Annotated in this window: 35 protein-coding genes and 2 pseudogenes (1 of these 37 running past the window's edge); 19 read left to right on the top strand and 18 right to left on the bottom strand. The window is 74.2% G+C overall.

All coding sequences use genetic code 11. The features are described from left to right. A pseudogene (gene groEL / locus FF36_RS34270) lies at nt 1-169 on the top strand (chaperonin GroEL); the annotation flags it as partial. 957 nt (nt 170-1126) lie between these two features. Then, entirely contained in the window at nt 1127-1675 is a 549-nt protein-coding gene (locus FF36_RS17175) for a Uma2 family endonuclease (RefSeq protein WP_082121987.1), read from the top strand. A gap of 82 nt (nt 1676-1757) precedes the next feature. Here FF36_RS17175 and FF36_RS17170 read toward each other — a convergent pair whose 3' ends face one another. From FF36_RS17170 to FF36_RS17130, 9 genes are all read right to left on the bottom strand, one after another. Beyond that, nucleotides 1758-3560, bottom strand: a complete 1803-nt coding sequence (locus FF36_RS17170) for a DNA repair helicase XPB (RefSeq protein ID WP_044886094.1) — start codon at nt 3558-3560, stop codon at nt 1758-1760. A gap of 143 nt (nt 3561-3703) precedes the next feature. After that, nucleotides 3704-6265, bottom strand: a complete 2562-nt coding sequence (locus tag FF36_RS17165) for a helicase-associated domain-containing protein (protein ID WP_044886093.1) — start codon at nt 6263-6265, stop codon at nt 3704-3706. A 42-nt stretch (nt 6266-6307) separates the two neighbouring features. Further along, nucleotides 6308-6823, bottom strand: coding sequence for a hypothetical protein (locus tag FF36_RS17160; protein ID WP_044886092.1), 516 nt, complete (start codon nt 6821-6823; stop codon nt 6308-6310). Between the two features lie 456 nt (nt 6824-7279). After that, a complete protein-coding gene (locus FF36_RS38235) occupies nt 7280-7957 on the bottom strand; it encodes a hypothetical protein (RefSeq protein ID WP_242422573.1) in 678 nt (225 codons plus the stop codon). A 1224-nt stretch (nt 7958-9181) separates the two neighbouring features. Beyond that, complete coding sequence (locus tag FF36_RS17150) at nt 9182-9619, bottom strand: DUF3180 domain-containing protein (RefSeq protein ID WP_044886091.1); 438 nt, start codon at nt 9617-9619, stop codon at nt 9182-9184. Continuing rightward, nucleotides 9616-10155, bottom strand: a complete 540-nt coding sequence (gene folK, locus FF36_RS17145) for a 2-amino-4-hydroxy-6-hydroxymethyldihydropteridine diphosphokinase (RefSeq protein WP_044886090.1) — start codon at nt 10153-10155, stop codon at nt 9616-9618. The genes FF36_RS17150 and folK overlap by 4 nt, the downstream gene beginning before the upstream one ends. Before the next feature lie 4 nt (nt 10156-10159). Continuing rightward, a complete protein-coding gene (folB, locus tag FF36_RS17140) occupies nt 10160-10594 on the bottom strand; it encodes a dihydroneopterin aldolase (protein WP_095212229.1) in 435 nt (144 codons plus the stop codon). Continuing rightward, nucleotides 10591-11664, bottom strand: a complete 1074-nt coding sequence (gene folP / locus FF36_RS17135) for a dihydropteroate synthase (RefSeq protein ID WP_044886089.1) — start codon at nt 11662-11664, stop codon at nt 10591-10593. Before folP ends, folB begins: the two co-directional genes overlap by 4 nt. Next, nucleotides 11661-12551: a GNAT family N-acetyltransferase gene (locus tag FF36_RS17130; protein ID WP_044886113.1), complete on the bottom strand. Its 891-nt coding sequence runs from the start codon at nt 12549-12551 to the stop codon at nt 11661-11663. Before FF36_RS17130 ends, folP begins: the two co-directional genes overlap by 4 nt. Nucleotides 12552-13454: 903 nt before the next feature. Here FF36_RS17130 and FF36_RS41505 point away from each other — a divergent pair. Together FF36_RS41505 and FF36_RS17120 are read left to right on the top strand one after the other, a co-directional pair. Next, nucleotides 13455-14907 (top strand): NsdA family TPR-like regulatory protein (locus FF36_RS41505; protein WP_479686787.1); only part of this gene is annotated, 1453 nt, incomplete at its 5' end. A 102-nt stretch (nt 14908-15009) separates the two neighbouring features. Then, complete coding sequence (locus FF36_RS17120) at nt 15010-15963, top strand: phosphotransferase family protein (protein ID WP_044886087.1); 954 nt, start codon at nt 15010-15012, stop codon at nt 15961-15963. Nucleotides 15964-16052: 89 nt separating this feature from the next. On the opposite strand, the pseudogene FF36_RS40895 reads toward FF36_RS17120, so the two are convergent. After that, nucleotides 16053-16613, bottom strand: a pseudogene (locus FF36_RS40895) (phosphatase PAP2 family protein); the annotation flags it as partial. 440 nt (nt 16614-17053) lie between these two features. On the opposite strand from FF36_RS40895, the gene FF36_RS17115 reads away from it, so the two are divergent. Continuing rightward, on the top strand, nt 17054-20068 hold the full coding sequence (locus FF36_RS17115; RefSeq protein WP_242422572.1) for a nucleotide-binding protein: 3015 nt from the start codon (nt 17054-17056) through the stop codon (nt 20066-20068). A 16-nt stretch (nt 20069-20084) separates the two neighbouring features. Here FF36_RS17115 and FF36_RS17110 read toward each other — a convergent pair whose 3' ends face one another. Both FF36_RS17110 and FF36_RS17105 read right to left on the bottom strand, forming a co-directional pair. Next, entirely contained in the window at nt 20085-21314 is a 1230-nt protein-coding gene (locus FF36_RS17110) for a geranylgeranyl reductase family protein (protein WP_052681184.1), read from the bottom strand. 32 nt (nt 21315-21346) lie between these two features. After that, on the bottom strand, nt 21347-22522 hold the full coding sequence (locus tag FF36_RS17105) for a DUF5926 family protein (RefSeq protein WP_044886086.1): 1176 nt from the start codon (nt 22520-22522) through the stop codon (nt 21347-21349). Nucleotides 22523-22905: 383 nt separating this feature from the next. Here FF36_RS17105 and FF36_RS17100 point away from each other — a divergent pair, with 383 nt between their 5' ends. The 3 genes from FF36_RS17100 to purQ all read left to right on the top strand — a co-directional run bounded on the left by FF36_RS17100 (nt 22906) and on the right by purQ (nt 25344). Next, nucleotides 22906-23877 (top strand): NAD(P)/FAD-dependent oxidoreductase, encoded by a 972-nt coding sequence (locus tag FF36_RS17100; RefSeq protein WP_082121985.1) that lies wholly within the window; start codon nt 22906-22908, stop codon nt 23875-23877. A gap of 82 nt (nt 23878-23959) precedes the next feature. Beyond that, nucleotides 23960-24502, top strand: a complete 543-nt coding sequence (locus FF36_RS17095; RefSeq protein ID WP_044886084.1) for an ATP-binding protein — start codon at nt 23960-23962, stop codon at nt 24500-24502. 119 nt (nt 24503-24621) lie between these two features. Then, nucleotides 24622-25344: a phosphoribosylformylglycinamidine synthase subunit PurQ gene (purQ, locus tag FF36_RS17090; RefSeq protein ID WP_044886083.1), complete on the top strand. Its 723-nt coding sequence runs from the start codon at nt 24622-24624 to the stop codon at nt 25342-25344. Between the two features lie 12 nt (nt 25345-25356). On the opposite strand, the gene FF36_RS17085 is transcribed toward purQ, so the two are convergent. Further along, complete coding sequence (locus FF36_RS17085; protein WP_199865421.1) at nt 25357-26520, bottom strand: ABC transporter ATP-binding protein; 1164 nt, start codon at nt 26518-26520, stop codon at nt 25357-25359. A 36-nt stretch (nt 26521-26556) separates the two neighbouring features. On the opposite strand from FF36_RS17085, the gene FF36_RS17080 reads away from it, so the two are divergent. Next, nucleotides 26557-27333: an ABC transporter permease gene (locus FF36_RS17080; protein WP_063897412.1), complete on the top strand. Its 777-nt coding sequence runs from the start codon at nt 26557-26559 to the stop codon at nt 27331-27333. After that, entirely contained in the window at nt 27330-28019 is a 690-nt protein-coding gene (locus FF36_RS17075; protein ID WP_044886082.1) for an ABC transporter permease, read from the top strand. The genes FF36_RS17080 and FF36_RS17075 overlap by 4 nt, the downstream gene beginning before the upstream one ends. Before the next feature lie 63 nt (nt 28020-28082). Here the strand turns inward: FF36_RS17075 and FF36_RS17070 are convergent, their stop codons facing one another. From FF36_RS17070 to FF36_RS17060, 3 genes are all read right to left on the bottom strand, one after another. After that, nucleotides 28083-28490 (bottom strand): type II toxin-antitoxin system VapC family toxin, encoded by a 408-nt coding sequence (locus tag FF36_RS17070; RefSeq protein ID WP_082121984.1) that lies wholly within the window; start codon nt 28488-28490, stop codon nt 28083-28085. After that, nucleotides 28487-28717 carry a FitA-like ribbon-helix-helix domain-containing protein gene (locus FF36_RS17065; RefSeq protein WP_044886081.1) on the bottom strand — a complete coding sequence of 77 codons (231 nt, stop codon included), beginning with the start codon at nt 28715-28717 and terminating at the stop codon, nt 28487-28489. The genes FF36_RS17070 and FF36_RS17065 overlap by 4 nt, the downstream gene beginning before the upstream one ends. 313 nt (nt 28718-29030) lie before the next feature. After that, complete coding sequence (locus FF36_RS17060; RefSeq protein WP_242422571.1) at nt 29031-30038, bottom strand: DUF4037 domain-containing protein; 1008 nt, start codon at nt 30036-30038, stop codon at nt 29031-29033. A gap of 734 nt (nt 30039-30772) precedes the next feature. On the opposite strand from FF36_RS17060, the gene FF36_RS17055 reads away from it, so the two are divergent. Next, entirely contained in the window at nt 30773-31756 is a 984-nt protein-coding gene (locus tag FF36_RS17055) for an ABC transporter substrate-binding protein (RefSeq protein ID WP_044886079.1), read from the top strand. 106 nt (nt 31757-31862) lie between these two features. Beyond that, entirely contained in the window at nt 31863-34175 is a 2313-nt protein-coding gene (purL, locus tag FF36_RS17050; RefSeq protein ID WP_044886078.1) for a phosphoribosylformylglycinamidine synthase subunit PurL, read from the top strand. Nucleotides 34176-34220: 45 nt separating this feature from the next. Here the strand turns inward: purL and FF36_RS17045 are convergent, their stop codons facing one another. Then, nucleotides 34221-35237, bottom strand: a complete 1017-nt coding sequence (locus FF36_RS17045) for a DUF3027 domain-containing protein (protein WP_236705291.1) — start codon at nt 35235-35237, stop codon at nt 34221-34223. 229 nt (nt 35238-35466) lie between these two features. Between FF36_RS17045 and FF36_RS17040 the strand changes: the two genes are divergently transcribed. The 6 genes from FF36_RS17040 to FF36_RS17015 all read left to right on the top strand — a co-directional run bounded on the left by FF36_RS17040 (nt 35467) and on the right by FF36_RS17015 (nt 40874). Then, nucleotides 35467-37137 carry an MFS transporter gene (locus FF36_RS17040; protein ID WP_044886076.1) on the top strand — a complete coding sequence of 557 codons (1671 nt, stop codon included), beginning with the start codon at nt 35467-35469 and terminating at the stop codon, nt 37135-37137. Between the two features lie 155 nt (nt 37138-37292). After that, entirely contained in the window at nt 37293-37742 is a 450-nt protein-coding gene (locus FF36_RS17035; protein WP_044886075.1) for a hypothetical protein, read from the top strand. Between the two features lie 280 nt (nt 37743-38022). Next, nucleotides 38023-39048 (top strand): futalosine hydrolase, encoded by a 1026-nt coding sequence (mqnB, locus tag FF36_RS17030; RefSeq protein WP_236705292.1) that lies wholly within the window; start codon nt 38023-38025, stop codon nt 39046-39048. Between the two features lie 100 nt (nt 39049-39148). After that, a complete protein-coding gene (locus FF36_RS17025) occupies nt 39149-39997 on the top strand; it encodes a 1,4-dihydroxy-6-naphtoate synthase (protein ID WP_044886074.1) in 849 nt (282 codons plus the stop codon). Nucleotides 39998-40009: 12 nt separating this feature from the next. After that, nucleotides 40010-40507 (top strand): zinc finger domain-containing protein, encoded by a 498-nt coding sequence (locus FF36_RS17020; protein ID WP_313954355.1) that lies wholly within the window; start codon nt 40010-40012, stop codon nt 40505-40507. 16 nt (nt 40508-40523) lie between these two features. Continuing rightward, nucleotides 40524-40874, top strand: a complete 351-nt coding sequence (locus FF36_RS17015) for a rhodanese-like domain-containing protein (RefSeq protein ID WP_044886073.1) — start codon at nt 40524-40526, stop codon at nt 40872-40874. A gap of 68 nt (nt 40875-40942) precedes the next feature. Here the strand turns inward: FF36_RS17015 and purS are convergent, their stop codons facing one another. Continuing rightward, nucleotides 40943-41227 carry a phosphoribosylformylglycinamidine synthase subunit PurS gene (purS, locus tag FF36_RS17010; protein WP_044886105.1) on the bottom strand — a complete coding sequence of 95 codons (285 nt, stop codon included), beginning with the start codon at nt 41225-41227 and terminating at the stop codon, nt 40943-40945. Nucleotides 41228-41378: 151 nt separating this feature from the next. Here purS and FF36_RS17005 point away from each other — a divergent pair, with 151 nt between their 5' ends. Further along, a protein-coding gene (locus FF36_RS17005; RefSeq protein WP_044886072.1) for an HAD family hydrolase crosses the window boundary here: on the top strand, nt 41379-41452 show its start. The gene runs 559 nt beyond the window's last position; the window shows 74 of its 633 coding nt (coding positions 1-74); its start codon is at nt 41379-41381; its stop codon lies beyond the right edge, outside the window.

Here is a 41452-nt window from a genome sequence, read left to right as displayed (position 1 = left end):
CCTGATCGCCACCGGCATCATCGACCCCGCCAAGGTCACCCGCTCCGCGCTGCAGAACGCCGCGTCGATCGCCGGCCTGTTCCTCACCACCGAGGCCGTCATCGCCGACAAGCCGGAGAAGAACCCGGCCCCGGCCGTCCCCGGCGGCGGCGGCGAGATGGACTTCTAGTCCAGCTCCCCCCGCACCACCCAGCGCACGCGCTGGTTAGCACCACCGTCACGACGAAGGCGGCTCCGGTACACGGGGCCGCCTTCGTCGTTACCCCCGCCGCCCGCCGCTACCCGCGCTGTTGCCCGCCGCCTTTCCCCGTTGCCCGCCGCCGCCCGCCGTTGCCCGCTGCCGATCGCGGTCGCGCCAGCCAGCCGCCGCCCATCCTCGCCGGCCCACAGCGCCCAGCCTTCCGTACCTTCGCGGACCGGACCGCCCCTCATCCGGGACCTCCTACGTCAGCTCGACGCGGTCGCCGTCCACGCCCACCATTGCGGTCGGTGCGGTCTGGGGCCGGAATATCGCGCGGACCGCACCGGCCTTCGCCCGATCCGACGCCGCGTCAACGCCGCGATACCCCTTTATTGGGGTGATTGATACCAGAGTCGTACGTCACATTTCAAAGCGCGCCCCGGACCTCACCATCCACGCTCGCGCGGCAAAGCCGACATCTCCGGCGTTTCGTCGGGCTTAGCTGCCCCAGGAAGATCGCCGAAGGCGATCTGACGGAAACCCCGAACGGCGCCCTGGGCCAGGGGTCCCCGTGAATCGCCGAAGGCGATTCACGGGGAAAGGCCCGCCTCCGCGGACGGGAGGTTCCGCGGAGGCGGGCTCATCGGCCTGGGAGCGACGCCACTCGGGACGGAGCGAACGCCGGGAGGTGCTCCCAAAGACGACCTTGCGCTAAGAAAGGTCGTCGGCCACCAGCAACGGCGATCAAGTTACCACCGGGTATTGGAGCCGACAAGAGTTTTATGTCACTTCTTTTCAACAATTCACGGCAGGGACGGTTAGAGGTCGACTATTTGCACGACACGGACAATTAACGCAGCCGGGCTTTCGACAGGACCGCCGCGGCGGGGCACCATAGGCAGCGTGGTCCAGGCACCCGCACAGTCCCGCTCCCACCGCCCGTCCGTGACCGTGCCCGCACCTCCGGTCACGGTCGAGGATCTGGATGCCGGCGGGTACGACGATGCCCGGCTGGAGCTGCTCGACGGGCTGTGTCTCCTGCGCCCGTGGCCGACGCCGCTGCGCGCCCGGGTGACCAGCCGGCTGACCCGGTTGCTGACGCAGGTAGCCACCTCCGGCGCCCACGTGCTCCCCGCCGGCGTCGGGGTGGAGCTGTCGGCACGGTCCCTGCTCGTGCCGGACGTCGTCGTCGCCCCGAGCGCCGAGGTGGTGGGCCGCCGGCTGCGGGAGACGCCCTACCTGGTCGTCGAGGTCGCGGATGCGAGCACCCGCCGCTACGACCGCACGCTGAAGCTCGACCTCTACCGGGAGCGCGGGGTTCCGGCGTGCTGGCTGATCGATCCGGATACGGCGACGCTGGAGGCGTTCGAGCTGGTCGGCGGCGTCTACGTGACCGCCAGCGCGACCGGCCCGCACGGTGAGTTCAACGCAACACGACCGTTCCCGGTGACCGTCCGGCCCGCCGAACTGATCGACCCGCCCGACGCCGAGTGAGCGGCGGCCCGGTGGGCCCGGGGCCCCCGCCAGCGCCGCCGCGGGGCATGCGCAGGCGGGCGCACGGGCAGGCCCCGGCTGGTTAGTCCCGCCCGCCGGCGCCGTCGGCGATGTCGTCCGGATCCGCCAGATCGTCCGGATCCGCGGCACTGTACGGATCCGCGACACTGTGCGGGTCCGCGGCACTGTGCGGATCCGCGACATCGTACTGATCCGCGAGGTCGCCGCGGTCCGCGACGTCACGCGGGTCAGGGATGTCGTCGGCGTCGACGATCGTGTACGCGTAGCCCTGCTCGGCAAGGAAGCGCTGACGGTGAGCCGCGTACTCCTGGTCGAGGGTGTCGCGGGCGACCACGGTGTAGAAGTGCGCCGCTCGGCCGTCCGCCTTGGGCCGCAGCACCCGGCCGAGGCGCTGCGCCTCCTCCTGCCGGGAGCCGAAGGTGCCTGAGACCTGCACCGCCACCCCGGCCTCCGGCAGGTCGATGGACACGTTCGCGACCTTGGAGACGACCAGCGTGGTGATCTCGCCCGTGCGGAACGCCTCGAACAGCCGTTCGCGCTCCCGGTTGCGGGTCGAGCCCTGGATGACGGGGGCGCCCAACAACTCGCCGAGCTCGTCGAGCTGATCCAGGTAGGCGCCGATCACCAACACCCGGTCGTCGGAGTGCCGGCGGACGAGACGCTCCACCACCGCCCGCTTGCTGTGGGCCGTGGCGCACATCCGGTAGCGCTCCTCCGGCTCGGCGACGGCGTAGGTCATCCGCTCGTCGTCGGTCAGGGTGACCCGCACCTCGGTGCACTGCGCCGGGGCGATCCAGCCCTGCGCCTCGATCTCGCGCCACGGCGCGTCGTACCGCTTCGGCCCGATGAGCGAGAAGACATCGCCCTCCCGGCCGTCCTCGCGGACCAGGGTCGCCGTGAGACCGAGCCGGCGGCGGGACTGGATGTCGGCGGTCATCCGGAAGACCGGCGCGGGCAACAGGTGTACCTCGTCGTACACGATCAGCCCCCAGTCCCGGGCGCCGAACAGGTCCAGGTGCAGGTACTCGCCCTTGCGGCGCGCCGTCATCACCTGGTAAGTCGCGATGGTGACCGGGCGGATCTCCTTGCGCTCGCCGGAGTACTCGCCGATCTCGTCCTCGGTCAGCGAGGTGCGACGCAGCAGCTCGTGCCGCCACTGCCGACCGGCGACCGTGTTCGTGACCAGGATCAGTGTGGTCGCGCCGGCCTGGGCCATCGCCGCGGCGCCCACGATGGTCTTGCCCGCGCCCGAGGGCAGCACGACGACCCCCGAGCCGCCCTCCCAGAAGCCCGCGACCGCGCCCTTCTGGTACTCGCGCAGCTCCCAGCCGTCCTGACGGAGCTCGATCGGGTGCTTCTCGCCGTCGACGTAGCCGGCCAGGTCCTCCGCGGGCCAGCCGAGCTTGAGCAGCGCCTGCTTGAGCCGGCCGCGCTCGGACGGGTGCACGGCGATCGTGTCGTCGTCGATGCGCGTGCCCAGCATCGGCGCGACCTTCTTCGCCCGCGCGACCTCGACGAGCACGGCCCGGTCGAGCGCCCGCAGCACCAGGCCGTGGACCGGATCGTTCTCCAGCCGCAGCCGGCCGTAGCGATCCATGGTGTCGGCGACGTCGACGAGCAGCGCGTGCGGGACCGCGTAGCGGGAGTGGCGGACGAGCGCGTCCACCACCTGCTCGGCATCGTGCCCGGCGGCGCGGGCGTTCCACAGGGCCAGCGGGGTCACCCGATAGGTGTGGACGTGCTCCGGGGACCGCTCCAGCTCGGCGAACGGAGCGATGGCCGCCCGGGCCGCGGGGGCGCCAGGATGGTCGACCTCCAGGAGCAAGGTCTTGTCCGACTGAACGATCAACGGGCCGTCCGCCACCCTCACCGTCCTCCCGGTCCGCCGTACGGCATAGGCCCACCACGGGCAGATCCCGGCGGGCACGCCGCCACGCTGGCGACGTACTTCGACGGTACAGGCGCCCACCGACAGGTTGGCGACCCCGTCCCGCCGCGGCCCACGGCTCAGGGCGGGTCGGCCGCGTCCGGCGCGGCCGTCGTCCAGTCGGCCGGCGCCGCGGCGCCACCGCCACCGAACACCTCGTCGATGTCGGCGACCCCGGTCACCCGGTGCAGGGCGAAGCGGCGCGGGCCGGCACTGAGTTCGTCCCAGGCGGTCAGCCAGCCGCCGTCCACCGCGGTCGGCCGCACGATCCGGTCACTGGGCGTGCCCTGCTGGTCGACATACCCGAGCAGGACCCGGCGCCGATCCCGGACGGCACCCTGCAACATCACCAGGATCAGCGGGGCGGACCGGGTGAGTCCGATCTCGGCGCCGGTGACGCCACCGGCCGCCCGCATGGCCTGCGCGCTGTCGTCGCCGCGGCGGACCAGCCGCAGCACGTCGCGCGCCTGCGCGAGCCGCCCGTCGGCGACGTCGACCGGCGCCTGGCGCGGCCTGGCCGGAGTCCGGTGGGCGGCCGGCCGGCTGAGCACCACCCTGCCGTCGGGGGCCTCCGCGACCGGCGCGTATCCCGCGGCCCGCAGGCCGGCCAGCAACTCGCCGGTCGGCAGCGACGAGATGACGATGGTCGGCGCGATCCGGCGCAGCCCCAGCGCCTGCGTGCGACGGCTCGCGACCACCTCGGCGAGCAGCGCGGTGTCGTCGCATCGCAGGTAGCTCGACGCCGGACCGGCGCGCAGCCGGCCATGCCGGCGGGCGGTGTCGTCGATCAGATAGGTCAGTCCCTGGGGAACGCCGGTGCGGCCCAGGCGATCGAGCGCGGCGTGGATGTCCTCAGCGACCAGCCCCGAGTCGAATCCCCGGCGCAGCGACTCCTCGGAGAAGCGGTAGACCGTCGCGGCCCCCGACGACTCGACGTCCGCCATCCGCGCGAGCTGCGCGGCCACCCGGGGAACCAGCGGGCCGGGGGCGACCGCGGTCAGGTCCGCCTGCAGCAGCAGCTCCTCGACCGGTTCGGGCAGCAGCGGGGTGAGGGCGTCGGCGAGCCGGGCACACAGCGCGGCGTCCCCGCCGGCCGGCCGGCTCGGCAGGCCAACGACCCGCGCCGGGTCGGCGCTCTCCTCGTCGAGCTGCGCGGCCAGCAGTCGCCCGACGGTGCTGGGTGCCCCCCGCCCGGTCAGGCCGAGCAGCTCCGCCTCGGCGACCGTGCCGTCGATCATCCCAGCCAGCAGCGTGCCGGCCCGCCGCGGCGCCCGCCAGGTCAGCAGGGCGCGCAGCGACTCACCGGTCGGCGCCACCCCGGCCGGCGCCGCCGCCAGCGCGCGCAGAACCTGGGCCCGCAGGTCCGGCACGGAGGAGCGGCGGACCTCCAGCGACATCGCGGCGATCTGGCGACCCCGCTCGTCCCGCTCGCCGACCAGCCAGGCGGCACTCGGTGACCGCAGCCAGCCCTCGACCAGCACCGCCCAGCGCGCCGCCACCAGGTCGGTGCCCCAGCGGTCGTAGGCAGCGGTGGGCACGTACTGGACGTCGACGCCGGCGGTGGCGTCGACGAGTCCGGCGGCCGCCGCGAGCTCCACGACAAAGGCGGCGGTCCGCTCGTCGGTGTCGAGCAGCTTCGCGGTCGCGCGCAGGTCGCGCACGCTCAGGCCGCCGGTACGCAGCGGCGTCACGGGCGTCGTGCCCCACGCGTCAAGCAGCATGGTGATCCAGCGCACGACGGTGTCCGCGGCGAGCGCGGCGGCGGCGTCGGCGGCCGAGGCACCGACAGCGGCGCCGGTCAGCTCGGGCGGATGCGGATGCAGCCGGCCGGCCGGCTCGTCACCGCGCACCGCGAGGCCGACCTCCCGTGGCAGCTCGACGGTGTCATCGTCGATCCCGACCAGCAGACCCCGGGCGAGCAGCTCCTCCACCGGGCTGCGGGCCGTGGCGACGGTGAGCAGCCGACCCGCCTCGGCGGTGGTGCCGAGCGCGGGCCCGGCCGCCAGCCGGCGAAGGAGCTGGTGGGCCCGCTCGGAACACCCGTCGAGCCAGCCGCGGACCCGAGCCGGATCGGCGAACAGGTCGGCGATGGCGTCGACGAGATCGGCTCGGACGGTGAACCCGCCCCCGGACTCCGTCGGATCCGTCGCGGCCGGGATCAGGCCGAGGGCGCCTGCGACCCTGGCGAGCTGGGTGTGCCGGTAGACCGACAGGCACTCCCGCACCGGCCGGCCGAGCCCGAGCGGCCGCGCTCCCACGAGGTCGACGGCCATGCCGACGACCCGTAGCGCACCGTCGTCGCCCCAGAGCAGACCCAGTTCACGCAGCCGGCGCACCACCCCGACGACCTCGGCGTGCCCGCAGAACGCGGTGAGCTCGGCGAGCGGCACCGGGGAGGGCAGGATGGTCAGCGCCTCCAGCACCTCGCACGCGTTGGTATCGAGGCGCTCCAGGGCACGCGCGACACTCACCCGGATCTCCAGCCGGGCGGCCAGGACGTCGAAGTCCGGCGGCGGTGGCGTCGCGAGATCGGGCCGCAGCAGAAACAGCCGGATGATCGCCTCATCGGGCAGCGCGCGCAGCCAGCCCACGAGCGTCGTGGACTCGTCTGGCGCGGGATCGGCCGGCATCGACACCATCATGACGGTAGCTGGCCCGGCGCCAGCCGGACACAGCGCCGCGACCTACCCCGAACGCGCCGCGTCACCCGTCCGAATCCCGGAGTCGCAACCCCGCCGGACGCCACCGTCACGGCGGACCGGCGGCGCCCCGGCGACCTGCAGGTCCGCGCGCCGCATGGCCGGGCCGCCACCGCCGGCCGTCCCGAGACCAAGCCGGGCCGTGCCGACCTGGTCCAGCACCCAGCCGCAGCAGGTGTCCCAGCGCAGCACGGCGATCGCCGGGTCGGTGCCGCCCGGTGTGCGCAGGACGGCGAACGCCCAGTCCGGCGCGCCGGTCGAGGTACGGATGCCGGTGATGCGAAGATCCGCCACTCTGGCGACCAGCGGGCTGTCGAGGACGGCTGCGGCGATCGCGGCGGCCTCGGCCTCGGTGGCCGGGCGACCGGGGCCGTCGGAGACGTCGGCCATGGTGGCGCCCGTCCCCGCGAGACCCGGCGCCGTCCAGTCCCGCTGCGGCACCCCGTGACCGGCGTCGCCAGCCAGCGGGACCGCAGGGGCTACTGCGAGTCTCGGACGCACGTGGCCTCCTTGGATGCCTTGGCAGGCCGGGGCACGCGTTCGGTCGAACATCGGCGACCAGGCTGCCCGGCGGTAGCGGGCGCTCACGAGACGAGGTCGACGGAATGCGACAGACCTACCAATACCGATTGGACACGCCGAGGACCGCCGGACGCAAGGGGATTCGGCAAACTGGGACGCATCAATTTCGGCCGGGTCCGCTTCCCGCGTCTCGAGAGGGGGAAGGCCACTCGCAATCCTAGATCGCCGGTTACGCGAACATTGATTTGATCACACGCAAGGGCGACCATAGAGTGACAATCTCGACAACATCAACAATAATGCCCCTCCATCTGACAAACCGGTAACTAAGTCACCGCCTGCGACGGCATTCCCACGCGGACCACCAAAGCGGCCACCGGGGCTACACCGGGGCCACCGGGGCCACCGGGGCCACCGGGGCCACCGGCCAGGCCGTCAGCGCAGCGCATCGACCCGATCGACGAGGAACGACAGGTGGTTTGCGCGACCCCAGTCCGCGAGCCTCGAGATCGTCCCGGCGTCCCCGGGCAACGCCAGCGTCCGACCGAGCGACACCCCGACGACGAGTGCCGCCAGCACGAGCGCGGCCTGGAGCAGGCCGGGCCGATCACCGCGCCGGCGCCGCCCGCCCGGTCGAGCGCCAGGCCCGCTGGCCGGACCGCCCGTCCGGGCACGGCCGCCGCCGCGTTCGCGTGACCCCTGACGGTCGTACGGGTCGTCACGGTCGTACGGGTCGTCACGGTCGTACGGGTCGTCACGGTCGTACGGGTCGTCACGGTCGTACGGGTCCGTTGGCGAGCGCGCCTCCTCGGGCGGACTGCCGAAGCGCGCGCGAGGCCGGTCAGCACGGCGCACAGCCGTGCCTGCGGCGGGCTCGCCGGCCTGCGGCGCGTGCCCGGCGAACCGGGCCCGCTCGCCATCCGGCGGACGGCGGCCCGGCCGGGGACGCTCGGCGCCCGCGGGCGGCCGCGCCCCCTCCCGGGCGGCCCCGCGCGGCTGCCAGCCCTCGCGGATGGCGGGCTGATAGCCGGTGAAACTGACCTCGTCCAGCGCCGAGCCGCCGTCCGGACTCCGTCCGCGGGGGCTGGCCGGCCCCGGTTCATCCACTGACACCGCCCGCTGTATGCCGGTGAAGCTGACCCGGTCGAGCAGGCTGGGCGCGGCAGGCCCGTCGCCGGTCGGGCCGGCAGCGGTAGGGCGCGGCTCGGGCTGACGGAGATCCCGGTGGCGAGGATCTCGGTGGCGAGGATCTCGGTGGCGAGGATCTCGGTGGCGAGGATCTGGATGGTGGGCGTCTGGCGCCCCGGGGACGGGAGCGACCACGGGTTGCCGACGCTGGTCGGGAAATCGACGGCCGCCCGGCGGATCGGCCGCGGGAAAGTCGCGACGGCCCGGCGGATCGGTGCCGCGAAATCCGCGCCAGCCCGGCGGGGCGTCATCCCGAAAGCCGGTCGGAGGCGGCGCGGGTTCGCGGCCGAACTCCGTATACGCCGCCCCTCGCCGAATTCCGGCGGGGTCGGATCGGTCGAACCGGTCGGACGGATCAGCCGGCGGATCACCGCCGGGGACGCGGTTGGCGGGATCGGGGCGCCACGGGCCCGGCGGAGGTGCGTCCGCGGGGTCGAACGGCACCACCTCGGCGCCGCCGGCCGTGGGATTGCCGAAGGCCACGGCTCGGAACGTCTGGCGAGTCCGGCCCTCCGGCGCTCCGGCGGGCGCTGGGCGGCCGGCCGGGGGCGCGTCGGCGGCCCGGGTCGGCAGCCCGCCGTCAGGGGGCCGGGCGGTCACCATGTCCGCCGCGTCGAACCCGGTCACGGCCGCGATGCGCTCGGCCCGGGGCTCGGGGCGCCTGGTGGGGCCGGTCGACAGGGTGCCGAACGCGACGATCCGGCCGCCCCCGGGCTGATCCAGCCCGGCTGGGTCTGCGTACGGAGCCGACGCCGGCCCTGGGGGCGGGGCGCGTCGGGCGGCGTCGGACGGGTGGCCCCGCGAACCATCGCGGCTCCGGCCCTCAACGACCACCGCCCGCACCTTCCCGCCTTCGCGTCGTGCCACCGCGACCTCGACCGACCGGCACAGAAGATCCGCCGCCAATCACCACAAGGTGGTCTTAACACGGACAACCCTGGCATCGATCGGGGTCACATGCGGCGATTCACCTCAGAGTAGCTCCGGCGCCGAGCCGCCCGGCGACCAGCTCGGCGGTCATGACCAGCCCCGATCCGCCACCGCGAGCACCGGGAGACGACCGGCTCGTTCGGGCGGGCACGGTCGCACCGCGGCGGTCGGAAGGACGGGAGTCGGGCCGGTGACGAGGCTGCGGGCCAACGGCGCGCCCTATGGCTTCTTGACCCGGCACACCCGTTCCAGGACCAGCCCGCCGACGAGAAGCACGACGGCGGCGGCCAGGCCGAGCCCCGCGCTGATCGCGTCGCCGCCCGCGGTCGGGAACTCGTCCGTCCGCGGCGCGGTGTACCCGAGCACGCCCGCCCAGGCTCCCGCGAGCGCGGCCCCCACGACCGAGCTGGCCTTCGCCAGCGCCGCCAGGCGGGCGACGGTGAGCGGCAGGATCGGCCGGGTGCCCGGCCGGCCCTCCAGCCGGCGCCGGGACTGGACGGCGACCTGAAGCTCGATGACCCCGATGACGACCACCGACAGCGACGCCGTGCGGGGCAGCGTGGGAATCGACCGGTACGCCCACCACAGCAGCAGATAGCCGAGGATCCCGAACACGACCGCGGCCAGGACGAGATCACGCGGCCGGGTGGGTCTCACGCCGACGCACCGCCCTCACCGGCCGGATCGGTGCCGCGCAGCCGGCCGGAGGTCCGCCGCAGGCCGACGAGCTCCCCGGCGCCCGCCATCCGGGCGACCAGGTCGGCGACCCGGCCGTGACCCGGCAGGATCGCCTCCGGGTCGACGTCCAGCCAGGGCACGCAGACGAAGGCCCGCAGGTGTGCCCGCGGGTGGGGGATGATGATCTCCGGGTCGTCGCTTCGCACCGCGCCGAGGGCGATGACGTCCACGTCGAGCGTGCGCGGCCCCCACCGCACGGTCCGCGTTCGCCGCGCCCGCTCCTCGACGGCGCGCACGGCGGCCAGCAGCTCCCGCGGCGGCGCCGGCGCCGTCAGCACGACCGCGTTGAGGTAATCGTCCTGCTCGGGACCGCCCACGGGATCGGTCTCGTACACCGCCGAGCACGCCGTCACGCCGAGGACCTCGTCGAGCTGGCGCACGGCGGCCCGCAGCAGCGCCCAGCGGTCACCCAGGTTGGAGCCAAGCGCCAGCACCGCATGGGCGACCTCGGTCATCCCGTCACCGGCCCTCGGGTGCGGGGCCGGCCGGGGGCGGCGGGTCCGCGGGCCGGGCTCGGGTCACGGTGACGGCGACGTCACCGAAGGGGATCGGGATCGGCGCGGCCGGCTTGTGCACGGTCACCTCGGCGCGCACAACCCGATCCGCGCGTAGGCAGGCGGCGACGAGACGCTGGGCCAGGGTCTCGATCAGATCCACCGGGGGGCCGCCGACGATCTCGGCGAGCGTCTCGGCGAGCTCGCCGTAGTGGACGGTGCGGGTGACATCGTCGTGGCGCGCCGCCTCGGTGACGTCCAGCCAGACGACGGCGTCGATGACGAACTCCTGGCCGAGTTCCCGCTCGGCCGGCAGCACCCCGTGGTGGCCGCGGACCCGCAGCCCGGTCAGGGTGATCCGGTCCAGCGGCACGTCGCCGGGCCCCGGACCGTCCGTCACCGGGCTGACCACGGCACCTCCCGCTCCCCCGCACAGCCGGGCGGGGCCGTGGGCCGGTCCCGGCGACCCGGCCCCGACTCGACGCTGCCGCCGCTCCTGCCCGTGCCCCTGGCCGGGCCGGCCCCGGTCCGCGGCGCCGCGCCCAGCCGCGGCCGGTGCCCTACCGAACCGCCGGCGGTGCCGGGCAGCACCACCGGCAGGCTCGCGGTGGGCGCCGCATCCCCGGCGCCGCCCTGCCGCCATGCCCGCACGACGCGCACCGCGTCGGCCGCCGGCCGCACCGCGTGCACGCGCACGGCCCACACCCCGGCGGCGGCCAGCAGCGCGGTGGTCGCCTGCGTGGCGTCGTCGCGCTCGTCGCTCGGGCGCGCGCCCGCGTCCCCGGCGGCCAGGACCGTACCGAGGAAGGACTTGCGCGACGTGCCCACGAGCAGCGGCCGACCGAGGGCGGCGAGCGCGTCGATGTTGTTCAGCAGCGCCCAGTTGTGCGCCGCCGTCTTGGCGAAGCCGATCCCGGGGTCGAGGATCACCCGCTCCGGCGCGACCCCGGCGGCGACGACCACCTCCAGCCGCGCGGCGAGCTCGGCGGTGACCTCCGAGACCACGTCGCCGTAGACGGCCCGGCTGGACATGTCGACGCTGGGACCACGGGCGTGCATGAGCACATAGTGGACGCCGCGGTCGGCCACCAGGGCGAGCAGGTCCGGGTCGCAGCCCCCGGAGACGTCGTTGACCAGCACCGCCCCCGCGTCGACGGCGGCGGCCGCCACCGAGACCCGGCTGGTGTCGACGCTGACCCGTACCCCGGCCGCGGCGAGCTCGGCGACGACCGGCAGCACCCGGCGCATCTCCTCCGAGGCGACCACCCGGGACGCGCCCGGGCGGGTCGACTCGCCGCCGACGTCGATGAGATCGGCGCCCTCGTCCACCATCCGCAGCCCGGCCCGCACCGCGTCCACCGGATCGAGGAACGTGCCACCGTCCGAGAACGAGTCGGGCGTGACGTTGACGACGCCCATCACCTTGGTAACGCCATCCGGCTCGAGGAGGTCGTCGACGGTCGCGCTCACGCGGCACCCGCCCCGGCCGGCCCGCCGTCCCGGGCGTCCGGCAGGTCCCGGACCGCCGACAGCGGCGCCCGGCGGTAGGAATACCGGTAGACCGGCCGGAAGCCGAGATCGGCGTACAGCCCCCTGGCCACGGTGCTGACCTCCTCAACCTGGAGATAGGCGTGCGTGGCGCCGCGCGCCCCGGCCCACTGCGCGAGCGCGGCGACGACGCGACGCGCCGCGCCGCGGCCGCGGGCCGCCGGCAACGTCGCCATGCTGTAGATGCCCAGCCAGCGGTCGTCGGCGACGCCACGGCCCACCGCCACCGGCGCACCGTCGACGGTCAGCGTCACATAGACGGTGGGCAGGCGCAGCGCCGAGAGCACGGCGAGGGTGCCGGCCCGCTGCGCGTCGAAGGTGGCGAGCACCTGCCCGGCGACCCGCAGCCATTCGTCCCCCGGCACGTCGGCGGTGGTCACTCCGACGGAGGTCGACGCCGGCGTCGCTACCGGCGCCAGCGCCCCGAGCGGCGCCACGCACATGTCGGTAGGCCCGGTGTCGTCGAAGCCGGCGGCGTCGAGCACAGCGCCGAGCTGCGCCGGCTGGGTGACGGGGGTCCGCTGAAACATGGGCGGCAGGCCGGCGGTGGCGTAGAAGTCGCAGACCGCGGCAAGCGCGGCCCGCACGTCGGGCACGCCGCCGTGGGCCCAGACCGAGTTCCCGCGGCGGGACGAGCCGGCGGAGGCCCGCAGGGTCCACCCGCCGATCTCGATCTGCCGCTGCGGCGGCCAGGCCCGGTGGGCCACGGCCTCGAGCTCGCGGGCCAGGGTCGCCTCGGCCGGCGGCAGGTCGGCCCGCGGGCCGATCAGCTGGTCCGGCGCACCGGGCGCCACGTGGTCACCGAGCACGGCGCACCCCGGTGGGCCGGGCAGATCCGCGCCCACGGCGCGACCTGCTGGAGTGGGAGTACTGCTGGGCCGCATCCGCCATCATGCCGAGGCTACCGACCCGACGGCGTCGATGGACGGCGACACCGGTCGGACGAGCGCCACCCGTGTACCCCACCCAGCAGCGGCAACCATGACCGAATGTCATAATTTCGAGACTATTGCCGCATCGTTCCCATTCTGGAGCAGACCGACGGTCGGTTGCCGCCGACGGCCGATCCGGCACCATCGCGCAAGGCCGGCGGATTCCGACGGCAACTGCACAATCCTTCACCGTTCGGTCCGGTCAGGACGTGATTTCCTTCTCCCGCGGCCGCCGGAACCAGTGTCGGCGCAGCCCCACCAGGCGATCGAGAGCAGCCGGCCACAACAAGATCAGTTGTGGAAACCTCGGAGAAACACCACGTAGAGCCACAATGGCCGGCACATTGCGGCTGCTTCATCGTTACCCTCCGGCGCAGCGGTCCTTCTACTATCGATAACGAGGAACCGGTAGAACCCGGGTCAACACGACCGGAGTGATTGGCCGGTGGCAGCGTCGCCGCCGCGCGATCGCCGGAACAGCCGGCCATCGACCGCCGAACCAGACCGGACCGCCGCCGGAGCAGCCGGCGGTCACGGAACCCACCAGGTCGCGTGGTCTCACTGTGCGCTTCCGATGGGTTGCCCCTCGCAGCGGACCTCGCCCCTCGCTACCTTGTCGACACGGTCGCTGACCGTGACGTTTTCGGAAGGAAGGACGCGCGGCATGCCGCAGTCGAGCGGATCTTCACCGGGCCGTGGAGCCGACCACGGATCCTCGGGTCCGACCGGTCGCTCCGGCCCTCCCCCGGTCCGGCGAGCGACGAGCGAGTCGATCAGCANCCCGCCGGCCCGCACCCCGCCGGACGATCACCCTGAGGACTATTCGCCGGAGCCGCCCGCGCAGCCGCCGGTCGACCGGTGCGACCTCGGCCCCATCAGCGCGCCGTCCGCCCAGCGGCTCTGGGCCGCGGACGACCTCGCGGACCTGGCCCGTTCCTCGACTCTGTTCGGCCAGGATCCCCTCGGTCCCGGGAGCCCGATCGGGTCCGGGTGGTCACCGGGCGGCCCGCACCCGTCGTGCGCGGCACCCTCGACGCACCCCGCCGCCCTCTCGTTGACGATGTTCGGCGGCCCGCCCGCGTTCGCGCCGCCCGCGTTCGCGCCGACCGCGGCCGGCCCCGCGCCCGCCGATGCCGTGCTCCCGGCCGCGCGGCCCGCGACCCCGGGCGTCTCCGACCGGCGGCAGTTCCACCGGTACGCCGGAGCGGCGATGATGACCGCGATCCTCGCCGAGGGCCAGATCATGGAGGTCTCCGACGTCCTCGCGGCCAGCCCGATCCAGCTCGCGCTGGAGCGGGCCGACGACATGCTCGCCGACCTCCTCGACGCCCACGAGGCGACCCCACCGGCGCACATCTTCGCCCAGACCGCCCGCCTGCGCCGGGGGCTGGAGCGGCTCGGCCGCCGCTCGATGCCGGCCGGCGACGCCCGTCGCCGCGACCTGCTCACCGGTCGGGTCGCGGTCCTCGGCGCCGACGCGGCCTTCAAACTCGGCGACATCGAGACCGCCCGGTCGCTGACCGCCCTCGGCTTCCAGGCCGGAGGGCTCGCCGGGGAGGGGGCACTGCGCGGCTCCGCCCGGGAGGTCGCCGCGGTCAACGAGTTCTACGCCGGCCGTCCCGACGAGGCCCTCCGCCTCGCCCGCGACGGGCTGACCCACGTCGGCGACGGACCCGTGCGCGCCCGGCTCACCTGCCAGGTGGCCCGTGCTCTGGCCGCCCTCGGCGACGTGCGCGGCGCCGCCCAGGCGTTGGACCAGGCCTACGACCTGGCGGATCTGATCCCCCCGGACCAGTGGGGCCGACCGGGTCCGAGCTTCGAGAACTTCAACCCGGTCGAGGTGTCCTACAACGCCACCACCGCGCTGTGCCTGCTCGGCCGGCCGCAGGCTGCACAGGAGCACGCCGAGCTCGCCCTGCCGAAGCTCGACGCGATGAACGCCCCCGGCTTCCGTTCGGTGATCCGGCTGGACCTCGCCCTCGCCCTCGCCCGCCAGGGCCGCCTGGAGCTCGAACGGGTCTGCGACCTGGCCACCGAGGCCATCCAGATCTCCTGGGGACGCACGGTCGCCTCCGTTTCCGGCCGCGCCGACCAGCTCCTGTCCGCGACCCGTCCGCACAGCGAGGTGCGTGAGGTCCGGGAGCTCGCCCTGCTCGTCCGGGAATGGCAGCGCTCCGCCGCCGGCCAGCGTCCCGGACCGGGTGCGGTCACCGCGCCGGGCCTGACCGTCTGACCCGACCGACCCGCCGACGACGGGGCCCGCGTGCCGATCCCGCGGCCCGCGCCCCGACCCGGCGCCCCGACCCGGTGTCCCTCGATCGGGAGGACCGCGGCGATGGCCGACGACAGTCCCACTCGGCACGATCTCCCCGCAGCGCCGCGTCGGGGCCGTTTCACGGCGGCGGCCACCCGCCGCGCGGTGGCCGAGCTCGCCGCCCGCGCCGGGCTCGACGACGCCGACGCCGTCCTGGTCAAACGCACGGTGAACGCCGTGTACCGATTACCCCGCGCGGGGGCGATCATGCGCATCACCGGTTCCGCCGCGATGACGCACCGGGTGGCGAAGGTCGTCCGGGTCGCCGGCTGGCTGGCCGATCGGCGCGCCCCCGCCGTTCGCCTCCTGCCCGGCGTGCCCGCCCCGGTCGAGGCCGGCGGCTTCGTCGCGACCGTCTGGGTCGACGCGACGCCCGCCGGCGCGCCGCCCGCCGGCCCGGCCCCGCGCACCGGGGACCTCGCCGCCTTGCTGCGCGCCCTGCACGCCCTCGACCCGCCCAGTCCTCCGCTGCCCCGCTGGGACCCCCTCGACGACGTCCGGCGGCGATTATCGGACGCGGAGACGTTGGCCGGCGCCGACCGCCGGTTCCTGGAACGGCTGACCGAACGCGTCGCCGCGGCGCTCGACACCGTCCGCTACGCGCTGCCGACCGTCGTCGTTCACGGCGACGCCCACCTGGGCAACCTGATCCGGGCGGCGGACGGTCGGGTGCTGATGTGCGACTTCGACGCCACGAGCGTCGGCCCGGCCGAATGGGACCTCGTGCCGGTCGCGGTCGGGCGGACCCGCTTCGGCCACGACCCCCAGGCCCACCGCGACCTGGCCCACGGATACGGCTTCGATGTCACGTCCTGGGAGGGATTCGCCGTCCTGCGAGCCGTGCGCGAGCTGAAGCTGGTCACCAGCGTCCTGCCCGTGTTGGCCAGCAGCGCGACCGTCGCGGCCCAGTTCCGGATCCGGCTCGACAGCCTGCGGCACCGGGACCACGACGCCCGCTGGTCGCCGTACCGATGATCCTGCTCCCCCCGAGCCGGGCCGGCCGGCCCCGCGCGCCCGGCGGCGACATCACCCGGCTGCCACGGACGCAGCAGGGCCGCCATCCCGAGCGCCCACGCGACACCGAGCAGGTAGCCGCCGAGGACGTCGGACACGAAGTGCACCCCCAGCCCGAGCCGGGAGAAGCCGGTCAGCGCGACGATCACCCCCGACCCGACCCACCAGGGCCATCGCGCCCGGCGACCGGTGACGGCCCGGACGGCGACGAGGCAGACGACGGCGGCGACCATCGCGCCCAGCGCATGCCCGGAGGGGAAGCTGAGCCCGGCGGCGTGCGCCACCGGATTGGTGAACGACGGCCGGGCCCGCCCGATCAGGTCCTTGAACCCCGTCGCCAGCAGGCCCCCGGCGCCGACCGTGACCAGGGCGAACACCGCCAGTCGGCGGGTACCCGCCGGATCGGCTCGACCTACACCACCGCGGCGGGAACGCCACCACAGCGCGCCGGCGCCGACGGCCGCGAGAACCCGGAACACCGTCGGGTGGAACACCTCGCTCACCCAGCGCAGCGCGGTCACCAGCCAACCCGTGGTGGCCGCCAGCCGGCCGAGCGCCTCCGCGACGTCGGCATCGTTCTCCACCACCGGCGACCAGCCGGCGTCGACCATGATCGCGAGTACCACAAACGCCAGGGCGGCGGCCTGCGCGCCCCGGCGAATTCCGCGGGTTCCCGATGGCATCGTCGTGTCCCTGCCCAGCTTCGTCCGGCTTATCCCGTGCAGCGCCCGGCTCTCGAACCGCGCGAGCTGGGCGTTCCTCAAGCAACACGGGCGAGTCCCGGCGTTTGGGACGCACCGGCCTGTGCGGTCCGTGCCATCGCATGTCATTCTGGTCCAACCCGCCGGACCCGTCCGGCCGGCCGCGTCCTGCAACGGACGGTCGGCTCCGCTCGCCGCGAGCCGGCGTACCGTCCCCCCGCACGGGCGTCAGACAGCCCCGGCCACCTGGCTCGGCTCGCCCGATCGGAGGGGAGACCCTTGGACATCGCGGAGGGAAAGCCCGGATCGGAAGATCCAGCCCAGGGCCTCGCCGCCCCGGAAGTCCGCCCGTGAACGGCGACGGACGGGAGATCAGCGCCATCCAGGTCGGCGGTGTGACCGACGCCGAGCGGGCCGGCGGGGATGCCGGGCGGCGCAACGGCGACGCCAGGCCGGTCGCCGGCGACACCGGCTGGGCCCTCGGCGACACCGGCTGGGCCGCCGACGACACCGGCTGGGCCGCCGACGAAGCTCGGCGCGCGCAGTCGCCCGGCCGTGGCTCGACCCGCGGGCCGGCCGGCGGAAGCGCGCTGCCGGGACCCGGGCATCCGTCCTGGCCGCAGGGCCGGCTGCCGGCGGCCCTGCCGGCGACCCCGCCCCCCGGCGAGGGAGCGGTCAGCGCCGCCGCGGGCGGTTCCGAGTGGTCCGCTCCGGCGGGGCGACCTCGTTCCGATTGGCCCGCGGCGGGCTCCGATTGGCCCGCGGCGGGCATCGCCGGCCCCGGTCCCACCGCGGGCCAGGGCTGGTCGGTGGACGCTGCCCCGCGCGGCGGCAACGCGAGCGCTCGGCCCGCCGAACAGGCCGGTCACGCGGCGCCGCCGGCCGTCTCCGACACCTGGCCGTCGATCCGCCAGGCCGAGCCCGGCCCGGCCCCCGCTCCGGTCCCCCAGCCCGATTGGACCAGCGGCAACGGCCGGATGCTGCCGGTCGAGACGCGCACGTTCGACCCGCTGCTCGACCAGTTCCCACTGACCCCGGGCAGGGCGTTCGGTCAGTCGTACCCGCCGGCCCCGCCGGCCGAGACCCGCGCCTGGCGGGCGGACCCGCCCCCGCCCGGCCCCCAGGCACAGCCGCCCGACGCGCCGCTCCCACCGGCCCCGGCGCCCCCGCCCACGGCGGCCCCGCCCACGGCGCGCTACGCCACGCCGGTGATCCGCGGCGACCAGCGATTGGGCGGTCCCGCCGGGTCGGCGGACTTCCCTCCGCCCGGCGCCGCCCCCGGCGCGGCCCGCGGCGAGCGCTTCGACGAGTACCGCCCCTCGACCGAGTATCCGGCCCCGCCGCCCGGCAGCGCGGCGACCGAGGCGATCGCCCTCGGCGGCCCGCTCACCGGACCGGCGCCGCTTCCCGCCCCGCCCGAGCGCGTCCCGTCCTGGCTTCGCGATCCCACCGTCCCACCGTCCCGCCACCAGCCGGCTCCGGTGGACCCCGAGGCCTCGGCGGGACGGGACGGCCGCGGTCCCGGGCCCGACCCCCGACGCCGATTTGCCGCGCCCGAGGCACCGCATCCGGGCGAGACGCGCCAGCACCGGCCGCCCGCCCAGCCGCCCCACCCGGGCCGGGCCTACCAGAGCCGGCCGGCCGACGCGCCCGACCGCGACGCGCCCCGTCCCGCGCCGCGCGCGGACAGTCACCACCGCGTCATCCGGCAGGAGGCGCTCGGCCGCGGCGGCGCTCTCCCCGGACCGCCGCCCGTCGACGGTGCGCCCTACGGTGCCGGACGGGCGTCACTCGGACCGCCGCCGGGACCGGCCCCGTATCCCGACGACGGTTCCTCCGGCCGGTCCCGCCGCCCGACGGATGCCGACCGGCAGCGCGCCCAGCGAGGCGCCGGGTCCGGACGCCACCGCGGCGCCCGGACCGACCACGAGCCCAGGACCGACCACGAGCCCAGGACCGACCAGGAGCCCCGGACCGACCACGAGCCCAGGATCAACCAGGAGCCCCGGACCGATCGGGAGCCCCGGACCCGGCCGGGCCAGGAATCCCGGCCGGACCGCGGCCCCCGGCGCGATCGCCGCCGCCCCTCCCAGGACGTCGGACCCGACCGGGATGCGGAGATCCGTCCGGACCTCGCGCACCGCCAGGACCCCGCCGCCCGCCAGGACAGCGGCCCGTGGTCGAGCCGAGGGGCGCGAGCCGGCCGAGGATCGCGCGCGGACTACGACCCCTACCCGGACGACGGTCCATCGGTCTCCGCAGATCCGTACGTCCCGTATCCGGACGGCGACGCCCATCTCGACCAGACCCGGCGGCACCGGACGGACGGGTCCGGCCCGTCTCCGTCCGGGGAACGCCCGCCCGCCGGGACGGGGCCGGGCGAGACACGCCGGCCGGCCGCCGCGGAGTCGGAGCCACGCGACGCGGGTGGCCGCGCCGGGTTGCTGACCAGCGCCCTGCTGCCCCCGCCGCCGCAGACGGCCTCCCGCGGCTGGCGCAAGCTCGTCTACCAGGTGTCGGCCGGCGCGGTGAATCCCGGACCGTCGCCCGACGAGGTCCGCGACCGCCGGCAGATCGCCCGCATCCGCACCCCGCTGCTGGACTGCCATCGGATCGCGGTGCTGTCCCTCAAGGGGGGAGTCGGCAAGACCACGACCACGGTGGCGGTCGGTTCGACCCTGGCCAGCCTGCGCGGTGACCGCGTAGTGGCGATCGACGCCAACCCCGACCGCGGCACGCTCGGCTCGAAGGTGCCGCGTACCTCCGCACACACCGTGCGGGAGCTGCTGGAGGACGCCCCACGCCTGCACCGGTACGTGGACGTCCGCAAGTACCTGTCCCAGGCCGACTCGCGGCTGGAGGTGCTGGCCTCGGCCAACGATCCGGAGCTGTCCGACACCTTCGGCGCCGACGACTACCGGGCCGTGGATGATCTGCTCCAGCGGCACTACTCGATCCTGCTCACGGACTGCGGAACAGGCATCCTGCACAGCGCCATGCATGGGGTGCTGGAGCTCGCCGACACGCTGGTGATCGTGAGCAGCGCGACCGCGGACGGCGGCTCCAGCGCGAGCGCCACGCTGGACTGGCTGGACGCGCACGGGTATTCGGAGCACGTCCGCGAGGCGGTCGCGGTGATCTCGATGTTTCCGGCGCAGGGCGAACGCGTCGACGTGGACACCCTCGCCCGTCACTTCGAGGCGCGGACCCGCCGGGTGGTGCGGGTCCCCTTCGACCCGCACCTGGCCGACGGCGGACGGATCGTGCTGTCGGACCTGAAGCGGGAGACCCGGACGGCCTACCGGGAGATCGCGGGCGCCGTGGCCGAACGCTTCGGCGAGGAGCGCGGCAGCCGCCCCCGCTGAGCCGGCGGCGGCCGGCTCAGCGGCCCAGCGCCGCCACCGCCGTCCGAACGCCGGGGCGCCGCAACTGGCGGGCGACCGTCGTGCGGCCCTCGATGAGCCGGGTGAACAGTCCGAAGGTGCCCGGGCCCGCCATGAGCGCGTGCATCACCCCCGGCCGCCGGGTGAACGCGCCGAGCACCTCGCGGCCCGCCGCCATCTCCGGACCCAGAACCGCCTCGACGCGGGCCGGGTAGGCGTCCAGGGCGGCCGAGCCGGCGGGCCCGGTGGCGCCAGGGGCGCCGACCGCCCCCGCCGCCGCCTCCCCGGCGAGCCGGCCCGAGCGCAGCGCGAACGAGATGCCCTCCCGGGTCCACGGGTCGAGCAGGCCGGCGGCGTCTCCGGCGACGAGGACCCGGCCGCGGCGCAGCGGGGAGTCGACGGCCCGGACCCGGGTGAGATGCCCGGAATCGTGCTGGCGCGGGGCGCCCGCGAGCCCGAGCCGCTCGACGAACCGCTCGTAGTAGTCGCGCAGGGCGGCGCCCCTGGCCCGGTCGCCGATCACCCCCACCGTCAGCACCCGTCCCTTGGGGAACAGCCAGCCGTAGGAGCCGGGCACCGGACCCCAGTCGAGCAGCATTCGACCGGCCCACCGCTCGGCGAGCGCGGCGTCCACGACGAACTCACCCTCCAGGCCGACGTCGATCTGATCGCACCGGACTCCGACGTGGGTGCCGCAGCGCCCCGAGGCGCCATCCGCCCCGATGACGACCCGGGCCCGCAGGTCGGCGCCGCCGCGCACCCGGACGCTCACCCAGCCATCGTCGACCACGGGCACCGCGGCGCCCGCCAGCCAGGCGACCGGCTCGGCCTCCTCGCGCAGGCCCAGCACCTGCACGCCGGTCCGCACTATCGCGCCCGCCGCCTCGGCCGCGGCCAGCAGCGCGGCGTCCAGGTCGGTCCGCATCACCATGGACAGCCAGGGCCGCGCGTTCCGCTGGCCGCGGCTGACCGTGTACCGACCGTCCAGGGTCATCGTCAGCGAGCTGACCGTGGCACGGACCAGGCCGGCCAGGTCGATGCCGACGTGATCGGTCGACAGGCCGACCAGTCCGCCGCCGCAGGTCTTGTACCGCGGCATCGAGGACCGTTCGAGGACGCAGACGCGGGCCCCGGCGGCCGCCGCCGCCCGCGCCGCGCTGCCCCCGGCGGGGCCCGCCCCGACGACGATGACGTCGAACGTGTCGTCCGGCCTTTCGCTCGTGCCCACCGCAATCCCCTCCTGTCGGACCACCGACCGCGTCAGCGCAGGGTGAGGCTGCGGCCGACGAGACCGGCCCGGACCCGGCGCTCCTGCGCGGTGAGCGGGGTCGGGTCCGCGAGCGCCTCCCGGTAGGCGAGCCCCAGCGCGGCAGCCGGCTCCTCGCAACGCTCGGCCGCGGTGTCCGCGGCGAGATCCCAGACCGGGATGACGAGGCCGTCAGCCCGGAAGAAGCCGACGAACCGGGTTCCCGGACCGACGGTGAGCCGCTCGGCCGCGGCCAGCCGGGCCAGGGCGTCGAGCAACGCCTCCTCCGAACGGGCGGCGTCGCCGACGTCGGCTGAGTCCGTGGCAGCCCGATCCGCCGCGGTCGGATCCGTGGCAGCCGGATCCGTGGCGGCTCCGGCCGGCGCGGCCAGGGGCAGCGCCCAGCGCAGATGCCACCGGTCGCTTGGGTGGCACCAGTAGGCGGCGGACACGGCGGACAGCCGCACCGTGGGCACCACGGTGGCGTTGGCGCGCTCCAGCATCGCCGCCACCTCCTGATTGGGCCCGCTGTCGTCGTCCGACGGCGGCAGCCACCACCCGAAGCCGGGGTGGACGGTGATCTCCAGGGGGGCGGGGTCGAGCAGGTCGGTGAGCCGGGGCAGCCCGGCCAGCCCGTCCGGCCGCTGCTCGACCAGGCGCGGCGACGAGGCCGCCGGTGCGTCCACCACGTTGCCCGGCTCGGCGTCGAGGGCGGCGAGCAGCGCCCCGGCGATGTCCCGGGACGCGTCCAGCCCGGGCAGCGCGGTCTGCATGGCGACGAGGATCTCCCCGTCCTCCCGGACCAGCGCCGGCGCCGCCTGCGGCAGCATCGTGCAGAGCGTGATGCGCCGGTCGGCGTGCTCGGGATGCTTGGCGAGATGGTCGGCCGCGAGGATCACCGGGGCGGTCGCGCTCGGCACCAGCTCCCGCAACGCGACCAGGTCGGGCTCGTCCCGGCGGCCGAGGAAGGGCCGCAGCACCGGCGCCGGCCGGCTCCGCTCGCCATGGCACGCCTTGTAGCGACGCCCGGAGCCGCAGGGGCAGGGCTCCCGCGGCCCGACGACGCCGATCGCGCCGATCGGGCCGTCGGGTCCCGGCTCGGCTGAACGGCGGCGGGCGGCGGTCGAACCGGCCGCGACGCGGGAGGGGCGGGTGCCCGGACGCTGGGGTGCGGGTCGACGTGCGATCACGGGCTCCTAAGGTCATGACCGTCACGCACGGTCGTGGACATGGACTGGGTACGGCTGGATTCGGGGTAAGGCTAGGCCATGGGCGGCGCTGGACGGGAACGCCGGGCGCTGCGGCGGCACCCCGCCCGCGCATTCCGGGAGAACCCCCGCCTGTCCTGGGTGTTGTCCCGTCAAGCCGGCACCGGCCGTACCCGGGCGTCGGAGATGACAGGCACGATGATGGTGCCTGACTGCCGGGTCGATCCCGGCGGGTGCGCGGAGATGATCACTGTGCTTGGCTCGCCTGCGGCCGCCCGGCCGGGCCCGCGATCCCACGAAAGCGACGGCCCAGGACGGAGAAATGGGGGTTTACCCGCGAGCCGGCCGGCATCGATGTCGAGACAATGGGGGGGTTGGTGACAAAGGTCGTCGTCGCCGGCGGAGGAATTACGGGAATCGCCTGTGCCAGTGTGCTGCAAGCCCGGGGAATCACGGTGGAGGTCCGGGACCGGGGCCGGGTGATCGGCGGCCGGATGGCCTCTCGGTGGATTGACGGGCGGATCGTGGACTCCGGCGCTTCCTACTTCACCGTCACCTCACCCGAGTTCGCCGAGGTCGTGGATGACTGGACGGCCCGGGGAACAGCGCGCCCGTGGACCCGGCGGATGTCGGTGATCAGCGGGCCGAACGCGACGCTGACCGCGGCCGAACCGGGGCCGCTGCGCTACGCCGCGCCTCGCGGGCTGCGGTCGCTGGTCGCGGACCTCGCGTCCCGCGCCGGAATCAGCGTGGCGCAGTCCGCCCCGATCGCCCGGATCACCCCGGGCCCGATCGTCGACGGTGAGCCGGTGGACGCGGTGGTGCTGGCCATGCCCGACCCGCAGGCGCTGCGCCACCTCGACGAGGCCTTCACCGAGGAGCGCGCGCTGGTCGCCGACCGGTCCTGGTCACCCGCGCTGGCGCTGCTCGCGGGCTGGTCGCACCGCTGCTGGACGCCGGTGGACGGCGCCTTCGTCCACGACGACGACACGATCGAGTGGATCGCCGACGACGGTCGCCGCCGCGGCGACAACGCGCCCGTTCTGGTGGCGCACTCGACGGCCCGGTTCGCCCGACCGCACCTGACCGAGCCGGCCGCGGCCGGACCCGCGCTCATCGAGTCGCTGCGGCGGCTGCTCGCCATCCCGGAGCAGCCCCGGTGGGTGTATGTGCAGCGGTGGACGTTCGCCCGGCCGGAGCGCCCGCACGAGCAACCGTTCCACCTGTCCGACAATGGAATCGGTCTTGCGGGCGATGGATGGGGCCGACCGAAGATCGAGAATGCCTGGCTCTCGGGCACCGGGTTGGGCCGGGCGATCGCCGAGCGACTCCGATGATCCGCAACGGTGTGACGCACTTCCGAAAATGTTCGTCTAGCAGGCTCGATTGACGTTGCCCGAGGGGGGTACACCTGCCGACATGGAGATCAAACTAAGCCTGTCGTTGCCCCGCGATGAGATCTCCATACCCGTGGTCAGACGAATCTGCACACAGTCTCTGAAGGTTCTCGGGGTATCCCAGGAATGCATTGACGATGTTGAGCTTGCGTTGACGGAGGCATGTGCGAATGTTCTTCTTCATGCCCAGGCTGAGGACGAGTACGAGGTATCGGTCGGCGTCGACAACGAGGTGGCCGTCATCGAGGTGAGCGACCGCGGCGGCGGCCTGGACGCCACCTTCGAGAGCGTGTTCGATCCGGAGCGGGCGACGCGCCCGACCCCGGACGGCACGGCGCCGGAGAACGTCCCGGAGCAGGGGCGGGGGATCTTCCTGATGCGGGCGCTCATGGACCGTGTCCAGTTCCACCGGGTCGAGGGCCCGCATCGGGGTACCCGCGTGCACCTGGAGAAGGCGCTGGTCTGGGAGGAGAGCGCCCCGGGTGCGCAGTTGAGCCGGGCGCGCAGGACGACCGGACCGTGGGGCACCGCCCGCCCGCCGAAGGCCGCCGACGAGCCCGTCTGACCCCGGTCCGCCCACGACCACACCCGGACTCCGAGGCCGATCGACCGCCCTTCCTTCGCGAGGGGAGCGGTTACGCTGACGGGAGCGGACGGGCGAGCGGAAGCTGGGTGGGTGCCGGGATGGATGCGGTGGGGACCGACACGACCAGGACGACGGCCAGGACGACGGCCAGGATCGGGGTCGTCACCTTCCCGGGGTCGCTCGACGACCGGGACGCGGCCCTCGCCGTGCGGGCCGCCGGCGCCGAGCCGGTCGCCCTCTGGCACGGCGACGACGACCTCGCCGGGGTCGACGCCGTCATCCTGCCCGGCGGCTTCTCCTACGGGGACTACCTGCGTGCCGGTGCGATCGCCCGGTTCTCTCCGATGGTCGCGGCCCTCGTCGCCGCGGCCGCCGACGGCCTGCCCACGCTGGGCATCTGCAACGGCTTCCAGGTGCTGTGCGAGGCCGGCCTGCTGCCGGGCGCGCTGACCCGCAACGCCGGGCTGCACTTCGTCTGCCGCGACCAGCGGCTGCGGGTCGAGACCGCGGCCACGGCGTGGACGCGCGACTACCAGGCCGGCGAGGAAATCACCATCCCCGTCAAGCATGGCGACGGCCGCTTCGTGGCGAGCCCCGGGGTGCTCGCCGAGCTGGCCGCGCAGGACCGGATCGTCCTGCGCTACGTCGGCGGCAACCCCAACGGCTCGGCCGACGACATCGCCGGGGTCTGCAACGCCGAACGCACGGTCATGGGCCTCATGCCCCACCCGGAACACGCCGTCGACGAGCTGACCGGCTCGGGCCTGGACGGGCTGCGCATGTTCACCTCGGTGCTGACCGGCCTGCTCGCCCGCGCCTGACCAGCCCGCCGGTCACACCTGCCCGCAACCGGGGGCGGCCGGCGCCGACCGCACCGACCCGGCCGGCCCAGCGGGCTCCTCGGGCTCGGTGTCGGACTCGGTGTCGGGCTCGTCGTCCCGCGCCACCGACCGGCGCAGCGCCGCATGCAGGGCCGCCGGCGTGAGCACGCCTGCCAGCTCGCCGTGGGCGTGGACGTCGAGCACGCCGCTGTCCTGCGCGAGCAGCGCGGACAGCGCCTCCCGCAAGGACGCCCCCACCTCGATGCTCACCCGCTGCCCGGCACCGCCAGCCGGCCCGGCACCGCCAGCCGGCCCGGCGCCCGCGGCCTCGACCTGGCCGGGTCGGGGCGCTTCGAGATCCTCCCGGCGCAGCGTGGTCACGGACAGCCGCCGCAGCGCCCGGTCGGAACCGGTGAAGCCGGCGACGAAGTCGGTGGCCGGGCGGCCGAGGATGCGGGCCGGTGGGTCGATCTGCTCCAGCTGGCCGCCCTGGCGGAACACCGCGATCCGGTCACCGAGCCGGATCGCCTCGTCCAGGTCGTGAGTGACGAACACCACGGTCTTGCGAATCTCCCGCTGCAACCGCAGGAACTCCGCCTGCAGCCGGTCCCGCGCGATCGGGTCGATCGCGGAGAAGGGCTCGTCCAGGAGCAGCACCGGCGGATCGGCGGCCAGCGCCCTCGCGACGCCGACCCGCTGCTGCTGCCCGCCGGACAGCTCGTGCGGGTAGCGCTTCCCCACCGTCGCCGGGTCAAGGCCGACGAGGTCGAGCATCGCGTCCACCCGGGCGCGGATGCGGGCGCGGTCCCAGCCCAGCAGCCGCGGCACGGTGCCGACGTTCGCGCGCACCGTCAGGTGCGGGAACAGACCGATCTGCTGGATGACGTAGCCGATGCGTCGACGCAGCCGAACCGGGTCGGTGCGGGCCACGTCCTCGCCGGCCACCAGGATGCGCCCGGACGTCGGCTCCACCAGCCGGTTGATCATCTTCATCGTCGTGGTCTTGCCGCAGCCGGACGGGCCCACCAGGCACAGCAGCTCGCCGGCCGGCACGTCGAAGGACAGGTCCGCGACCGCGACCGTGCCGTCCGGGTAGCGCTTGCCCACCCCGCGCAACGAGATCATCGGGTCCGCCGAGGTCGTCGGTTCCACCGAGGTCGTCGGGTCCACGGTCATGGGCGTCGCGTCCTCCGTACCGGTTACGGTGCTTCGGTGGCCATCGTCGCGTCCGGGAGCTGTCTCGAACGAAACGCCTGGATCTGCGGAGATTACGTCGAGACCCGCTCGGACGAGCTGCAGGCGGCACTGCGCGAGCACGTCAGCCTCACGCTGAGCGCGGTCGCGATCGGCCTGGTGATCGCGGTGCCGCTGGTCCTGCTCGCCCGGCGCTGGCGGTTCGCCGTCGCCTGGATCAGCGGGCTGGCGAACATCCTGTACACGGTGCCGTCGCTGGCGTTCTTCGCGCTGCTGCTGCCCGTCACCGGCCTGTCCACGACCACGGTGCGGATCGGGCTGGTGGCGTACACGCTGGTCATCCTCTTCCGCGGGCTGCTAGCCGGGCTCGACTCCGTGCCGGCGGACGTGCGCGATGCCGCCCGGGGCATGGGCTACGGCCCGTTGCGGCTGCTGGTCACCGTGGAGATCCCGCTCGCGCTGCCCGCGATCATGGCCGCGATCCGGGTCGCGACGGTCTCGACGATCGCGCTGGTCACCGTCGGCGCGACGATCGGCCACGGCGGCCTGGGCGATCTCATCTACGACGGCCTGACCAGCTCGTTCAAGTCGGAGGTGCTGACCGCCTCGGTGCTGTGCGTGGCGCTCGCCATCGTCGCCGACCTGCTGCTCGTCGCCCTGCAGTGGCTGCTGACACCCTGGCGTCGCGGCCGCCGGACCCGCGCGGGCCGGGCGGTCGGCCCGCCGTCCGCCGGCTCTCCCGCCGCGAGCCCGCCGGCCGCGAGCCCACTGCCTCCGCAAGGAACCGCCGCATGAGCACCCTGAGCAGCGCGTTCGACTGGCTCACCACCGGCGCGAGCTGGCGCGGCGACGAGGGCATCGCCCACCGCCTCGGCGAGCACCTGCTGCTCACCGGCGCCTCGGTGGGCATCGCGTGCGCGGTCGCGCTGCCGGTCGGGATCGGTCTGGGGCACCTCGGCCGGGGCGGCACCCTGGCCATCAACGTCTCCAACATCGGACGGGCGGTGCCGACGTTCGCCGTCCTCGTGCTCCTGGCGATCGGCCCGCTCGGCATCGGCGACACGACCACCGTCGTCGCGCTCACCCTCTTCGCGATCGCCCCGCTGGTCACCAACAGCTACGTGGGGATGCAGGAGGTCGACGCGGGGGCGAAGGAGGCCGCCCGGGGCATGGGCATGTCCGGCGGCCAGCTCCTGCGCCGGGTGGAGCTCCCGCTGGCCCTACCGATGATCATGCTCGGCCTGCGACTGGCCGCGGTGCAGGTGGTGGCGACGGCGACCATCGCGGCGCTGATCGGCGGCGGCGGGCTCGGCCGGTTCGTCGTCGACGGCCTGGCCAACAACCGCCGCCCCGAGGTGGTCGGCGGCGCGATCCTCGTGGCCGCACTCGCGCTCCTCGTCGACGGCCTGCTGCTCGTCCTGTCCCGCGCGGTGTCGACCGCCCGAGCCCCCCGAGCCCCCAGAGCCCCCAGAGCCCGCTGATTGGAGCTGACAGGGCGCCTCCGCGCAGAAACGTTCAGACGCTCCGGTAGGCGCTTTCGCGATTCACGCAAAAACCTCGACGGGACACCTGGCGGCACCGCTGCGTTCAATGCGCGCGTCACTGGTGATCAATGGCAGTCCCAGGGTCTCGGCGAGGGCGACGTACTGGGCGTCGTAGGCGCTGAGGTTGTGGTGCAGGTCGCGGACGCGCGCCCACAGGATCAGCGTCTCGTGCCGCACCAGCGGCAGGAGTTGGTAATCGCCGATCGCCTTCTCCGCATCCCGATCGGTAAGCTTCCGGCCGCGGACCATCCCGAACAATGCCGAGATCACCTCGTAGTCGAGCAGTCCGGGCGCGGCGAGCGACGAGAGGCCGGCGAGCCGGCGACGCACCGCCTGCCCGGTCGCGCCGTGATCGGCCAGCGTCCGGATCAGCGCCGAGCAGTCGATCACGGCCTCCGGACCACTCACCCCCGTTCCCGGCCCTCGTCGATCGCGGCAAGGATGTCCGAGGTGGCGAGATCGACGTGCGTTTCACGGTCGAGACGAGCCGCCATGTCCGCCAGGCTCGGCGTACGGGCATCCCTGGTGACCAGGTCGAGCAGGTAGGCCTGCAGGCTGCGGCCCGTCTGCGCGGCCTTGAGCTTCAGCGCTTCAAGAGTCGGATCCGAGACGTCGCGGATCGTGATCGCGGCCATGCCTGCATTTTACCTGCAATGCCAGCAGTCTGCTTGCGAGTGAGGTGGTCTCCGTAGTGGTACCACGATCACCACCGGCTCGTGGCCGGCACGGGTGATAATGATCTCCTCCCGGTCATCCGTCATTGCCGAGAGAACTTCCGCATACCGCGCCCGAACCTCGACCTCAGCCTTGGCCTTGGCCTTGGCCTTGGCGATCATGGTGTTCCGCGGAACCGCGCCCCCCGCACCCCGCGCGGATCCCGTCTCGCGGCTCAGCCTGGCTCCGGGCATGCCCGCTGGCACAGCCGCGCACGGACCCGGCCCAGCTCGTCTATGGCTGGAGGCCGAGAAGCGAGGCGTAGTCGCGGCGGCGGTCCAGTGCGGTGAGGATGTCGACGTTGTCGCAAGCCTGGTCGATGGCGCCGAAAAGGTGGCCGACGGTTCCGTCGGGTTGGTGTCCGAGTCGGGCGAGGAGGGCTCGTATCAGCGGGTCGGTGATCGCGTCGGTCAGGGCGCGGGTGAGGCGTTCGGCGGCGAGGACCTGGATGTCCCGGGTGTGGAAGCGGCGCGGCGTCGGGTCGACGGGTTCCGCCAGGCCGAGACCGTTCGTGGCGGCGGCGAGGCGGCCGGCCGCGGCGCACAGGGCCGCCTCGCGGTCCCGCCATCCTGTCGCGCCGAGCGCCCGGCGTAGGTGTGGACCGGCCTGGTCGGCGAGAGCGAGGCGGGCGAACGCGGTCGTCAGCCACTTGTTGTACGGGGCCCAGCGGCGTTCGGTGAGGAATCCGATCCGGACGAGGTCGCGGGCCACCCTGGCGGTGAGTATCCGGAAACCAAGATCGTCGCCGCGCCCGCCCGTCCGGCCGATGAACGGCTCTTCCTGGCTGACGCGGAGCCAGCCGGCAGCGAGGACGTAGCGCCAGATGTCGTCGGGATACCAGTTCAGTGCCCGGCGTCGGGCGGTGAGCAGGCCGAACGGGTCATGCAGGACGACACCGTCGACGAGGCTGGCGAGGATCTGGGTGGGGGCCAGCAGCCAGTCCGTCAGCTCCATCCCCTCGGCGGGGTCGGCTCCGAGACGGCTGACGAAGAACGCCGACACGGTGGTCACCTCGACCTGATGATGTGGCCGGGCATCGTGGCGGTCGGTGTCGGAATACGCGACGGGGAGACCGTCGAAATACTCCGGCAGGTTCTTCAGGGCGGCGTCGATCGGAGCAGTGTCGACGCCCGGAGCGACGAACAACTGGAGGCGAGGACCGAAATCGTGATCGGTGGAGACCTCGTCGTCGAAGCCGAGCACCTCGGAGCCCTCGCCGAGCAGCGCGGCCGCGTGGGGCACGCCCGCCACCATCGGACCGACCACCTGATCGTAGAACCGTCGAGAAAGCTCGCGGCCGGACACGGCCCCGATCGTAAGGGATGAGTAGCGAGCCGGCTGATACCAACCGGGGGCGCGTGCCGAAAGTGAAAACCCCGAGGTTACGGCCTCAGGCCCACGGGAACAGTTCGGGCAGGTCCGGCCTGTGTAGCCGGCCGTAGATCCAGGCAAGCTCGTCGTGGGCGTCGAGAGCATCGGCGGTGGGGNGCGACGCACCCGCAGGCAGGCGTCCGTCCACCGTCGTCCGGAGTGCCGGAAGTCGATCGGCAACAAACTCGTCCGATCCATTCCCATCACCGACGGTCACGTTAGTTAGCATGATAGTTAGCATGACCGGCGACAAGGTAAGTCTGGCTCGAGGGCAGCGAGCGCATGCCGGACGCATGATCAAAATCGGGGCGAGCCCGGAGGGCTCGAATCAGCTGCGTGACCGTTTGTCTACCTTGGCGCTGTTACTTGTGCCTTTTTCGATTGCGGGACCGCCCTGGCGCGGAGGAGCGTGTCCCGGACGTCCGGAAGTTGTCGGACCCGAGTGCGATGGTGTGGGACAGCCGGGGGCCGCCGTGGCACGCGCCCGACGATCAGGGAGAACGAGCCGAAGATGAACGGTGGGGTCCTCGAACGTGACTGACGCAACAGCACCAACCGCTCCGCGGCGCCGGGACGCTCCGCGGGACTGGCTGCATCACCGTGCCATGGCGGTCCGCCGGCCCGCCGGGCGCCCACGCCGCGTGTTCGCGGGTCTGGCCGTGCTGCTCGCCGTCGCCCTGACAGCCGCGGCCTGCGGCTCCGACTCGGACGGTGGCAGCAGCAGCGGCGCCGCCGGGGCCAGCGTGTCGGCCTCGGCCGGGGGCTCGCTCACGGTCGCCGACGCCGGGTTCACCGAAAGCAAGATCCTCGCGGAGATGTACGCGGCGGTCCTGGAAAAGGCCGGCTACAAGGTCGACCGGACCTCGGTGCAGCAGACCGAGCTCGCGCAGTCGTCGCTGGAGAAGGGCACGGTCGACGCGATGCCGCAGTACGTCGCGACCTACGCCGACCTGCTCAATTCCAAGGTCCATGGCCCGGACGCGGCCTCGGTCTCCTCGCCGGACCTGCAGAAGTCGCTGGCCGCGCTGCGCCCGCTCGCCACCGGCCTCGGCCTGACGGTGCTCGACCCGGCCGACGCGGTCGACCAGAACGCCTTCGCCGTCAGCAAGTCCTTCGCCGCCCAGCACAACCTCAGGACGCTGTCCGACCTGGGCGCCAGCGGTCAGACGGTGAAGATCGCCGCAGGCCCCGAGTGCGAGACCCGGCCGTTCTGCCAGCCCGGCCTGGAGAAGACCTACGGCATCAAGATCAGCCAGATCGTCAAGACCGGCGTCGACACCCCGCAGACGAAGGCCGCGGTCAAGGACGGCACGGCCCAGCTCGGCCTGGTCCTCACCACCGACGCGACCGTCACCGACTACGACCTCGTGGTGCTCACGGACGACAAGAAGCTCCAGAACGCGGACAACCTCGTGCCGATCGTCAACACGAAGTCGCTGACGCCGCAGATCTCGGCGGCGCTGAACAAGCTGGCACCGGTGCTCACCACCGCCGACCTGGCCGACCTGAACAAGAAGGTCGACGCGCAGCGGGAGAAGCCCGCCGATGTCGCCAAGGAGTACCTCAAGGGCAAGGGTCTGCTCAGCTAGCCACGACGCGGGCTCGGCATGGCAGTGGCCCATGCCACGCCGGGCCCGCGGGGCCGGTGTCCGGGCACGGGGGCCGCGAGCTGGCCCGATCCGCGAGGATGGGGGGGTGACCGGCAACCCGACCGCCCCGGCGGCCACCTCCGAGACCACAGGCAGCGCGACGTCCGGTGCCACGGACACCGCCGAGCAGCCGTACCGCGAGCTGGGACTCACCGACGACGAGTACGTACGGATCGTGGCGACCCTCGGCCGCCGCCCCAGCGACGCCGAGCTGGCGATGTACTCGGTGATGTGGAGCGAACACTGCTCCTACAAGTCCTCCAAGGTGCATCTGCGGCAGTTCCGGGACACCCCGTCCACCGACCGGCTGCTCGTCGGCATGGGGGAGAACGCCGGCGTCGTCGACGTCGGCGAGGGCCTGGCCGTCACCTTCAAGATCGAGTCACACAACCATCCCAGCTTCGTGGAGCCCTACCAGGGGGCGGCGACCGGCGTCGGGGGCATCGTCCGCGACATCCTGACCATGGGGGCCCGGCCGATCGCGGTCCTCGACCCCCTGCGCTTCGGCGACGCCGACGCGCCCGACACGGCACGGACGCTGCCCGGGGTGGTCGCCGGCATCGGTGGCTACGGCAACTGCCTCGGCCTGCCCAACATCGGCGGCGAGGTCGTGTTCGACCCGACCTACGCCGGCAACCCGCTGGTCAACGCGCTCTGCGTCGGGGTGATGCCGGTCGGCCGGGTGCAGACCTCGGCGGCCACCGGGGTCGGCAACGCCGTGGTCCTGCTGGGAGCGAAGACCGGCCGGGACGGGATCGGCGGCGTGTCCGTGCTGGCGTCGGCGACCTTCGACGCGGGCGGCGGCCCGGCCCGGCGGCCGTCCGTGCAGGTCGGCGACCCGTTCACGGAGAAGATCCTGATCGAGTCCTGCCTGGAGCTGTTCGACCGCGGGCTCGTCACCGGCATCCAGGACCTCGGCGGCGCCGGGCTGACCTGCGCGCTGACGGAGACGACGGCGGCGGGGCTCGCCACCGGCCAGCCCGGCGGCATGGACGTCGATCTGGACCTGGTGCCCCTGCGCGAGCCGTCGATGGCGGCGCACGAGGTGCTGGCCAGCGAGTCCCAGGAGCGGATGCTCGCGATCGTCACCCCCGAGGCGCTGCCCGAGGTCCTCGCCCTCGCCGAACGCTGGGGGGTGCTGGCGACCAGGATCGGCACGGTCACCGACACCGGGCGGCTGATCGTGCGCTGGCACGGCGAGGTCGTCGTCGACGTGCCACCCGGCTCGCTCGCCGACGACGGCCCCGTCTACGAGCGCCCCCTGCGCCGCCCCGCCGACCTCGACCGGGTCCGGGCGGACGGTCCGACGGCGGCCCGGCTCGCCCGGCCGACCACGCCGGCGCAGCTCCGGGAGACCCTGCTGCGGATGATCGCCTCCCCCAACCTGTGCTCCCGGGCCTGGGTGACCGACCAGTACGACCGGTACGTGCAGGCCGCCACGGTTCTCGCCCAGCCGGAGGACGCCGGCGTGCTGCGGCTGTCCGAGTCGACCGGGCTCGGCATCGCGCTGGCCACCGACGGCAACGGGCGCTACGCCCGGCTCGACCCGTTCACCGGCGCGCAGCTCGCCCTCGCCGAGGCATGCCGCAACGTCAGCGCCGCCGGGTCGGTGCCGATCGCCGTGACGAACTGCCTGAACTTCGGCTCCCCGGAGGATCCCGAGGTGATGTGGCAGTTCGCGCAGGCGTGCGCGGGCCTCGCCGAGGGCTGCCGGCAACTGGGCCTGCCGGTCACCGGCGGCAACGTGTCGTTCTACAACCAGACGGGCTCCGCCCCGATCCACCCGACCCCGGTGATCGGAGTACTGGGCCTGTTCGACGACGTCGCCCGGCGCACCCCGATCGGCTTCACCGACGAGGGCGACGCGCTGATCCTGCTCGGCGAGACCGCCGACGAGTTCGGCGGCTCCGAGTGGGCCTGGGTGACGCACCGACACCTCGGCGGAGCGCCGCCGGCGGTCGACCTCGCCCGGGAGAAGCTGCTCGGGGAGGTCCTCGTCGCCGGTTCCCGCGACGGCATGCTCACCGCCGCCCACGACCTGTCCGAGGGGGGACTCGCGCAGGCCCTCGTCGAGTCGTGCCTGCGCGGCGGGCACGGCGCGCGGATCGTGCTGGGCGCCGGAGCCGACCCGTTCGTCGAGCTGTTCAGCGAGTCGGCCGGGCGCGCCGTCGTCGCCGTGCCGCGCTCGGAGGAGCTGCGCTTCACGGACATGTGCACGGTCCGCGGCCTGCCCTGGCGGCGTATCGGCGTGGTCGACGGCGACGCGCTCGACGTGCAGGACGTGTTGCGCGTCGGCCTCGACGAGCTGCGTGACGCCCACGAGGGCACCCTGCCCGCCCTGTTCGGCCGCACCGCCTAGGGTCCGGCCGCACCGCCCAGGGCCGGAACGGAACCGGGCCTGCGGTCAGGAGTGGCCGTAGGGTTCGGGGCCGGCGGCGTCCGCGGCCTGCTCCCCCGGCTCGGCATCCGCCACCGAGCCGGGGCTGTGGGCGGCGACGCTGATCAGCTCGACGTCCGTCGGCTCCAGGTCGGAGGGGTCCTCGTCGAAGACGATCGGTTCCGGGTGCGCAGACGGCGCCACCAGCGCCTCGGAGTGCGCCCCGCAGCCGTGATCGATGGCGGTGACCCGGCCGTCGTCGGGGGCCAGCTCGTTGGCGCAGGCGCCGAACATACGGCCGAGCGCGCCCGCGAGGCGGACGTGGAAACCGCAGGTCAGGCACGAGGCCGGGGCGACCTTGGCGATCGAGGCGTCCGGCCCGGCGTCACCGGCGTACCAGCGCTCGACGGCCTCCTCCCGACCGGTGACGGACAGCACCCGGGACCGGCCCAGGCCGAGCTCGAAGTAGTCGTCGACGTCGATGAGCTCCTCGACGTCCTCCACGCGCAGCGCGAGCCGGGGATCGTCGATCGCCGTGGGCAGCAGGTCGCCGACCCCGACATCGCCCGGCCGCAGCCGCTGCGACCACGGCACCCACGCCGGGGCGAGCAGCGCGCCCTCGCCCGGCATCAGCACCACGTCGTCGACCGTGACCTTGCGTACCCGCGAGGCGCGGGTGACGACGACCGTCCAGGCCCAGCCCGGGTAGGCGGGCGAGGTGCAGGCGAAGCGGTGCAGGACGATCCGGTCGCCCTCGGCCTCGATGCCAAGGTGCTCGCCGACCTCGCCCTCGCCGCCCGCCTGCTCGACCGCGGCCGCGCGGGCCAGGTCCACGGCGGCCGCGCACACCGCGTCCACCGCCGGCTCCCGCGACGCGCGGACCGCCCGGGGCCGCGCGGCCGGCACCGCCGGGTCGGCGACCGCCTCGGTGGCGAGGCTCACGTCGGGCGGCGGCGCCGCGGTGGTGGCGGACGACGCCCGGGGGCGAGTCCGCGGGGTCGGCGCGTCAAGGTCCGTCGCCGGAGCCGTTGTCACCGTTGTCACGTCTGGGACCTCCGCGCTGCCCTGGGCCGTTGCACCCGCCATGATTTCCGCGCCGGCCGTCTGCGCAGCGTCCGGCACCGAATCCGCACCGAGGGTAGCGGATGGATCCGGCGGCTCGGTCGTGGCGGAACGGACCTCGGGAGCATCCACGCAACGTATTCTCACCCACGGACACTCGCACCGCCCGACGTGGTCGTAGGAGCGCAGGCCAGGGACGAGGACACTTGGCATGGTGAACCTGGGCAGCACGGTCTCGAACAACCTGCGAAGGCTGCGATCGAGCGTGCGCGGGGACGGTGCCGACCGGACCGGACTGTCCGCCCTCACCGAACTGTCCTTCGTCAACGCCGCGGGCGACGCGCTGGTCACGGTCGCACTGGCCGGGTCGCTGTTCTTCTCGGTGCCCTCGGGGGAGGCCCGATCGAAGGTCGCCCTCTACCTGCTCATCACCATGGTGCCATTCGCCCTGCTGGCACCGGTCATCGGGCCGCTGCTCGACCGGGTCGCCTACGGCCGGCGCACGGCGCTCGCCGCCATCTGCCTGGGCCGAGGCCTGCTGGCCTGGCAACTTGCCGGGGCGCTGCACGGGCTGGCCGTCTATCCGCTCGCCCTCGGCCTGCTCGTGCTCTCCCGCGGCTTCGGCGTGGCGCGCAGCGCGGTCATCCCCCGGGTCGCCCCGGCCGAGCTCACCCTCGTCAAGGTCAACTCACGGATCTCGCTGGTCAACATCGTCGCCGGCGCCATCGTGGCGCCGGTCGGGCTGGGCATCGCGCACATCCCGTTCGTCGGCTATCCGTGGGTGCTGCGGCTCTGCGCGATCGTCTACATGGCCGGCGTCCTGCTGGCCTTCAACCTCCCCAGGCACGTCGACTCGGCGGCCGGCGAGCTGCCGCTGCGCGCCCCGGTCGCGCCCGACGGCCGGCGCGGGCTCGGGGCGCGGCTGCGGGCGTTCCTCGGCGCGCTGCCGGTGGCCCTGCGCGCCACCGCGGTCCTGCGCGGCCTCGTCGGCTTTCTCACCTTCTATCTCGCCTTCCTGCTGCGGACCAACGGCGGCAACAACCTGTGGCTGGGCGGCCTGGCCGTGGCCGCGGGCGTCGGCAGCGGGCTCGGCGTGTTCATCGGCGGCCGACTCGGCCGACGACGCCCGGAGGGCATCCTCATGCTCGCCCTGGTCCTGGCGGCCGGCGGTTGTCTCGGCGCCGCCATCACCTACACCAGGTTCACCTCGCTCGTCGCGGCGCTGCTGGCCACCATGGCCGGCTCGATGGGCAAGCTGGCGCTCGACGCCGTCGTCCAGCGCGACATCCCGGAGGCGACACGCAACTCCGCGTTCGCCCGCTCCGAGACCGCGCTCCAGCTCACCTGGGTCGCCGGTGGCGCCCTCGGGCTCATCGAGATGCCCGGGACAGTCGGCTTCGCGGTGGCCGCCGCGGTCGTCTGCGCGACGCTGTTCGTCCAGGCCGGCGCGCTGCGCCGCTCGCGCCTGGCGGCCCGCGACCGGCTGCGGGGCGCCGATCTCCCGCCGCCGGGCGGCGCGGTCCCGGCGGGTGCACCCGCCGGCGCCGTCCCAACTCCCGCCGGCCAGCCCCGCGTGGGGCCGCCCGGGCCGGCGTACCCCGCCGGCGCCGCGGCGTATCCCCCGGGCGCCCAGCCGCAGGCCCCACTCCCGGACCCGACGGCATACCCAGGGCCGACGACATACCCGGAGTACCCGGACCCGACGGCATACCCAGGGCCGACGGCATACCCAGGCCCGACGGCAACGGTGTCCACACCGGCGCCGCCCGTCGACCCCTGGCGGGAGGCGCCGCCGGCGCCCATCCCGCCCACGCTGGAGGACCCCACCCGGCCGGACGCGCCGCGGCAGCGCCGAGGCCTGGGGCGTCGGCGGCGCGCCTGACCTCGCCGGCCTGACCAACGACACCGACCCGACCAACGGCAGGGCCCAGCCGAATCTGCCGGCGGGACGTGACACCGCTCACGACGTCGGCCCCACGCCACTCGCGGACGCCTCGGCTCGGGACGCCGCGACGGCGGCGGCGATAGCCTCCGAGCGTGCGTACGTCAACGCGGTCCCGTCGCCGGCCGTTCCCACGGCTCGCCGCGATCACCGCCGCCATCGTCGCGGTCGGTCTCGGGGTCGCCGGCTGCGACCGTCCGACACCGCTGGTGACGATGGAGTCCGGCGGCGACTTCGTGAAGACGAACGCGGCGCAGTACCTGCGGGACGGTGCCCTCATCCAGCAGACGGTCTCCCCGCCCCACCTGGACGCCCGCCCCGGGGGCAGCCTCAACATCGACGTCCCGACCTCGGTGGCCGATCGCGGCTACTTCCTCTCGGTCAACAACCAGCGGATCACCGAGACGATCAGCGACACCCACTACCGCTACCTGCTCCCGAACGTGCAGGGGACGGTGAACCTCGTGGTCTTCGCCGCGCCCACCGACCCGAAGTCGACCACGGCATCGGGGAGCTGGCCGTTCGTGGTCTCGATCAAGCCCTGACCCGCATCCCGCCGCGCCGCCCGCCCGAGACGCTCGCCCGCGGCGGCCCGACCGGCGACCGCCCGGGCCGGATCGGGGGACGTACCGTCCGGGTACCCCCGTTGCCACCGCTCGGCCCCTCGGCATGCGCGCAGCGTGCCCCTGGTCGCCATCAGGACCACGCAGCGTCGACCGTGGTGCTAAGGTCCGGCAACAAGTCCGATTTGCACCACATCGAAAATCCCGTGCCGTTACATCGCCGTCCGGCCCGGTGCCATTCGAGTAGATCAACCAACAGCGCATGACGGCAGACGAGGACATTCCAGATCATGATCCGGACCTGGTCGTGAGCCGCACCCTGATCGTCACCGCGGTGACAGCCGAGGCAGACGCGGTGTGCGCAGGGCTGATGGGTAGCTGGTCGCGTGGCCGGACGAGGTTGCCGGCCGGCCCGGGCAACCTGGTGTCCCCGGACTGGGACCGCCAGTTGCTCACCACGTCGACGTTGGGCCCCTACGTCGGGCGCCGGCGTGGCCCGATCACTGTCCTCGCCGCAGGCACCGGCGGTCCGGCCGCCGCCGCCGGCACCGCGACGGCCCTGGCGGTCGCGAGCGCCGCCGGGCAGCCGTTCGATCTCGTGGTGACCATGGGCGTCGCGGGCGGGTTCCGCGGCTGGGCGGAGGTCGGCGACATCGTCGTCGCCGAGCGGATGGTCGCCGCGGACCTCGGCGCCGAGTCCGGTCTCGACGAGGAGCCCCCGTCGGCACCGGCCGGCCGGATCAGCGAGATGGACCGCAACCTCGGCTTCCACGCGGCCGGCGCACCGACCCGTCGGGGCCCCGACGGACGCGGCCCGACCGGCAGCGGGACGTTTCTCACCCTGGACGACCTGGGACTCGGCTCGTCCACCGTGCGCCCCGAGCCGGAGCTGGTGTCGCGGCTGCACACCGTGCTCGACGCCACCGGTCGACGGATCGTCACGGGTACCGTGGTCAGCGTGTCGACCGTGACAGGCACGGAACGCCGGGCCAGCGCCCTCACCGAGCGGCTGGACCCGGTGGCCGAGGCGATGGAGGGCTACGCCGTAGCCCTGGCCGCGAGATCCTTCGGCGTCCCCGCCGCGGAGATCCGCGCTGTGAGCAACCCGGTCGGCCGTCGGGACCGCGCCGGCTGGAACCTGCCGGCCGCGCTCGCCAGTCTGCGCACGGCCGCGGCGGCGCTGGTCGCGCACCCCGAGGGCCTGGTCGCCGCCGAGGCGCTGCCCGCCGCCGGCGGGACGGCCGCGGCGGGCTCCGGTCCCCAGCACGGCAGCAACGGCGCGCGCTGACCGGCCCGGACAACGCGCCTACAGGACACCGACGCGACCTTCAGGACGGGGCGGCGGACACGAGCGAGCGGCGGGACACCGACGAGCGGGAGGACACCGGATGAGCGAGCGCCCGACGGGCACGGCGGCGCGAGACACCCAGTCGCTGTCCCTGGCCATCTCCCCGTGTCCCAACGACACGTTCGCCTTCCACGCCCTGGCCCACGGGCTGGTGCCGGACGCACCCGCGATGACGGTGACGTTCGCCGACATCGACGTGCTGAACTCCCGCGCGGCCGAACGGCGTGACGATCTGGTCAAGGTGTCCTACGGGGCCCTGCCGTGGTTGCTGGCCGACTACCAGTTGCTGACCTCCGGCGGGGCGCTGGGCCGCGGCTGCGGCCCGCTGGTGCTCACCGCCGGCCGCACCGACCTGCGCGGAGCCCGGGTTGCCATCCCCGGCACCCGCACCACCGCCTACCTGCTGTTCCGGCTGTGGGCCGCCGATCGTGGCGTGGCGAGCATCGACGTGGTGCCGTTCGAGAAGATCATGCCGGCGGTGCAGGAGGGCCGGTACGACGCGGGGCTGGTCATCCACGAGTCGCGGTTCACCTACCCGTCGTACGGGCTGACGGCGCTCGCCGACCTCGGCGACTGGTGGGAGGAGCAGACCTCACTGCCGATCCCGCTCGGCGCGATCCTCGCCCGCCGCGAGCTGGACGGCGCCGCGCTGTCCGCCGCGGTGCGCGCCAGCGTCGCCGCCGGCTTCGCCGACCCGTCCGCGAGCGCCGACTACGTCCTCGCCCATTCGCAGGAGATGGCGCCGGACGTCGTCGACGCGCACATCAAGCTGTACGTCAACGAGTTCAGCCTCGATCTCGGCGACGAGGGGTTCGCCGCCATCGAGACGCTGCTCGCCCGTGCCGCCGACGCGGACCTCGTGCCGAGGCTCAGCCAGCCGTTGCGCTGAGCCCCGGCATCGCTGGGCCCCGGGGCATCGCTGGGCCCCGGCATCGCCCGGCTCGGCGTCGACCCGCTCGGGGCGGCCTTCACCGTGGCCGCGCTCGAGAAGATCCTCGCCGCCGCCGGACGGGCCCAGCTCAAGGGGGTGCTCACCGATCAGGCTCGCCTCGCCGGCGTCGGCAACGCCTACTCCGACGAGGCGCTGTGGACGGCGGGGCTGTCGCCGTTCAAGCCGGCCGCGGGGCTGTCGGCGGCGCAGACCGCGAGCCTGCACGCCGCGCTCGTCGGTGTGCTCACCGCCGCCCGCGACAGCGCCGCCGGGCTCGCCGCCGGCGAGCTCAAGGCCGAGAAGAAGGCCAACCTGGCGGTGCACGGACGGGCCGGGTCGCCCTGCCCCCGCTGCGGCGACACCGTGCGGGAGGTCTCGTTTGCCGACCGGGCCCTGCAGTACTGCCCGACCTGTCAGACCGGCGGGCGGACGCTCGCCGATCGCCGGTTGTCCCGACTGCTGAAATAGGTGGCAGGATGGCAGGGTGAGTTCTGATCAGATCCCGGCCGTCAGCGTCGCCGACCTGCCTGCCGACCTGTCCGCGGACGGTGCCCCGCTGCTCGTGGATGTCCGGGAGCCCGACGAGTGGTCCGCCGGTCACATCGCCGACGCCCTGCACATCCCCATGGGTGAGCTCGTCACCCGGCTCGACGAGGTGCCCCGCGAGCAGGACGTGGTCGTCGTGTGCCGCTCCGGCGGACGCTCCGCCGCCGTCACGGGCTACCTCGCCCAGGGCGGCTGGCAGGTTCGCAACCTCACCGACGGCATGCTCGCCTGGCAGGCCCACGGCCGGCCGATGGTGAGCGAGAGCGGCGCCGCGCCCCGAGTCCTCTAGCCGTCCTCCAGCTGTCCTCCGGCCCCGGCGGCCCGCCAAGCCCGGTGCGGCGGCCGGGGCCGGCCGGCTCAGCCCGCGGTGCTCGGGCTGGGCTCGGCCGACGCGTCCTCGACCCGCACCACGTAGTCCTCGATGACCGGATTGGCCAGCAGCGTCGACGCGAGATGTTCGACCCGCGCCAGCACCGCGCCGTCCAGCGCCACCCCGTCCGCCAGCTCCAGCTCGAAACGCTTGCCCTGGCGGACGCCGACGATTCCGCTCACCCCGAGGCGAGGCAGCGCGCCCAGCACCGCCTGGCCCTGCGGGTCGAGGATCTCCGGCTTGAGCATCACATCCACCACAACCCTGGTCACACCCGCGGACACTACCGGCCCGGCGGCCCCGTCGGCGGCGATTGCGGGCCGATTGGGGGCCGTGCCGAAGAGTCGACCCGCCGCGGCCGCGGGGGTGGCCACCCAGGCGAAGCGTCCGGCCGGCCCGTCGGGTCCGGCCTAAGCTCGGTTGGTGCCGTCCTGGAATGCCTCAGCCCCGGTTGTCGGGTTCGACCTCGACCTGACCCTGTTGGACGCCCGTGCCGG

The organism is Frankia torreyi, assembly GCF_000948395.1.
Taxonomy (GTDB): domain Bacteria; phylum Actinomycetota; class Actinomycetes; order Frankiales; family Frankiaceae; genus Frankia; species Frankia torreyi.
The sequence above is the reverse complement of the archived record's forward strand: the minus strand, read 5'-3'. Positions and strand labels throughout refer to the sequence as shown.

What these genes read in the sequence shown, in the direction of transcription:
- FF36_RS17040 (WP_044886076.1), top strand. Translation starts at nt 35,467, where the DNA reads ATGGTGAACCTGGGCAGCACGGTCTCGAACAACCTGCGAAGGCTGCGA.
- purQ (WP_044886083.1), top strand. Translation starts at nt 24,622, where the DNA reads ATGGATGCGGTGGGGACCGACACGACCAGGACGACGGCCAGGACGACG.
- FF36_RS17075 (WP_044886082.1), top strand. Translation starts at nt 27,330, where the DNA reads ATGAGCACCCTGAGCAGCGCGTTCGACTGGCTCACCACCGGCGCGAGC.
- FF36_RS17065 (WP_044886081.1), bottom strand. Translation starts at nt 28,717, where the DNA reads ATGGCCGCGATCACGATCCGCGACGTCTCGGATCCGACTCTTGAAGCG.
- FF36_RS17165 (WP_044886093.1), bottom strand. Translation starts at nt 6,265, where the DNA reads ATGATGGTGTCGATGCCGGCCGATCCCGCGCCAGACGAGTCCACGACG.
- folK (WP_044886090.1), bottom strand. Translation starts at nt 10,155, where the DNA reads ATGACCGAGGTCGCCCATGCGGTGCTGGCGCTTGGCTCCAACCTGGGT.
- FF36_RS17025 (WP_044886074.1), top strand. Translation starts at nt 39,149, where the DNA reads ATGAGCGAGCGCCCGACGGGCACGGCGGCGCGAGACACCCAGTCGCTG.
- FF36_RS17095 (WP_044886084.1), top strand. Translation starts at nt 23,960, where the DNA reads ATGGAGATCAAACTAAGCCTGTCGTTGCCCCGCGATGAGATCTCCATA.
- FF36_RS17100 (WP_082121985.1), top strand. Translation starts at nt 22,906, where the DNA reads ATGGGGGGGTTGGTGACAAAGGTCGTCGTCGCCGGCGGAGGAATTACG.
- FF36_RS17085 (WP_199865421.1), bottom strand. Translation starts at nt 26,520, where the DNA reads ATGACCGTGGACCCGACGACCTCGGTGGAACCGACGACCTCGGCGGAC.
- mqnB (WP_236705292.1), top strand. Translation starts at nt 38,023, where the DNA reads ATGACGGCAGACGAGGACATTCCAGATCATGATCCGGACCTGGTCGTG.
- FF36_RS17055 (WP_044886079.1), top strand. Translation starts at nt 30,773, where the DNA reads ATGGCGGTCCGCCGGCCCGCCGGGCGCCCACGCCGCGTGTTCGCGGGT.
- FF36_RS17120 (WP_044886087.1), top strand. Translation starts at nt 15,010, where the DNA reads ATGGCCGACGACAGTCCCACTCGGCACGATCTCCCCGCAGCGCCGCGT.